52 protein-coding genes and 1 tRNA gene (1 of these 53 running past the window's edge) are annotated in these 56747 nt (G+C 66.0%); 46 read left to right on the top strand and 7 right to left on the bottom strand.

Annotated elements, in window-relative coordinates; genetic code table 11:
- On the bottom strand, nucleotides 1-68 hold the 5' end (the start) of the coding sequence (locus tag ACW4E8_RS13695; RefSeq protein ID WP_456805006.1) for an alpha/beta fold hydrolase. Its footprint begins 841 nt before the window's first position; the window shows 68 of its 909 coding nt (coding positions 1-68); its start codon is at nucleotides 66-68; the stop codon falls past the left edge of the window.
- Nucleotides 69-309: 241 nt separating this feature from the next.
- On the opposite strand from ACW4E8_RS13695, the gene ACW4E8_RS13690 reads away from it, so the two are divergent.
- From ACW4E8_RS13690 to ACW4E8_RS13525, 34 genes are all read left to right on the top strand, one after another.
- Complete coding sequence (locus ACW4E8_RS13690) at nucleotides 310-963, top strand: TetR/AcrR family transcriptional regulator (protein WP_010810482.1); 654 nt, start codon at nucleotides 310-312, stop codon at nucleotides 961-963.
- Nucleotides 960-1742, top strand: a complete 783-nt coding sequence (locus ACW4E8_RS13685; protein WP_456805005.1) for an enoyl-CoA hydratase/isomerase family protein — start codon at nucleotides 960-962, stop codon at nucleotides 1740-1742. The genes ACW4E8_RS13690 and ACW4E8_RS13685 overlap by 4 nt, the downstream gene beginning before the upstream one ends.
- Before the next feature lie 77 nt (nucleotides 1743-1819).
- Entirely contained in the window at nucleotides 1820-3007 is a 1188-nt protein-coding gene (locus ACW4E8_RS13680) for a substrate-binding domain-containing protein (protein ID WP_456805004.1), read from the top strand.
- A 92-nt stretch (nucleotides 3008-3099) separates the two neighbouring features.
- Nucleotides 3100-3861 (top strand): ABC transporter ATP-binding protein, encoded by a 762-nt coding sequence (locus ACW4E8_RS13675; RefSeq protein WP_041227982.1) that lies wholly within the window; start codon nucleotides 3100-3102, stop codon nucleotides 3859-3861.
- Nucleotides 3854-4594, top strand: a complete 741-nt coding sequence (locus ACW4E8_RS13670; RefSeq protein WP_456805003.1) for an ABC transporter ATP-binding protein — start codon at nucleotides 3854-3856, stop codon at nucleotides 4592-4594. Before ACW4E8_RS13675 ends, ACW4E8_RS13670 begins: the two co-directional genes overlap by 8 nt.
- A gap of 15 nt (nucleotides 4595-4609) precedes the next feature.
- A complete protein-coding gene (locus ACW4E8_RS13665; protein ID WP_010810487.1) occupies nucleotides 4610-5635 on the top strand; it encodes a branched-chain amino acid ABC transporter permease in 1026 nt (341 codons plus the stop codon).
- A gap of 11 nt (nucleotides 5636-5646) precedes the next feature.
- Nucleotides 5647-6723, top strand: coding sequence for a branched-chain amino acid ABC transporter permease (locus ACW4E8_RS13660; protein WP_456805002.1), 1077 nt, complete (start codon nucleotides 5647-5649; stop codon nucleotides 6721-6723).
- A gap of 14 nt (nucleotides 6724-6737) precedes the next feature.
- Nucleotides 6738-8282, top strand: a complete 1545-nt coding sequence (locus ACW4E8_RS13655; RefSeq protein ID WP_456805001.1) for an acyl-CoA synthetase — start codon at nucleotides 6738-6740, stop codon at nucleotides 8280-8282.
- A 122-nt stretch (nucleotides 8283-8404) separates the two neighbouring features.
- Complete coding sequence (gene phaZ2 / locus ACW4E8_RS13650) at nucleotides 8405-10552, top strand: D-(-)-3-hydroxybutyrate oligomer hydrolase (protein WP_456805000.1); 2148 nt, start codon at nucleotides 8405-8407, stop codon at nucleotides 10550-10552.
- Nucleotides 10552-11433, top strand: coding sequence for a MaoC/PaaZ C-terminal domain-containing protein (locus tag ACW4E8_RS13645; protein WP_456804999.1), 882 nt, complete (start codon nucleotides 10552-10554; stop codon nucleotides 11431-11433). The genes phaZ2 and ACW4E8_RS13645 overlap by 1 nt, the downstream gene beginning before the upstream one ends.
- Before the next feature lie 223 nt (nucleotides 11434-11656).
- Nucleotides 11657-14245: an ATP-dependent chaperone ClpB gene (clpB, locus tag ACW4E8_RS13640; protein ID WP_456804998.1), complete on the top strand. Its 2589-nt coding sequence runs from the start codon at nucleotides 11657-11659 to the stop codon at nucleotides 14243-14245.
- A 747-nt stretch (nucleotides 14246-14992) separates the two neighbouring features.
- Entirely contained in the window at nucleotides 14993-15586 is a 594-nt protein-coding gene (locus ACW4E8_RS13635; protein ID WP_456804997.1) for a DUF3304 domain-containing protein, read from the top strand.
- Between the two features lie 79 nt (nucleotides 15587-15665).
- Nucleotides 15666-16241, top strand: coding sequence for a DUF3304 domain-containing protein (locus tag ACW4E8_RS13630; RefSeq protein WP_456804996.1), 576 nt, complete (start codon nucleotides 15666-15668; stop codon nucleotides 16239-16241).
- Nucleotides 16242-16594: 353 nt separating this feature from the next.
- Nucleotides 16595-17170 carry a DUF3304 domain-containing protein gene (locus ACW4E8_RS13625; protein WP_456804995.1) on the top strand — a complete coding sequence of 192 codons (576 nt, stop codon included), beginning with the start codon at nucleotides 16595-16597 and terminating at the stop codon, nucleotides 17168-17170.
- Nucleotides 17167-19326 carry a phospholipase effector Tle1 domain-containing protein gene (locus ACW4E8_RS13620; protein ID WP_456804994.1) on the top strand — a complete coding sequence of 720 codons (2160 nt, stop codon included), beginning with the start codon at nucleotides 17167-17169 and terminating at the stop codon, nucleotides 19324-19326. The genes ACW4E8_RS13625 and ACW4E8_RS13620 overlap by 4 nt, the downstream gene beginning before the upstream one ends.
- A gap of 290 nt (nucleotides 19327-19616) precedes the next feature.
- Nucleotides 19617-20621, top strand: a complete 1005-nt coding sequence (locus ACW4E8_RS13615; RefSeq protein WP_456804993.1) for a sulfate ABC transporter substrate-binding protein — start codon at nucleotides 19617-19619, stop codon at nucleotides 20619-20621.
- Between the two features lie 76 nt (nucleotides 20622-20697).
- Entirely contained in the window at nucleotides 20698-21321 is a 624-nt protein-coding gene (gene ssuE / locus ACW4E8_RS13610; RefSeq protein WP_456804992.1) for an NADPH-dependent FMN reductase, read from the top strand.
- Nucleotides 21322-21479: 158 nt separating this feature from the next.
- Entirely contained in the window at nucleotides 21480-22508 is a 1029-nt protein-coding gene (locus ACW4E8_RS13605) for a sulfonate ABC transporter substrate-binding protein (RefSeq protein ID WP_456804991.1), read from the top strand.
- A gap of 34 nt (nucleotides 22509-22542) precedes the next feature.
- Nucleotides 22543-23706 (top strand): FMNH2-dependent alkanesulfonate monooxygenase, encoded by a 1164-nt coding sequence (gene ssuD / locus ACW4E8_RS13600; RefSeq protein WP_456804990.1) that lies wholly within the window; start codon nucleotides 22543-22545, stop codon nucleotides 23704-23706.
- Nucleotides 23707-23719: 13 nt separating this feature from the next.
- Nucleotides 23720-24523, top strand: a complete 804-nt coding sequence (ssuC, locus tag ACW4E8_RS13595; RefSeq protein ID WP_456804989.1) for an aliphatic sulfonate ABC transporter permease SsuC — start codon at nucleotides 23720-23722, stop codon at nucleotides 24521-24523.
- A gap of 35 nt (nucleotides 24524-24558) precedes the next feature.
- Complete coding sequence (locus ACW4E8_RS13590; protein ID WP_456804988.1) at nucleotides 24559-25476, top strand: ATP-binding cassette domain-containing protein; 918 nt, start codon at nucleotides 24559-24561, stop codon at nucleotides 25474-25476.
- A gap of 187 nt (nucleotides 25477-25663) precedes the next feature.
- Nucleotides 25664-26515, top strand: coding sequence for an EAL domain-containing protein (locus ACW4E8_RS13585; protein WP_456804987.1), 852 nt, complete (start codon nucleotides 25664-25666; stop codon nucleotides 26513-26515).
- Entirely contained in the window at nucleotides 26512-27183 is a 672-nt protein-coding gene (locus tag ACW4E8_RS13580; RefSeq protein WP_456804986.1) for an RBBP9/YdeN family alpha/beta hydrolase, read from the top strand. Before ACW4E8_RS13585 ends, ACW4E8_RS13580 begins: the two co-directional genes overlap by 4 nt.
- A gap of 158 nt (nucleotides 27184-27341) precedes the next feature.
- Nucleotides 27342-28304, top strand: coding sequence for a sulfate ABC transporter permease subunit CysT (gene cysT, locus ACW4E8_RS13575; RefSeq protein ID WP_456804985.1), 963 nt, complete (start codon nucleotides 27342-27344; stop codon nucleotides 28302-28304).
- Nucleotide 28305: 1 nt separating this feature from the next.
- Entirely contained in the window at nucleotides 28306-29235 is a 930-nt protein-coding gene (gene cysW / locus ACW4E8_RS13570; protein WP_456804984.1) for a sulfate ABC transporter permease subunit CysW, read from the top strand.
- Entirely contained in the window at nucleotides 29232-30359 is a 1128-nt protein-coding gene (locus ACW4E8_RS13565) for a sulfate/molybdate ABC transporter ATP-binding protein (RefSeq protein ID WP_456804983.1), read from the top strand. Before cysW ends, ACW4E8_RS13565 begins: the two co-directional genes overlap by 4 nt.
- Nucleotides 30356-31300, top strand: a complete 945-nt coding sequence (locus tag ACW4E8_RS13560) for a CysB family HTH-type transcriptional regulator (RefSeq protein ID WP_010810505.1) — start codon at nucleotides 30356-30358, stop codon at nucleotides 31298-31300. The genes ACW4E8_RS13565 and ACW4E8_RS13560 overlap by 4 nt, the downstream gene beginning before the upstream one ends.
- A gap of 266 nt (nucleotides 31301-31566) precedes the next feature.
- Nucleotides 31567-31935, top strand: coding sequence for a terminase (locus ACW4E8_RS13555; RefSeq protein WP_456804982.1), 369 nt, complete (start codon nucleotides 31567-31569; stop codon nucleotides 31933-31935).
- Between the two features lie 63 nt (nucleotides 31936-31998).
- Nucleotides 31999-33180: a sensor histidine kinase gene (locus ACW4E8_RS13550; protein WP_456804981.1), complete on the top strand. Its 1182-nt coding sequence runs from the start codon at nucleotides 31999-32001 to the stop codon at nucleotides 33178-33180.
- Nucleotides 33181-33283: 103 nt separating this feature from the next.
- Nucleotides 33284-34108 (top strand): LytR/AlgR family response regulator transcription factor, encoded by an 825-nt coding sequence (locus ACW4E8_RS13545; RefSeq protein WP_456804980.1) that lies wholly within the window; start codon nucleotides 33284-33286, stop codon nucleotides 34106-34108.
- Between the two features lie 133 nt (nucleotides 34109-34241).
- On the top strand, nucleotides 34242-35513 hold the full coding sequence (locus ACW4E8_RS13540; RefSeq protein ID WP_456804979.1) for an MFS transporter: 1272 nt from the start codon (nucleotides 34242-34244) through the stop codon (nucleotides 35511-35513).
- A 57-nt stretch (nucleotides 35514-35570) separates the two neighbouring features.
- Entirely contained in the window at nucleotides 35571-37310 is a 1740-nt protein-coding gene (locus ACW4E8_RS13535; RefSeq protein ID WP_456804978.1) for a thiamine pyrophosphate-binding protein, read from the top strand.
- Between the two features lie 48 nt (nucleotides 37311-37358).
- On the top strand, nucleotides 37359-37856 hold the full coding sequence (gene rraA, locus ACW4E8_RS13530) for a ribonuclease E activity regulator RraA (protein ID WP_456804977.1): 498 nt from the start codon (nucleotides 37359-37361) through the stop codon (nucleotides 37854-37856).
- Nucleotides 37857-37858: 2 nt separating this feature from the next.
- Nucleotides 37859-38275, top strand: coding sequence for a gamma-glutamylcyclotransferase family protein (locus tag ACW4E8_RS13525; RefSeq protein WP_456804976.1), 417 nt, complete (start codon nucleotides 37859-37861; stop codon nucleotides 38273-38275).
- An 84-nt stretch (nucleotides 38276-38359) separates the two neighbouring features.
- On the opposite strand, the gene ACW4E8_RS13520 is transcribed toward ACW4E8_RS13525, so the two are convergent.
- Together ACW4E8_RS13520 and ACW4E8_RS13515 are read right to left on the bottom strand one after the other, a co-directional pair.
- A complete protein-coding gene (locus ACW4E8_RS13520; RefSeq protein ID WP_456804975.1) occupies nucleotides 38360-38857 on the bottom strand; it encodes a YybH family protein in 498 nt (165 codons plus the stop codon).
- 23 nt (nucleotides 38858-38880) lie between these two features.
- A complete protein-coding gene (locus ACW4E8_RS13515; RefSeq protein ID WP_456804974.1) occupies nucleotides 38881-39867 on the bottom strand; it encodes a zinc-binding dehydrogenase in 987 nt (328 codons plus the stop codon).
- 122 nt (nucleotides 39868-39989) lie between these two features.
- Here ACW4E8_RS13515 and ACW4E8_RS13510 point away from each other — a divergent pair, with 122 nt between their 5' ends.
- The 5 genes from ACW4E8_RS13510 to loiP all read left to right on the top strand — a co-directional run bounded on the left by ACW4E8_RS13510 (nucleotide 39990) and on the right by loiP (nucleotide 44952).
- A complete protein-coding gene (locus ACW4E8_RS13510; RefSeq protein WP_456804973.1) occupies nucleotides 39990-40886 on the top strand; it encodes a LysR substrate-binding domain-containing protein in 897 nt (298 codons plus the stop codon).
- A 107-nt stretch (nucleotides 40887-40993) separates the two neighbouring features.
- On the top strand, nucleotides 40994-41962 hold the full coding sequence (locus ACW4E8_RS13505; protein WP_456804972.1) for an alpha/beta fold hydrolase: 969 nt from the start codon (nucleotides 40994-40996) through the stop codon (nucleotides 41960-41962).
- A gap of 337 nt (nucleotides 41963-42299) precedes the next feature.
- The gene (aceA, locus tag ACW4E8_RS13500) at nucleotides 42300-43583 is read left to right on the top strand and encodes an isocitrate lyase (protein WP_456804971.1); all 1284 of its coding nucleotides are present in this window, start codon (nucleotides 42300-42302) and stop codon (nucleotides 43581-43583) included.
- Nucleotides 43584-43870: 287 nt separating this feature from the next.
- A tRNA-Met gene (locus tag ACW4E8_RS13495) sits at nucleotides 43871-43946 on the top strand.
- Nucleotides 43947-44190: 244 nt separating this feature from the next.
- Nucleotides 44191-44952: a metalloprotease LoiP gene (gene loiP / locus ACW4E8_RS13490; protein WP_114134201.1), complete on the top strand. Its 762-nt coding sequence runs from the start codon at nucleotides 44191-44193 to the stop codon at nucleotides 44950-44952.
- Nucleotides 44953-45035: 83 nt separating this feature from the next.
- Here loiP and ACW4E8_RS13485 read toward each other — a convergent pair whose 3' ends face one another.
- Both ACW4E8_RS13485 and ACW4E8_RS13480 read right to left on the bottom strand, forming a co-directional pair.
- Nucleotides 45036-45470: a universal stress protein gene (locus ACW4E8_RS13485; RefSeq protein ID WP_035821526.1), complete on the bottom strand. Its 435-nt coding sequence runs from the start codon at nucleotides 45468-45470 to the stop codon at nucleotides 45036-45038.
- 176 nt (nucleotides 45471-45646) lie between these two features.
- The gene (locus ACW4E8_RS13480; RefSeq protein ID WP_456804970.1) at nucleotides 45647-46597 is read right to left on the bottom strand and encodes a LysR substrate-binding domain-containing protein; all 951 of its coding nucleotides are present in this window, start codon (nucleotides 46595-46597) and stop codon (nucleotides 45647-45649) included.
- Between the two features lie 281 nt (nucleotides 46598-46878).
- Between ACW4E8_RS13480 and ACW4E8_RS13475 the strand changes: the two genes are divergently transcribed.
- Both ACW4E8_RS13475 and aceB read left to right on the top strand, forming a co-directional pair.
- The gene (locus ACW4E8_RS13475) at nucleotides 46879-47580 is read left to right on the top strand and encodes a haloacid dehalogenase type II (RefSeq protein ID WP_456804969.1); all 702 of its coding nucleotides are present in this window, start codon (nucleotides 46879-46881) and stop codon (nucleotides 47578-47580) included.
- A gap of 44 nt (nucleotides 47581-47624) precedes the next feature.
- Nucleotides 47625-49211 carry a malate synthase A gene (gene aceB / locus ACW4E8_RS13470; protein ID WP_456804968.1) on the top strand — a complete coding sequence of 529 codons (1587 nt, stop codon included), beginning with the start codon at nucleotides 47625-47627 and terminating at the stop codon, nucleotides 49209-49211.
- 283 nt (nucleotides 49212-49494) lie between these two features.
- Here the strand turns inward: aceB and ACW4E8_RS13465 are convergent, their stop codons facing one another.
- On the bottom strand, nucleotides 49495-50292 hold the full coding sequence (locus ACW4E8_RS13465) for an IclR family transcriptional regulator (protein ID WP_456804967.1): 798 nt from the start codon (nucleotides 50290-50292) through the stop codon (nucleotides 49495-49497).
- A gap of 172 nt (nucleotides 50293-50464) precedes the next feature.
- On the opposite strand from ACW4E8_RS13465, the gene ACW4E8_RS13460 reads away from it, so the two are divergent.
- The 4 genes from ACW4E8_RS13460 (at nucleotide 50465) to ACW4E8_RS13445 (ending at nucleotide 54709) form a co-directional block, all read left to right on the top strand.
- Entirely contained in the window at nucleotides 50465-52222 is a 1758-nt protein-coding gene (locus ACW4E8_RS13460; RefSeq protein WP_456804966.1) for an FAD-dependent oxidoreductase, read from the top strand.
- Nucleotides 52223-52312: 90 nt separating this feature from the next.
- Nucleotides 52313-53071 carry an SDR family NAD(P)-dependent oxidoreductase gene (locus ACW4E8_RS13455; RefSeq protein WP_456805119.1) on the top strand — a complete coding sequence of 253 codons (759 nt, stop codon included), beginning with the start codon at nucleotides 52313-52315 and terminating at the stop codon, nucleotides 53069-53071.
- 58 nt (nucleotides 53072-53129) lie between these two features.
- A complete protein-coding gene (locus ACW4E8_RS13450; RefSeq protein WP_456804965.1) occupies nucleotides 53130-54485 on the top strand; it encodes an MFS transporter in 1356 nt (451 codons plus the stop codon).
- Nucleotides 54482-54709 carry an MFS transporter gene (locus tag ACW4E8_RS13445; RefSeq protein ID WP_456804964.1) on the top strand — a complete coding sequence of 76 codons (228 nt, stop codon included), beginning with the start codon at nucleotides 54482-54484 and terminating at the stop codon, nucleotides 54707-54709. The genes ACW4E8_RS13450 and ACW4E8_RS13445 overlap by 4 nt, the downstream gene beginning before the upstream one ends.
- Here the strand turns inward: ACW4E8_RS13445 and ACW4E8_RS13440 are convergent.
- Nucleotides 54694-54870, bottom strand: a complete 177-nt coding sequence (locus ACW4E8_RS13440) for a hypothetical protein (RefSeq protein WP_456804963.1) — start codon at nucleotides 54868-54870, stop codon at nucleotides 54694-54696. The genes ACW4E8_RS13445 and ACW4E8_RS13440 overlap by 16 nt on opposite strands.
- A gap of 22 nt (nucleotides 54871-54892) precedes the next feature.
- Between ACW4E8_RS13440 and ACW4E8_RS13435 the strand changes: the two genes are divergently transcribed.
- Nucleotides 54893-55996, top strand: coding sequence for a porin (locus ACW4E8_RS13435; RefSeq protein WP_456804962.1), 1104 nt, complete (start codon nucleotides 54893-54895; stop codon nucleotides 55994-55996).
- Nucleotides 55997-56747: the final 751 nt, after the last annotated feature.

The following is a 56747-nucleotide window of genomic DNA, read 5'->3' as shown; positions in this document are numbered from 1 at the left end:
CCGCGCGCCGGGTGGCTTGCGAAGGGCGGTGGAGCGGGGCCGGCAGGTGCCGAATCGGGAGCGTCCAACGATGGTTCTCTCCTGGCAGGAGGGTAAAGGGCAGCGGCCTGGATGCCACCGGGTGAGGGTGCCTCTCTATTGACATCCATGGGGGGCAATTTATACGATGAAACATGAATCAGCTATCAGGTTTTGCCTGAGTGTGGATTCACGGCGCAGGCAGGCGCGGAGGAGGCGCCTGCCTGCGCTGGCATGACATGAAGCGGCTGGCATTCCAATGACAAGGCGCGCAGCGCCACCGGAGACAAGATGTCCCAGACCGACACGGGCGCACCGCCCGAAACCGGCGCAACCCGCGAGCCCGGCCACGCCGGCGGCATCTGCCCGCCCAAGACCGCGCGCGGGCAGAAGACGCGCGAGGCGCTGCTGCGCGCGGCCGAGAAGGTGTTCGGTGAGAAAGGCTATTACGCCGCGTCGATCTCCGAGATCACGCAGGAAGCCAAGGTCGCGATGGGCACCTTCTACCTGTATTTCAAGGACAAGGAAGACATCTTCCGCGCACTGGTCGCACACATGCTGGAACTGGTGCGCGCCCACCTGCGCAAGCACGTTGCCGCCGCGGCCACCCAGATGGAAGCCGAGCGCCTGGGCCTGAAGGCCTTCCTCTCGTTCGTGTCGCGCCACAAGAACCTGTATCGGATCGTGCTGGATTCGTACTCGGTCGACGAGACCATCTACAGCAGCTATTTCCAGGTGTTTGCCGAGCTCTACAGCCGACGCCTGACGCGCGCCGAAGAGCAGGGCGAGATCGTGCCCGGCGATGCCGAGGTGCGCGCCTGGTGCCTGATCGGCATCAGCAACTTCCTGGGCATGCGCTATGCGCGCTGGAAGCGCCCGCCTTCGATGGAGAAGGTGGTCGATACCGCCTTCGACCTGATCTCGCACGGCCTGCAGCCGCGATGAACGCCCACGCAGAACCCCTGGTGCAGTGGGAGCGCGCCGATGGCGTGGCGCTGCTGCGCCTGAACCGGCCGCAGCGGCACAACAGCCTGGTGCCCGAGTTGCTGGAAGCACTGCTGGCCGCGTTGGACGAGATTGAAGCCGACCCCGCGATCCATGCTGTGGTGTTGACGCATGCCGGACCGACTTTCTCCACTGGCGGCGACGTCGCGGCGTTCGCTGCGCAGGGCGATGCGATAGCCAGCTACGCCGACCGGCTGCTGGCGCTGCTGAACCGGTCGATCCTGCGACTGGCAGCGTTGCGTTGCCCGGTGGTGGCGGCGGTGGAGGGCTGGCTGACGGGCGGCTCGCTTGGCCTGGTGCTGGCGTGCGACATGGCGGTGCTGGCGCGGGATGCGCGCATCGCGCCGTACTACACGGTGGTTGGCTTCAGCCCGGACGGCGGCTGGACCGCGATGCTGCCGCAACTGGTCGGCGCGCCGCGGGCGCGCGCCTGGCAGCTGAACAATACGATCGTCGCTGCGCCGGAGGCGGCGGCGCTCGGGCTGGCGACTGCGCTGGCCGCGCCGGGTTCGGCCGAGGCCGATGCCGTGACGCTGGCGCGCGGCGTTACGCGCAAGGTGCCGGGCAGCGTGGCCCGCACGCGCGCGCTGTTGCGCTGGGACGCCGACACCCTGGCGGCCGGCCTTGAGCGAGAGCGCGCGGCCTTTGTCGCACAGATCTCCAGCGCCGAGAGCGCCGACGGCATGCGGTGCTTCCTGGCAGGGCGCGCGCGCGAATAGTCCGTATAGCATTCCCAGGCAGTTGCAGCAGGTTTCATCCAGACAAACACAAACGAGACCGAACACAGGAGACAGCAATGCAACGCAACCCACTCGCCGTACGTGCCCTGGTCATGGCCGCCGGCCTGCTTGCCGCCGGTACCGCGCTGGCCAAGGACATCCGCATCGCGCACGTCTATGACAAGACCGGCGCGCTCGAGGCCTACGCCAAGCAGACCCAGACCGGCCTGATGATGGGCCTGGAGTACGCCACCAACGGCACCATGGCCGTCAATGGCAACAAGCTGGTGGTGATCGAGAAAGACACCCAGGGCAAGCCGGACGTGGCCAAGGCCCAGCTGGCCGCCGCCTACAGCGACGACCGCGCCGATATCGCGGTCGGCCCCACCTCTTCCGGCACCGCGCTGGCGATGCTGCCGGTGGCAGAGGAATACAAGAAGGTGCTGCTGGTCGAGCCCGCGGTGGCCGACTCGATCACCGGCGACAAGTGGAACCGCTATATCTTCCGCACCGGCCGCAACTCGTCGCAGGACGCAATTTCCAACGCCGTGGCGCTGGACAAGCAGGGCGTGCAGATCGCCACGCTGGCGCAGGACTACGCCTTTGGCCGCGATGGCGTCAAGGCCTTCAAGGGCGCGCTGAAGAACGCCAAGATCGTGCATGAGGAATACCTGCCGACCAGCACCACGGACTTCACCGCCGGCGCGCAGCGGCTGTTTGATTCGCTCAAGGACAAGCCGGGCCGCAAGGTGATCTTCATTATCTGGGCCGGTGCCGGCAACCCGTTCAAGATCGCCGATCTCGATCCCAAGCGCTACGGCATCGAGATTGCCACCGGCGGCAACATCTTGCCGGCGATGGCCAGCTACAAGAACTTCCCGGGCATGGAAGGGGCCACGTACTACTACTTCGGCATTCCCAAGAACAAGGCCAATGAGTGGCTGGTGTCCAACCACTACAGCAAGTTCAAGTCGCCGCCCGACTTCTTCACGGCCGGCGGCATGACCGCGGGCATCGCGCTGGTGGAGGCGCTGAAGAAGACCAGCGGCGAGACCGGCACCGAGAAGCTGATCACGGCGATGGAGGGCATGTCGTTCGACACGCCCAAGGGCAAGATGACCTTCCGCAAGGAAGACCACCAGGCCATGCAGTCGATGTACCACTTCAAGATCAAGGTGGATCCTGCCTTCGCCTGGGGCGTGCCTGAGCTCGTGCGCGAGATCAAGCCCGAAGAGATGGCCGTGCCCGTGCGCAACCACCGCTGATGAACGCGCCAGCCTCTTTCGCGCGGTCCGCGCCGGCGCCGTCGCAGCCGGCCGCCGGGCACGCCGGCGCGACTGCCGCCGGGGCGCAGCCGCTGCTGGAAACGCGCGGCCTGACTATCCGCTTTGGCGGCCATGTGGCCGTCAATGCGGTGTCGTGCGCGTTCCGGCCCGGCGAGCTGACCTGCATCGTCGGCCCAAACGGCGCCGGCAAGACCACGTACTTCAACCTGGTCTCGGGCCAGTTGCCGCCCACGGCCGGGCAGATCCTGCTGGATGGCGAAGACGTGACGCGCCTGCCGGTGTCGCAGAAGACGCGCCGCGGCATTGGCCGCGCCTTCCAGCTGACCAGCCTGTTCCCGCAGCTGTCGGTGCTGGAGAACGTGCGGCTGGCGGTGCAGGCGCGCCAGCAGCGCGGCATCGATCTGTTCTCGATGTGGACCAGCCACCGCGACGTGCAGGCGCAGGCCATGGCGATCCTGGAGCGCGTGGCGCTGGCCGGCAAGCGCCAGCTGACGGTGGCCTCGTTGCCGCACGGCGACCAGCGCAAGCTGGAGGTCGGCATCCTGCTGGCGCTGCAGCCGCGCGTGTTCATGTTCGATGAGCCCACCGCGGGCATGAGCGTGGATGAAGTGCCGGTGATCCTTGACCTGATCCGCGAGATCCGCCAGGACCGCAGCAAGACCGTGCTGCTGGTCGAACACAAGATGGACGTGGTGCGCTCGCTGGCCGACCGCATCATCGTGCTGCACAACGGCACCCTGGTGGCCGACGGCGACCCGGCCGAGGTGATCGCCTCGCCGGTGGTGCAGCAGGCTTACCTGGGCATGCCGGAAGAGGAGGGCAGCCATGGCTGACGCACAATCAACCGGGCCAATCCTGCGGCTGCAGGGCGTGCAGACCCATATCGGCCCGTACCACATCCTGCACGGCGTGAGCTTCGAGGTGCCGCGCGGCGGCGTGACCATGCTGCTGGGGCGCAACGGCGCCGGCAAGACCACCACGCTGCGCACCATCATGGGCCTGTGGCAGGCCAGCGCCGGCAAGGTGACCTTTGACGGCACCGACATCACGCGCCACAGCACGCCCGCGATCGCGCAGGCCGGCATTGCCTACGTGCCGGAAAACATGATCGTGTTCTCCGACCTGACCGTGGCCGAGAACATGCGCCTGGCAGCGCGCACCGGCGCCATCGATGAGCGCCGGCTGGACTGGGTGTTCCGCATGTTCCCGGCGCTGAAGACCTTCTGGCAGCAGCGTGCCGGCGTGCTGTCGGGCGGGCAGAAGCAGATGCTGTCGGTGGCGCGCGCCATCATCGAGCCGCGCCAGCTGCTGATCGTCGACGAGCCCACCAAGGGCCTGGCGCCGGCCATCATCCAGAACATGATCCATGTGTTCCGCGAGCTGAAGCAGACCGAGGTGTCGATCCTGCTGGTGGAGCAGAACTTCCATATGGCGAAGTCCGTGGGGGATACGGTGGCGGTGATGGACGATGGCCGCACGGTGCACACGGGCACGATGGCGGCGCTGGCTGAAGACGACGGGCTGCAGCAGAAGCTGCTGGGGCTGTCGCTGGCGGCGCACCAGTAACGCGGGACAACACACATGACCACTTCAACGACTTTGCCGGCCGCCGCACCGTCGGACCTGCCCAAGGTCCGGCTCGACTGGACCCCGCTGGCGCTGGCACCGCTGCTGATGCTGCTGGCCTATCCGCTGGTCGGCAGCCCGTCGACCTGGCTGACGCTGACCATTGCCGGGCTCGCGATGGGGATGATCATCTTCGTCGTCTCCTCCGGACTGACGCTGGTGTTCGGCCTGATGGACGTGCTCAACTTCGGCCACGGCGCCTTTATCGCGCTGGGCGCCTACGTGGCGGCCTCGGTGCTGCTGCCGATGGCGGGCTGGGTCGAGGCCGACAGCCTGGCGCAGAACCTGGCCGTGTTTGCGCTGGCGATCGCGGCGGCCATGGTGGCCGCGGGCGCGGTCGGGCTGTTCTTCGAGCGCGTGGTGGTGCGCCCGGTCTACGGCCAGCACCTGAAGCAGATCCTGATCACGATGGGCGGCATGATCGTGGCCGAGCAGCTGATCAAGGCGATCTGGGGCCCTGAGACCATCGCGCTGCAGGTGCCCACCACCTTCCGCGGCGCGGTGCTGCTGGGCGATGCCGCCATCGAGAAGTACCGGCTGATCGCGATGGCGCTGGGGCTGGTGATCTTTATCGCCATGCTGTTGCTGCTCAACCGCACCCGCATCGGCCTGCTGATCCGCGCCGGCGTGGAGAACCGCGAGATGGTCGAGGCCCTTGGCTACCGCGTGCGGCGCCTGTTTATCGGCGTGTTCGTCGCGGGCGCGGCGCTGGCGGGGCTGGGCGGGGTGCTGTGGGGGCTGTACCAGCAGAACATCACCGCGGCGATCGGTGCGCAGGTGAATGTGCTGATCTTTATCGTCATCATCATTGGCGGGCTGGGTTCGACTACGGGCTGCTTTGTCGGTGCGCTGCTGGTGGGGCTGATGGCCAACTACACCGGCTTCCTGTTCCCTAAGGTGGCTCTGTTCTCCAACATCCTGCTGATGATGCTGGTGCTGCTGTGGCGCCCGCAGGGGCTGTTCCCGGTGGCGCGGCGCTGAGGGCAACGAACATGATCCGACTTCTCTCCGGCGACCTGCCGCGCAGCCGCGTGCTGACCGTGATCCTGCTGGTGATCCTGGTGGCGCTGGCGTGCGCGCCCTTTGCCTTCCCCGGCGCGCGTGCGCTCAACATGGCGGCCAAGATCTGCATCTTCGTGGTGCTGGTGGCCAGCTATGACCTGCTGCTGGGCTATACCGGCATCGTTTCCTTTGCCCACACCATGTTCTTCGGCATCGGCGGCTATGGCGTGGCGATTGCCATGTCGCGCATGGAGCCGGGCTGGGGTGCGCTGCTGGCCGGCACCGTCGGCGCGCTCGCGGTGTCGGCGCTGCTGGCTTTCCTGATCGGGCTGTTCTCGCTGCGGGTGCGCGCGATCTTCTTTGCCATGATCACGCTGGCGGTGGCGACCGCCTTTGCCACGCTGGTATCGCAGCTGTCGGAATGGACCGGCGGCGAGGACGGGCTGACCTTCAAGGTGCCGGAGGCGCTGCGCCCCGGCTTTACGCTGGGTGACACCGAATGGCTGGGCGTGCCGCTGAGCGGCAAGCTGCTGAGCTACTACCTGGTGTTCGCCGGCGCGGTGGTGTTGTTCCTGGCGCTGCTGCGCATCGTCAACTCGCCCTTTGGCCGGGTGCTGCAGGCGATCCGCGAGAACGATTTCCGCGCCGAGGCGATCGGCTACCGCACCGTGGTGTATCGCACCGTGTCGACGGTGCTGTCGGCGATGTTCGCCACGCTGGCGGGCGTGCTGATGGCGATCTGGCTGCGCTATAACGGGCCCGATACCTCGCTGTCGTTCGAGATCATGGTCGACATCCTGCTGATCGTGGTGATCGGCGGCATGGGCACGCTCTATGGCGCGGTGATCGGCACGGTGCTGTTCCTGGTGGCGCAGACCTACCTGCAGGACGTGATGAAACTGGCCAGCGATGCCACTGCTGCGCTGCCGCTGCTGTCTTCGCTGCTGCACCCGGACCGCTGGCTGCTGTGGCTGGGTCTGCTGTTTATCCTGAGCGTCTATTATTTCCCGCAGGGCGTGGTGGGGCGGCTGCGCGGCACCGGGCCCGTGCAGGACGTGGCAAGCTGAGCGGAGGCTAGCGCATGTACGTCATCGACTGGCTGCACAAGAACGCGCAGCATTTCCCCGACAAGGTCGCGCTGGTGGACGTGGAGAGCGGCCGCCAGGTGACCTATCGCCACTTCGACGAACGCGCCAGCCGCTTCGCGGAATACCTGCGTGACCACCTGCAACTGGCGCCGGGCACGCGCGTGGCGGTGCTGGCGCACAACAGCTCGGACTATTTCGAGATGCTGTATGGCTGCGCCAAGGCCGGCATGGTGATGGTGTGCCTGAACTGGCGCCTGCCCGCGGCGGAGTTGCTGCCGATCCTGCAGGACTGCACGCCCGAGGTGCTGGTGGCTGGCGACGGCTTCCTGGCCGTGGCCGCGGATCTGGCGCGCGCCATCCCGCTGCGCGCGGTGCTGCACCTCGCCGACGACGAGGCCGCCGACGTGCCCGGCGGCTGGACCGAGTACGAGGCGGTGCTCGACGCCGCCTCCGGCCGCATCATCGAGATGCCGTGCCGCGATGAGTCCGAGGTCTGGCACCTGCTCTATACCTCCGGCACCACCGGCAAGCCCAAGGGCGTGATCCAGACCTACGGCATGGTCTTCTTCAATGCCGTCAACGCGATGCTGGCCAACAAGATCACGCGCGACGACGTGTTCCTCAATGTGCTGCCGTTCTTCCACACCGGCGGCCTGAATCTGTATGCCAACCCGGTGCTGCATGCGGGCGGCACGGTGCACGTCATGCGGCAGTGCGAGCCGCAGGTGGTGCTGGGCAAGCTCGACCGCGCCAGCGGCGAGGGCATCACCATGTTCTTCGCGGTGCCGGCGGTCTACCTGTTCCTGAGCCAGCACCCGCGCTTCGCGCAGGCGGACTTCGCTGGCGTGCGCAATATGTCGGCGGGGGGCTCGCCGGTGCCCAGGCCGCTGCTGGAGGCCTACCTGGCCAAGGGCGTGACCATCTGCTTTGGCTTTGGCATGACCGAGACCGGCCCCACGGTCTTTGTCTGCGACGAGGACACCGCGCGCCGCAAGATCGGCACCATCGGCAAGCCGGTGGGGTCGATGCTGACGCGCATCGTCGATGCGCTGGGGGCGGACGTGGGCCCGGGCGAGCGTGGCGAACTGCTGATCAAGGGCCCCGGCGTGACGCCAGGCTACTGGAACCTGCCCGAGGCCACCGCGGCCGCGATCCGTGATGGCTGGCTGCATTCCGGCGATATCGCCTACCGCGACGAGGACGGCGACTACTACATCGTCGACCGGGCCAAGGACATGTTTATCTCGGGCGGCGAGAACGTCTACCCGGCCGAAGTCGAGAACGTGCTGTTCCAGCTGCCGGGCGTGGCCGAGGCCGCCGTGATCGGCGCGCCGGATGCACGCTGGGGCGAGGTCGGCATCGCGCTGGTGGTGCTGCGCCCAGGCGCCACCCTGGAGGCCGATGCCGTGATCGCCCACTGCAAGGCGCAGCTGGCCGGCTACAAGGTGCCGCGCCATGTGCGCTTTCTCGATGCGCTGCCGCGCACGCCGTCCGGCAAGGTGGAAAAGCACAAACTGCGCGCAAAGTTCTCTGGCTGAGGCGCATGGCCGTGCCAGCGGTTGCCGTGTTTTCGATTTCCGCAGTTCGCAGTCTCCGCAGTCCTCGATCTGAAGACAACTCGACAGCCCCGGCTATCCGGGTGCGACAGGAGGAGGTTGACATGCATTCCACGCAGATCCCGCCGCAGCAGAAACGCCGCCTCAGGCTCACGGTGCTGGCGGCCGCCGCATCGATGCTGGCCGCCGCGTGCGGCTCGGGCGATGACAACAACGGCAACGGCAGCAACCCCAACACCAAGCCGGCGAATATCGGCACGGTCACCATCAACAGCTACAACGGCACCACCGACGACCTGCTGACCGCGGGCCTGGGCAAGGACGGCCTGGCCAGCGCCACCGCGCCACTGCCGGCCAACCCCACCGCGCCGACCGCGGCGGAGTTGCGGCGCTACGCGATCCATACCAACTATCGTGCCATCGTCGACACCACCGCCAGCGGCGGCTACGGCTCGCTCTACGGCCCCAATGTCGACGCGCAGGGCAATGTCACCGGCTCCGAAGGCAAGGTGGCCGGCGTGGAGTACCTGGCCTTTTCGGACGATGGCTCGGGCCAGCAGAACGTGACCATGCTGGTGCAGATCCCCGCGTCGTTCAACACGTCGAAGCCATGCGTGATCACCGCCACCTCGTCCGGTTCGCGCGGCGTCTATGGCGCCATCGCCACCGGCGAGTGGGGCCTGAAGCGCGGCTGCGCGGTGGCCTATACCGACAAGGGCACCGGCGCCGCGCCGCATGACCTGGATACCGACACCGTGCCGCTGATCGACGGCACCCGCGCCACGCGCGCGGCGGCCGGCAAGAACGCGCAGTTTGCCGCGCCGGCGGGGGCCACCTCGCTGGCGGACTTCACCGCTGCCAACCCGCACCGGCTGGCGTTCAAGCACGCGCATTCGCAGCGCAACCCGGAGAAGGACTGGGGCAAGTTCACGCTGCAGGCGGTGGAATTTGCGATCTGGGCGATCAATGACCGCTTCGGCGCCGTGTCGACCAACGGCACCCGCCAGCGCACCCTGGACAAGGACAAGATCGTGGTGATCGCCTCCAGCGTGTCCAACGGCGGCGGTGCCGCAGTGGCGGCGGCCGAGCAGGATGCCGGCGGGCTGATCGACGGCGTGGCGGTGGGCGAGCCCAACCTGAACATGCCGCCCAATACCGGCATCGTGGTGCAACGCGGCGCGACGCCGGTGGCGGCTTCGGGCCGCACGCTGTACGACTACACCACCACGGCCAACCTGCTGCAGCACTGCGCCGCGCGGGCCACCGCGCTGACCCAGGCGCCGTTCTACACCAACCCCGCCACGGCGACGTTCTTTGCCAACCGCTGCCAGACGCTGGCGGAAAAGGGCCTGGTGAGCGGCTTGAACACGGACGAACAAAGCGCCAGCGCCCTGCAGGCGCTGCGTGCCGCCGGCTGGGAAGCGGAATCGGACGATCTGCACCCGTCGCTGGCCGTGTTTGACGTGGCCGCCGCGATCTCGGTCAACTATGCCAATGCCTATGCGCAGGCCAGCGTCACCGACCGGCTGTGCGGCTACAGCTTTGCCAGCACGCTGACCGACCTGAAGCCCGCGGCAATCGCGCCGGCGGCGCTGGCGTCGATGTTCGCCACCGGCAACGGCGTGCCGCCGCAGCCGCCGGTCCAGTTGATCAATGACCTCGATCCGCAGCATGGCCCGTTCCTGAACCTGGCGTCGGTTTCACCCTTGACGCTGCGTGAAGACCTGAACTACGACGGCGCCAACTGCCTGCGCAGCCTGCTGGCCGGCTCCGACGCCGCGGCGCGCGCCTTGCAGGCCGGCCAGGCGCTGACGCTGCGCAACGGCAACCTGCGCGGCAAGCCGGCGGTGATCGTGCACGGGCGCAGCGATGGGCTGCTGCCGGTCAACCATACCTCGCGCCCGTATCTCGGGCTGAACCGGCAGCAGGAGGGGGTGACCAGCAAGCTGTCATACGTGGAGGTCGAGAACGCCCAGCACTTCGATGCCTTCATCGGGCTGGTGCCGGGCTACAGCAACCGCTACGTGCCGCTGCACGTCTACCTGAACCGGGCGCTGGATGCGGTCTACGACAACCTCACCGCGGGCAAGGCGCTGCCGCCGTCGCAGGTGCTGCGCACCACGCCGCGCGGCGGCACCCTAAACACGCCAGCGCCGACGCTGCTGCCGTCCAACGTGCCGCCGTTCGCCGCATCGCCTGCGGCCGGCAACGCGATTACCGTCAACGCTAACACCGTACAGGTGCCTGACTGATGAACGATGCCCTGCCGCGCGTGCTGTCGCAGCGCGACTTTGACCGCTTCGCCGCCTTGTCGCACGACGACAACCCGATCCACTGCGATCCGGCCTTTGCCCGTGGCACGCATTTCGGCGCCACCGTGGCGCACGGCATGTTCCTGTTTTCGCTGCTGTGCGCTCATACCTGGCGGCGTCTGCCCGAGCCGGCGTTGCCGGTCGGGCAGACGCTGATGTTCCCGACGCCGGCCTTCGTTGGCGATACGGTGCAGATCGCGCTGGCGCCGCAGCCCGCGCCGGCCGGACTGGCGGGCTACGGCACGACCGTGGGCAGCGCGGGCGGGCCGGGCGAGGCGCCGCGCGTCACGGCCGTGGGCGAATCGCTCTGGCTGCCGGATGCCGGGCCGGACGCACTGGCCCGGCTGCCCGGCGAGGCGGCGCAGGCGCCAGAGGCGGGCGACGCCATCCTGTACGGCCTGCGCCCCGGTCAGGAAGCCAGTGCGGTACGCGCCTTCGCGCAGGCCGACCTGGACGAGTACATCACCCTGACCGGCGACGCCAACCCCTACCACGCCGATCCGGCCTTTGCCCGCGCGCGCGGGTTTGGCGGGCCGGTGGTGCCGCTGCCGCTGCTGGCCGGCATGTTCTCGGACCTGCTTGGCACGCGGCTGCCCGGACGGGGCACGGGGTGGATGAAGCAGTCGCTGCGCCTCGCTTCTGCCGCGCGGCTGGATGAGCCGCTGACGGCATGCGTGCGCATCGTGCGGCTGCGTGCCGGCAAGGACCTGGTCAACCTGGCCAGCGTGGTCACGGGCGCGGACGGGCGCGTGGTGGTGCAGGGCGAGTCACTGGTGCTGGTGCGCAATCTGGCGGACAAGGGCGCTGACCGCGCCGCCTAGCTGCATATCGCTTGCTGCACTTGTGAGCGTGGGAGCCGGGGTTGTCGACATAGCGGCTGATCGGGGTCATTGCGTGCCGGCGCGGCCTTGAAATGTCGCGACAAAGCCTTATCTTTCGGAAAGACATCCAGTGTCCGGCAGGGCAGACGGGCGCTCCGGCAGCGAAGACCGGCGCCGACGCCCCCGCATCAGGACACGACCTTATCCGAGAGAGGGATTCCTTATGCGTCTTGACAAGCTGACCACCCGGTTCCAGGAAGCGCTGGCTGATGCGCAAAGCCTGGCACTGGGCAACGACAACCAATACATCGAACCGCAGCACCTGCTGCGCGCGCTGCTGGCGCAGGACGACGGCGCCGCCAAGGCGCTGCTGGCGCGCGCCGGCGTCAACGTGCAGGGCCTGCAGACCGCGCTGGACGCCGCCATCAAGCGCCTGCCGCAAGTGCAGGGCACCAGCGAGGTCCAGATCGGCCGCGACCTAGTGAACCTGCTCAACGCCACCGAGAAGGAAGCCATCAAGCGCGGCGACCAGTTCATCGCCAGCGAGCTGTTCCTGCTGGCCGTCGCCGACGACAAGGGCGACGCCGGCCGCATCGCGCGTGAAAACGGCCTGAACCGCAAGTCGCTCGAGTCGGCCATCCAGGCCGTGCGCGGCGGCGATTCGGTCAACAGCGCGGAGGCCGAGGGCCAGCGCGAGGCGCTCAAGAAGTACACCGTCGACCTGACCGAGCGTGCCCGCATCGGCAAGCTCGATCCCGTGATCGGCCGCGACGACGAGATCCGCCGCGCCATCCAGATCCTGCAGCGCCGCACCAAGAACAACCCGGTGCTGATCGGCGAGCCGGGCGTGGGCAAGACTGCCATCGTCGAAGGCCTGGCGCAGCGCATCGTCAACGGCGAGGTGCCCGAGAGCCTGAAGAACAAGCGCGTGCTGGTGCTGGACATGGCCGGCCTGCTGGCCGGCGCCAAGTACCGCGGCGAGTTCGAGGAACGCCTGAAGGCGGTGCTCAATGACGTCGCCAAGGACGAGGGCCAGACCATCGTCTTCATCGACGAGATCCACACCATGGTCGGCGCCGGCAAGGCCGAGGGCGCAATCGATGCGGGCAACATGCTCAAGCCGGCGCTCGCGCGCGGCGAGCTGCACTGCATCGGTGCCACCACGCTGAACGAGTACCGAAAGTACATCGAGAAAGACGCCGCGCTGGAGCGCCGCTTCCAGAAGGTGCTGGTGGATGAGCCGAGCGTTGAGGCCACCATTGCCATCCTGCGCGGGCTGCAGGAAAAGTATGAGCTGCACCACGGCGTGGAGATCACCGACCCGGCCATCGTCGCCGCGGCGGAGCTGTCGCATCGCTATATCACCGACCGCTTCCTGCCCGACAAGGCGATCGACCTGATCGACGAGGCGGGCGCGCGCATCAAGATGGAAATCGATTCCAAGCCGGAGTCGATGGACAAGCTCGAGCGCCGCACCATCCAGCTGAAGATCGAGCGCGAGGCGGTCAAGAAAGAGACCGACGAGGCGTCGATGAAGCGCCTGGAGCTGATCGAGCAGGAAATCGCGCGCCTGGAGAAGGAATACGCCGACCTGGACGAGATCTGGAAGGCCGAGAAGGGCGCCGCGCAGGGCACGGCCGCGCTCAAGGAAGAGATCGAGAAGATCAAGCTGGAAATCGCCAAGCTGCAGCGTGAAGGCAAGCTGGACAAGGTCGCCGAGCTGCAATACGGCAAGCTGCCGGGGCTGGAAGGCAAGCTCAAGGCCGCGACCGACGCCGAGGCCAGCGAGCAGAAGCAGCCCAACAAGCTGCTGCGCACGCAGGTGGGCGCCGAGGAAATCGCCGAAGTGGTGAGCCGCGCCACCGGTATCCCGGTATCGAAGATGATGCAGGGCGAGCGCGAGAAGCTGCTGAAGATGGAAGACCGCCTGCATGCGCGCGTGGTGGGCCAGGACGAAGCCGTGCGGCTGGTGTCCGATGCCATCCGCCGTTCGCGTGCCGGGCTGGCGGACGAGAACAGGCCCTATGGCTCGTTCCTGTTCCTGGGCCCGACCGGCGTCGGCAAGACCGAGCTGTGCAAGGCCCTGGCCGAGTTCATGTTCGATTCGGAAGAGCATCTGATCCGCATCGACATGAGCGAGTTCATGGAGAAGCACAGCGTCAGCCGCCTGATCGGCGCGCCGCCGGGATACGTGGGCTACGAGGAAGGCGGCTACCTGACCGAGGCCGTGCGCCGCAAGCCGTACAGCGTGGTGCTGCTCGATGAAGTCGAGAAGGCCCACCCGGACGTCTTCAACGTGCTGCTGCAGGTGCTGGACGACGGCCGCCTGACCGATGGCCAGGGCCGCACGGTGGACTTCAAGAACACGGTGATCGTGATGACGTCCAACCTGGGTTCGCAGATCATCCAGTCGATGGTCGGCGAGCCGCAGGAAGCGATCAAGGGCGCGGTCTGGCAGGAAGTGCGCACGCATTTCCGGCCGGAGTTCCTGAACCGGATTGATGAAGTGGTGGTGTTCCACGCGCTGGACCAGAAGCATATCGAGTCGATCGCGCGCATCCAGTTGCAACGTCTGCAGGCCCGCCTGGCCCGCATGGACATGACGCTGGAGGTGAGCGAGACGGCGCTGGAGAAGATCGCCAGCGCAGGCTACGACCCGGTGTTTGGCGCGCGTCCGCTCAAGCGGGCGATCCAGCAGCAGATCGAGAACCCGGTGGCGCGGGCGATCCTGGAAGGCAAGTTCGCCGCCAAGGATGTGGTGCCGGTGGATTATGTCGATGGCGAGTTCACGTTCGGGCCGATGCTGCATTGAGCGAAGGCCCGGCGACTGACCGGATCGCCACGCACTTGATATTGGTCAAGCCGCGCCAGCGGCCTGGCCGATAAGATTCGTCCTGTCATGGAGATGCGGGGGCGCTCTTCATGACTTGTCTACCCGTTTCCAGAATGGAAACTTCGCCCGCACCGGCTTGCCGGTGCGGGCGTTTTCTTTTGGCGCCCGGCAAGTGATGTGTAGGTTACGCATGCCGATAGGAATCGATGTGCAGAACAACGTGCCGCCAGCTGGCGCGGGGGAAGCCAATTCGTGACCCGAAGTGTTTCGCGTGCCTGAGCGATGGCCTGCACGGCGTTGATATTCACTGGCTGCGCGCGGGCGGGGAGCCGTCCTGGCAGCCCGAAAGCGGCGTCACGAAATCGATACATCAGCGGCGGTATGAAGTCGCTGAACTACACAGGGGGGCGAACATCATGCCGGCTAAAGGCGATGGCCGCCCCTCTGGCGGCGGAGCGGAAACTTGCGGCATGACTTTCCCGCGCCAGTGGCAGCAGACATCGCAGTCGGCTAGCGCGGAGGCAACCGGTGTCGCGGCGCGGGGGGCATGGCATTGGAAGGCAGGCTACGCAATTGAAAGGACCTTCACAGTGCGTTCGGACTTTGCTGATTGATTTCCGTAGTCTTCTGCGAATAAATGGTCGAGCGCGAACGGGCAAACGAAAAACCAAAAGGGACCGATATGCAAGACAACGTGCTGCCAACTGGCGCAGCGGGAGCCAAGTCATGAATCGAAGTGTCGCGTGCGTCTGCGCCTGCGCCATGGCTGGCCTGGCGTTGATATTCACTGGCTGCGCAGGCGGGGAGCCGTCCTGGCAGCCCGAAAGCCGAGCCCCGAAATCGAAGTACATCAGCGGGGGGATGAAGGCGCTGAACTACACCCCTTACTACATTCATTCCTTCGAAGTTGAAGGTCCTGGCGAGGTCGGTGGTGGTGGCCCGAACATCATGCCGGCCGAATCCGATGGGCACCCATCGGGGGGAGGAAAAGAAAGCTGCTGCATGACTTTCCCGCGCCAGTGGCAGCCCGATCTGCGCGTTACCGTGCGTTGGCTGGTTGAGAAGGTGAGGGACGGCAAGACCCCAGGTTACTGGTACAAGGCCGAGAACGTACGTATCGCCCAATACGACGGTTCGCAAACCGGTGGTGCGTGGGCCATCTTCCTACCCGGCGATCGCGTCAGGCTGATGATTGTGGACGGCAATCACGATGGTGGAAACAACGTCAACAATCGACCGGCAGACGATGATCCTCTTATTGCCCAAGGCGTGCGCGATGACGAATGGAATCTGAAGTACCGCCGGGGAGGTCTCAGATGACGGTAGTGCCATGTGAGGGAACTGAGCCGGGCGGTATGCAGAATAACGTGCTGCCAACTGTCGCAGCGGGAGCCAAGTCATGAATCGAAGTGTCGCCTGCGTCTGTGCTATGGCGGGTCTGGCGTTGATATTCACTGGCTGTGCAGGCGGTGAGCCGTCCTGGCAGCCCGAAAGCCAAGCCTCGAAATCGAAGTACATCAGCGGCGGCATGAAGGCACTGAACTATACCGCGTACTACATCCATTCTTTTGAAGTGGATGGCCCAGGAGAAGTCGGCGGAGGCGGACCGAACATCATGCCAGCCGAATCAGATGGGCACCCATCGGGGGGAGGTAAAGAAAGCTGTTGCATGACTTTCCCGCGCCAGTGGCAGCCCGATCTGCGCGTTACCGTGCGTTGGCTGGTTGAAAAGGTGAAGGACGGCAAGACTCCAGGCTATTGGTACAAGGCCGAGAACGTTCGTATCGCGCAGTACGACGGCAAGGAAACTTATGGTGCCTGGGCCATCTTCCTGCCGGGCGATCGGGTTCGGATCATGGTCTCGGACGGAACGACCAGCCCGCGGGAAAATCTTCCCAATGACAGTCCTTTTGTTGCCCAAGGCGTGCGCGACGACGAGTGGAATGTCAAATACCGCCGGGGAGGTCTCAAATGACGGTAGTGCAATGGCCGGAACTGATGCCGGAAGGGGCGCTTGAACAATAAATCGTGACGAGACTCGCGTTTCAAGACTCACACCAAGGCGGCGCGCTTGTTCATGTGGCAAGAGAAGAGCAGACATCGCGGTCGGCTAGCGCGGAGGCAACCGGTGTCGCGGCGCGCGGGGGGCATGGCATTGGAAGGCAGGCTGCGCAATTGAAAGGACCTTCACAGTGCGCTCGGACTTTGCTGATTGATTTCCGTAGTCTTCTGCGAATAATTGGTCGAGCGCGAATGCGCAAACGAAAAACCAAAAGGGACCGATATGCAGAACAACGTGCTGTCAACTGGCGCGGCGGGAGCCAAGTCATGAATCGAAGTGTCGCCTGCGTCTGCGCTATGGCTGGCCTGGCGTTGATATTCACTGGCTGTGCGGGCGGTGAGCCGTCCTGGCAGCCCGAAAGCCGAGCCTCGACATCGAAGTACATCAGCGGCGGCATGAAGGCGCTGAACTACACCCCTTACTACATTCATTCCTTCGAAGTTGAAGGTCCTGGCGAGGTCGGTGGTGGTGGCCCGAACATCATGCCGGCCAAGAGCGATGGCCGCCCCTCTGGCGGCGGGGCGGAAACTTGCTGCATGACCTTTCCGCGCCAATGGCAGCCCGATCTTCGTGTCACCGTGCGCTGGCTCGTGGAGAAGGTCAAGGACGGCAAGACCCCAGGCTATTGGTACAAGGCCGAAAACGTTCATATCGCGCAGTACGACGGCAAGGAAACGTATGGTGCCTGGGCCATCTTCCTGCCGGGCGATCGGGTTCGGATCATGGTCTCGGACGGAACGACCAGCCCGCGGGAAATGCTTCCCGACGACAGTCCTTTTGTTGCCCAAGGCGTGCGTGACGACGAATGGAATCTTAAATACCGACGGGGAGGTCTGAAATGACGGTGGTGAAATGGCCCGACATGATGCCTGAAGGCGGCCGACTGGCGCAAAGTAAGGACGCCTGGGCATGGGGCGAGGGGACCGTGACAGACCCATTGTGTGAATGTCCCCAGACCATTCATATCAATCTGTTCTTCGACGGCACCAATAATAACGACGACAGGAACAACAGGAAGTGGCGAGACTCGCTATTCAAGACCCATACCAATGTGGCGCGCTTGTATAGCGTTGCAAGGGACAAGCCGGATAGAGGTATTTTTTCGTTCTACATCCCGGGGGTGGGTACCCCGTTCCCCGAGTTAGGGGAACTCGACTATTCCTCGAACGGCAAAGCTCTGGCCAAAGGCTTCGACCAGCGCTGCGTCTGGGGAATGATTCGCGTACTCAACGCGGTGCACTACGCGATCACCAGAGATAACAAGAAATCGTTGATTTCAGACGACAACGCCAAAGTCATCTGCGACGCCGTGGCAAAAGGCAACACTTCTAAACTGATGGACAAGATCCGCGTGCTGGGCATCTTCCACAGCAACCGCTTCGATGACGGTCCGCAGAGCCGGATGATCAAGAAGATCTGGATCAACGTCTTCGGCTTTTCGCGCGGGGCCGCGTCCGCCCGTGTCTTTGTCAGCAAGCTGATTAAGGAATGGGCGCCTGGCGGGCGGATCAGCGAGCAAACCGGGCGGCGCGCGTTACCCTATGAGGTCAACTTCCTCGGGCTCTTTGACACGGTCGCCTCGGTGGGCCTGCCCGATTCGACTCGCGCCACGGTCGACCTGGATATGTTTGACGGGCATTTCCGCTTTGCCCGCGACGGCGCGCTGAATATACCCAAAGAAGTTCGCAGGTGCGCCCACTTCTACTCGATCCACGAGCAGCGCATGAGTTTTCCGCTCGACACTATCCGGATCGATGAAAGCTACCCCCAGACGCGGGGCCGCTGGGAGGTGGGTTATCCCGGCGTGCACTCCGACGTGGGCGGCGGCTATGCTCCCAACGAGCAGGGCAAGGCGCGTGACGGCGATAGCAGCAAGCTCAGCCAGATTCCCCTGCATGACATGTACATCGCTGCGCTCAAGAGCGGCGTACCGCTGATGCTCGAGGAAGAGATTCGGAATTCCACTGCCCTGTCCGAAGATTTTGCGATCCACCCGGCGACGGTGGCAGCGTTCAACGACTGGCGCCGCACTCTTTTCAACGTATCCAGCGTGGAAGAGGCCTTGCGCTTTGGTATGGGGCAGCTGCTGAGCTGGCGTACCTTGCGCGCGCAAGTTGGCACCGGCCAGTATGTCACCGAGCGCACCTTTTTCCAGGCAGCGCCCGAGGATGCCAAGACGCCGCGCAAGATCACGCTGGGTGTACAGGAGGCCGAACGAGACGACCCGGAATGCCAGCGCCTGAAGGCCGAGATCGCCCGGTTGGAGCGGGAGCGATCCGACGCACGAAACCCGGATGATTTTCTAGCCAGTCACCGGCAGATCCTGGAACTCTCGGAGGAGATCGAGGCCAACAGGGCATTGCTGCAGCGTCGACGGGAGGTGCTATATGGCCAGCAAGCCGGAAAGCCAGCACCCGCCCGGCCCGGGGAAGGCGCGGATGAGACTGTCACGAACGACAAGAGCGACCTGTGCGAGGGCGCCGAGCAAATGCGGCTGCTGCTCGGCTATTTGTATCCCGACCAATTGGCTCGCTGGCAGGTAGACCGGCAGGAATTTGCCTGGCACCCGGCTGACAACCAGCCCCAGCGGGCGCCGGTGCTTTCCGTCAGGCACGAGCAGCCCAGCGCAGACACACCGCGCGTCACGTTGGCTGGCAGCGGCTTTCTGTTCCATTCGGCGCGCACGACGATTGTTCAGTCCTGGAATCCGGATGACGACGTGCTGGCGGCCCCCATGGCGGGTGTTGTGTCGTTCCTGAAGCAGCATACGTCGCCCGAGGCTGTGGCGCGCCTGGACAAGGTCGCGATCGCGCTCTACGACGATTACGTGCACGACAGCCGGATCTGGTTCCGCATCCCGTTCTTCAATGAATATGCGCCGGGCGGCTATGGCTGGCCACGGGTGATATTCACCGGCAGAGACCAGCGTAGGCCCTATCTGGCACTTGCACCGGCGACGAATCTGCCGGCTGCGAACGAGGGGCTCGCGGTGGCCTAGCGTAGGGGCACTACGCCAGCTAGTGCTGGCGCCCCTATGCCCATTTTGCGTAGCGAATACGCCACCTTCGAATGCCCTCGCGCCGTCCGCGCCTGATGTCCCCCGTGCGCCGGCATGTCCATATTTCCGTCCGATCTTATGCAAAAAACGGCAAAGGATCGGCGAAACCATTCGTTCCGTTCAGATAGCCCCCTCGGTAGTCTTGCTCCTGACACAGAGTCCGCCCGCCACGGCGGACAAAGCAAACAGCGCCCCGAGCGCATTCACGACACTGACGGGAGCAACACAAGATGATCCGCAAACTGGCTATCAGCCTGGCCGTACTTGGCGCCCTGAGCGCGGCGCAGACCGCAGCGGCCGCCAACCTGCTGAATGTTTCCTACGATCCGACGCGCGAGTTGTATGTCGATGTCAATGCCGCCTTTGCCAAGGCCTGGAAGGCCCAGGGCGGCGACGCCCTGAACGTGCGCCAGTCGCACGGCGGCTCGGGCAAGCAGGCGCGCTCGGTGATCGATGGGCTGGATGCCGACGTGGTCACGCTGGCGCTGGGCTATGACATCGACGCCATCGCGGACAAGGGCCTGATCAAGCCGGACTGGCAGAAGCGCCTGCCGCACAACGCCTCGCCGTACACCTCGACCATCGTGTTCCTGGTGCGCAAGGGCAACCCCAAGGGCATCAAGGACTGGGGCGATCTGGTCAAGCCGGGCGTGCAGGTGATTACGCCAAATCCCAAGACCAGCGGCGGCGCGCGTTGGAACTACCTGGCGGCGTGGGGCTATGCGCTGCGCCAGCCGGGCGGCAATGACGTCAAGGCGCGCGAGTTCGTGGGCGAGCTGCTCAAGCATGTGCCGGTGCTGGATTCCGGCGCGCGCGGCGCCACCACCACCTTTGTCGAGCGCAACCTGGGCGATGTGCTGATCGCGTGGGAGAACGAAGCCATCCTGGCCATCAAGGAGCTGGGTCCGGACAAGTTCGATATCGTCGCGCCGTCGGTGTCGATCCTGGCCGAGCCGCCGGTGGCCGTGGTCGACAAGGTGGTCGACAAGAAGGGCACGCGCAAGGCGGCCGAGGCCTACCTGCAGTTCCTCTACACCGATGAAGGCCAGGAGATCGCGGCCAAGAACTACTACCGCCCGATCTCGCAGAAGGTGGCGGCCAAGTACGCGGCCAACTTCCCCAAGGTGAAGCTGTTCACCATCGATGAAGTGTTCGGCGGCTGGCAGAAGGCGCAAAAGACCCACTTCGCCGATGGCGGTTCGTTCGACCAGATTTATCAGCCCGGCAAGAAATAACCCACGAGACCGGCGGGCCGGGGCCGCGTGGGGCGGCCGCGGCGCCGACCGGCCCACCAAGAAGAAGGAAGCCCCGATGTCCATCCTGACGCTCTCCGGCAGCCCGTCGGTCCAGTCCCGTTCCGGCCATGTGCTCGCGCACCTGCGCGCCGCGCTGGAGGCTGCCGGCGAACGCACCCGCCATCTCGACCTGCGCGAACTGCCGGCGGGTCCGCTGCTGGCAGCACGCGTGGACGAACCCGCGATCGCCGCCGCCACGCGCGCCGTGTCCGAGGCGCAGGTGGTGGTACTGGCCACGCCGGTGTACAAGGCTGCCTACAGCGGCCTGCTCAAGGCCTTCCTGGACCTGCTGCCGCAGGCTGGCCTGCGCGACAAGATCGTGCTGCCGATCGCCACCGGCGGCAGCCTGGCCCATGCGCTGGCGATCGACTACGCGCTGCGCCCGGTGCTGTCCGCGCTGGGCTCGCGCCAGATCCTGCCCGGCATCTTTGCCGTGGACCAGCAGATCGAATCCTTTGAGGCCGCCGGCGTGCGCCAGGCGCGCTTCGATGCCGCGCTGTCGGCACGCCTGGACGAAGGCGTGCTGCGCGTGCGCGATGCGCTGGCGCATTCCCGCATCGACGTGCCGCTCGACGTGGTGCCCGGCGCCTTTGTCCAGCGCGCTGCCGCGATCGCGGTGGCCGAGCGATGTTCCGCCTGAACTGACTGATTGACTGAAGTGGCGCCGGCCTGCCCGGCGCAACGGCAGCGACGCCATGCCACCCGCCACGCGGGGTCGGCAGGGATGCGTGCTGCCGCAACCATCCTGGACATCAATCCGGCCAGCAGGGCATTGCCCCGGGCCATGGAGGACATCGCATGACACTGACCAACCCGTTGCGCACGGCCAACCAGCGCCGCCGACTGATTACCGCCGCGCTGGTGCTTGCCACCGGCCTGGCCTACGGACTACTACCCGGCCGCGCCGAAGCGCAGTCGAAAAACATCGACCCCAAGGTGCTGCGCATCGGCTACCAGAAATACGGCACGCTGACGCTGCTGAAGGCGCGCGGCACGCTGGAAAAACGCCTTGCGCCGCAAGGCATCACCGTCAAATGGACGGAGTTCCCCGCCGGGCCGCAACTGCTTGAGGGGCTGAACGTCGGCGCAGTCGATTTCGGCACCGTCGGCGAGGCGCCGCCGATCTTTGCGCAGGCCGCGGGGGCGCAGCTGGTCTACGTCGGCAATGAGCCGCCGGCGCCGGTGGCCGAGGCCATCGTCGTGCCCAAGGGCTCGGCGATCCGCTCGGTGGCAGAGCTGCGCGGCAAGCGCGTGGCGCTGAACAAGGGCTCGAACGTGCATTACCTGCTGGTGCGCCAGCTGGAGAAGGCCGGCATCCCTTACAGCGAGATCCAGCCGGTCTACCTGCCGCCGGCGGATGCGCGTGCCGCCTTCGAGCGCGGCGCGGTCGATGCCTGGGTGATCTGGGACCCGTTCCTCGCGGCAGCCGAGAAGCAACTGGGCGCGCGCGTGCTCGCCGATGGCCGCGGCGCGGACGGCAAGAACGTGGTCAGCAACCACCAGTTCTACCTGGCCTCGCGCCCCTATGCACAAGCGAAGCCGGAGATCGTCAGCCTGATCCTGGACGAACTGGCCACCCTGGGCAGCTGGGCGCAAAAGAACCCCAAGGAGGCCACCACGGTGCTGACCGGCGAAACCGGGCTGCCCGCCGATGTGCTTGAGCTTGCCGTCTCGCGCTTCTCCTACGGCGCACGCCCGGTCAGCGCCGAGGTGCTGGCCGAGCAGCAACGCATCGCCGACGCCTTCCACTCGCTCAAGCTGATCCCCAAGCCAGTCAAGGTGGCCGATGCGCGCTGGGACGCGCCGCAGCAGCAGGCGCAGCGATAGCCACCTCCATCGCCAGGAACAAAAGGACAACGACATGCAAGTATTCTGGTTCATCCCCACCCACGGCGACAGCCGCTACCTCGGCACTTCGGAAGGCGCGCGCGAGGTCAGCTTCGATTACCTGAAGCAGGTTGCCGTGGCCGCCGATACGCTGGGCTACGAAGGCGTGCTGATTCCGACCGGGCGCTCTTGCGAAGACCCATGGGTGGCGGCATCGGCGCTGGCGGCCGTCACGCAGCGCCTGAAATTCCTGGTCGCGGTGCGCCCGGGGCTGATGGCGCCGACGCTGGCCGCGCGCATGGCGGCAACCTTCGACCGCATCTCCAACGGCCGGCTGCTGATCAACCTCGTCACCGGCGGTGATACCGCCGAGCTGGAAGGCGACGGCCTGTTCCTGGACCACACCGCGCGCTACGAGGCCTCGGCCGAATTCCTGCGCATTTGGCGCCAGGTGCTGGCCGCCAGCCATGACGGCGACAAGGTGGACTACGAGGGCAAGCACCTGAGCGTGAAGGGCGCCACTGTCCTCTATCCGCCCTTGCAGCGCCCGCATCCGCCGGTGTACTTCGGCGGTTCGTCGGCGCCGGCGCATGCGCTGGCAGGCGAACAGGTCGATACCTACCTGACCTGGGGCGAGCCGCCCGCTGACGTGGCGCAGAAGCTCGACGACGTGCGCCGCCAGGCCGCGCGCCATGGCCGCACGGTGAAGTTCGGCATCCGCCTGCATGTGATCGTGCGCGAGACCGATGCCGCCGCCTGGGCCGCGGCCGATGACCTGATCAGCCGGCTTGACGACGAGACCGTGGCGCGTGCGCAAGCCGTGTTCGCCAAGATGGATTCCGAAGGGCAGCGCCGCATGGCCGCGCTGCACGCCGGCGGCACGCGCCGCACGCGCGAGGCGCTGGAGATCAGCCCCAACCTGTGGGCCGGCGTTGGCCTGGTGCGCGGCGGTGCCGGCACCGCGCTGGTGGGCGATCCGCACACCGTGGCCGAGCGCATGCGCGAATACGCCGAGCTGGGCATCGACAGTTTCGTGCTGTCCGGCTACCCGCATCTGGAAGAGGCCTACCGCTTTGCCGAACTGGTGTTCCCGCTGCTGCCGCGCTCGGTGCGCGACAAGCTGCCGGGCAAGGTGCTGTCGGGTCCGTTTGGTGAAGTCATGGCGACTGGCATCGTGCCGCGCGCCGCGCAGAGTTGAGGGGAGGGCAACCATGAACGCTCCTCTATTGCAGCCGCCGCGCCAGGCACCCCAGGCACTGGCGCGCGCGCTGGCTCCGTGGATCGTGCCGGTGCTGCTGATCGTCGTATGGCAGCTGGCCTCGCAGAACGGCTGGCTCTCCAGCCGCGTGCTGCCGGCCCCGCTGGCCGTGGTGCAGGCTGCCTGGGAACTGGCGCGCTCGGGCGAGTTGTGGAAGCACGTGGGGGTCAGCACCTGGCGCGCGCTGGTGGGGTTTGCCATCGGCGGCGGGCTGGGCCTGCTGCTGGGGCTGCTGACCGGCACCTTCCGCACCGCGGCCACGCTGCTCGACAGCACGCTGCAGATGGTGCGCAACATCCCGGCGCTGGCCTTGATCCCGCTGGTGATCCTGTGGTTCGGCATCGACGAGAGCGCCAAGCTGTTCCTGGTGTCGCTGGGCGTGTTCTTCCCGGTCTACCTGAACACCTATCACGGCATCCGCTCGGTCGATACGGGGCTGGTGGAGATGGCGCGCAGCTACGGTCTGTCCGGCTGGCAGCTGTATCGCGAGGTCATCCTGCCCGGCGCGCTGCCGGGCATCCTGGTGGGCGTGCGTTTCGCGCTGGGGTTGATGTGGGTGGTGCTGATCGTGGCGGAGACCATCTCCGCGCAATCGGGCATCGGCTACATGACCATGAACGCGCGTGAGTTCCTGCAAACCGACGTGGTGCTGGTGGGCATCCTGCTCTATGCGCTGCTGGGCAAGCTGGCCGACTGGCTGTCGCGCGGGCTGGAGCGCTACTGGCTGCGCTGGCATCCGGGCTACGCCGCGGCCTGACCGGCCCGTCGCCCCAATCAAGCAAGGAGATCGAGATGCAGATGTATCCGGTAGAACAGGCTGCGCTGGCTGAACTGGAAGCGGGCCTCGCGCGCCGCGAGGCGGCACAGCCGGCGGCAGAGGCACCGCGCAAGGCAGGTGGCGTGGCGCTGCACGTGCGCCAGGTGGTCAAGCGCTACGACGGCCGCGAAGTGCTGCACAACGTGGCGCTGGACGTGGCGCCGGGCGAGTTCCTGGCGATCGTCGGGCGCAGCGGCTGCGGCAAGAGCACGCTGCTGCGGCTGGTGGCGGGGCTGGAAGCGGCCGATGGCGGCAGCATCACCGTCGATGGTGAATCCGCGGCGAAAGGCCGCGCGCGGCACGCCGACGTGCGCGTGATGTTCCAGGACGCAAGGCTGCTGCCGTGGAAGCGCGTGCTGGACAACGTCGCGCTGGGCCTGCCGCGCGCACGCCGCAGTGAAGCCGCCAATGTGCTGGCGCAGGTGGGCCTGGCCGACCGCGCCAAGGAGTGGCCCGCGCGGCTATCCGGTGGCCAGCGCCAGCGCGTGGCGCTGGCGCGCGCGCTGGTGCACCATCCGCAGCTGTTGCTGCTGGACGAGCCGCTGGGCGCGCTGGATGCGCTCACGCGCATCGAGATGCAGGGGCTGATTGAGTCGCTGTGGCGCCGCCTTGGCTTCACGGCGCTGCTGGTCACGCACGATGTGTCCGAAGCGGTGGCGCTGGCCGACCGCATCGTGCTGATCGAGGACGGCCACATTGCCATGGATGAACGCGTGGCGCTGGCGCGCCCGCGCGAACGCGGCGCGGCGGGCTTTGCGCAGCTGGAGGCGAAGGTGCTGCAGCGGGTGATGCGGCAAGCGCCGCAGGCGCAGGGGCAGGTACCGTCGCATGCCGGCGCGCATGCCGACCCCGCCGCCACGACCGCGCCGCTGAACGTGAGCTGGGCAGCGTGACCGTGCCACCTGCGGCAATGTGCGCCGCGCATATCGACAGGCCGTAATCTTCATTCGCTCGCGCCCGCTGACCTCCTATCATGAGCAGGCAGGCCGATGCGGTGCGACAGCACAGAGGGCGCATGGCGCGCCCGTCATCACTAATCCGACCATGAGGCCGAGGGGCCCGGTCAACCCAAGGAATGCCATGCCAGGCGTGCATGAACCCGCGGGCGCAGTGCCTGCGCTCCAACGTTATCTGGAATCGCTGCCGCGCCAGCCGCTGGCTGACCGGCAATTGTGGCGCGACGCGCGCGGGCAGGTGCAGGGCCAGTTCTTCAACTGCTCGCTGACCAGCGCGTTCGAGCCGCTGGTGACGCTGGCAGACCGGCAGGTGGTGGCGCATGAGGGTTCGATCCACACCTACGCAGAGGACGGCGTGGGCCTGGCGGCATGGAAGCTGTTTGCGATGGCGGCCGACGACAACACCCTGGTGTCGCTGGACCGGCTTTCGCGCCTGCTGCATGCCATCAACTACTTTGCCGCCGAGGGCGAGCACAAGCTGGTGCTGAACGTGCATAACCGGTTGCTGGCTGCGGTCACCGACGACCACGGCGCTGCCTTCCGGCGCGCATTACAATCGCTGGGCCTGCCGCTGGAACGCTTTGTGATCCAGGTGCCGGCCAGCGCCAATGACGACCTGGCATTGCTGTTGCATGTCGTTGGCAACTATCGGCGCAACGGTTTCGCGGTAAGCCTGCAAGCGTCCGATCCGGCGGAAGCCGGTGCGCTGATGGCGCACGCGTTGCCGGACTGGCTCAAGCTGGACATGCGCCGCACCTGGACCGACCGCCAGCTGTCGGGCCTGCGTGCCAGCGCGGCCAACGCCGGCGTAACGCTGATCGGGCGGCGCCTGCAAAGCGCCGAAAGCATCGAGCGCCTGCAGGCCGCGGGCATCGGCCTGGGGCAGGGCGCCTTCACTGGCGCGCCGGTCAGTGCGGCCGGACTGCGCGCAGGCCAGGTGAGCGCCGCGCATGCATTGGACAAGGAGGTGGTATGACGCAAGCGAACAGGCTATCCGGCGGTCATGGCACGCGCCTGGACATCCCGCGGCACCTGCAGGTGCTGACCGTGCCTGGGCTGCACGGCAGCGGCCCGGGACACTGGCAGAGCCGCTGGGAGCAGCGCTTCCCGGACTGGCAGCGGGTGGAGCAGCACGACTGGTCGCGCCCTAGCCTGCCGCTGTGGGCCGAGCGTGTCTCCGAAGGCGTGATGCGCGCCCAGCGCGTGGCCGCGCGCGGCGCGGTGCTGGTGGCGCACAGCTTCGGCTGCCTGGCGTCGCTGCGCCAGGCGGCGCTGGATCCGGTCGGCATTGCCGGCGCATTGCTGGTGGCGCCGGCCGATCCGGACAAATTTGCCGTGGCGGCGCTGCTGCCGTCGTACCGGCTGCCATTCCCCACCATCCTGGTAGCCAGCCGCAACGACCCCTGGATGCCGCAGCGCACCGCTTTCAGCTGGGGCACGCTGTGGGGCAGTGAACTGGTCGATGCGGGCAGCCTGGGCCACATCAATGCCGATTCCGGGCTGGACGAGTGGCCTGAAGGCCTCGCGCTGCTCGATACCCTGGTCCAGCGCATCGCGCAGGCAGGCGATGCTGGCTCAATAAGTGAGTCATCCGCCGCCTGGGAGTCGGGTATCGAGATGGTGTCTACCGTCCCTTATATCTAAACCGTCTAAGAAAATTCATAAAGATTCGTTCTGTTTATAAGGGCGACTCTGCAGAATCTGTCTCGTAGGCCGGCGCAATATGCGCTGGCGTCATAAAGAACGGCCCGCCGGGGCCAGCCATCAGGGTCCGGCGGCGCACCGCTCACAGACGAGACGACATGCCTCCATCCATTTCCCTCGCGGACACGCCGCCGCCAGCCGCTCCCCGCGCCCCTGACTCCGGCGCCACGCGCGCGCCGCGCAGCCCGTCCCGGCAGCGTTTTACGGTGCTGCCCGGTTTCGGCCTGTCGCTCGGCTTCACGCTGTTCTACCTGACGCTGATCGTCCTGATCCCGCTGTCGGCCACGTTCCTGAAGACGTTCACGATGACGTGGGACGCGTTCTGGACCTCGGTCACGGCGCCGCGCGTGGTGGCGTCGCTGCAGCTGAGCTTTGGCGCGTCGCTGGTGGCGGCCATCGTCAATACAGTGTTCGGGTTGGTGGTGGCCTGGGTGCTGGTGCGCTACCGCTTCCCGGGCAAGCGCCTGATCGACGCGCTGGTGGACCTGCCGTTTGCGCTGCCCACGGCGGTGGCCGGTATCGCGCTGACGGCGCTGTTTGCCGGCAATGGCTGGATCGGCCGCTATCTTGAGCCGCTTGGCGTCAAGGTCGCGTTCACGCCGCTGGGCGTGGTGGTGGCGCTGACCTTTATCGGCCTGCCGTTCGTGGTGCGCACGGTGCAGCCGGTGCTGGAGGACGTGGAGCAGGAGCTGGAGGAGGCCGCGGCCAGCCTGGGCGCCAACCGCCTGCAGACCTTCCAGCGCGTGATCCTGCCCGCCATCCTGCCGGCGCTGCTGACCGGGTTTGCGCTGTCGTTCGCGCGCGCCACCGGCGAGTACGGCTCGGTGGTCTTTATCTCCGGCAACATGCCGATGGTGTCGGAGATCGCGCCGCTGATGATCTATTCCAAGCTGGAGCAATACGACTACGCCGGCGCCACCGCGGTGGCGGTGGTGATGCTGGTGATTTCCTTCGGGCTGCTGCTGCTGATCAACCTGCTGCAGGCCTGGACGCGCCGCCATCAATCCGGTGTGCGCGCCGCGCTGGCACCTGAAGCGCCCGCCACGGGCAAGGAGTCCTGACATGGCCGGCGCAGTTGCGGGACGCCTGGGCGGGCAAGGCAACGCCCCGGCCCATCACAGGTTTGACGCCACTGGCGAAGCGCCGTGGGTGCGCTACACGCTGATCATGGTGGCAGTGCTGTTCCTCACGCTGTTCCTGTTCGTGCCGCTGGCTTCGGTGTTCTATGAAGCCTTGCGCAAGGGCGTGCAGACCTACTGGGAAGCATTGATCGAGCCCGACGCACTCGCCGCGATCCAGCTCACGCTGACGGTGGCGGCGATCGCGGTGCCGCTGAACGTGGTGTTCGGCGTGGCGGCGGCCTGGGCCATCGCCAAGTTCGACTTCCGCGGCAAGAACCTGCTGATCACGCTGATCGACCTGCCGTTCTCGGTGTCGCCGGTGATCTCTGGCCTGGTCTACGTGCTGCTGTTCGGTGCGCAGGGCTGGCTGGGCCCGTGGCTGGAAGCGCACGACATCAAGATCATGTTCGCGGTGCCGGGCATCGTGCTGGCCACCATCTTCGTGACCTTCCCCTTTGTTGCGCGTGAGCTGATCCCGCTGATGCAGGCGCAGGGCAGCGAAGAGGAGGAGGCCGCGATCGTGCTGGGCGCCTCGGGCTGGCAGACCTTCCGCCATATCACGCTGCCCAATATCCGCTGGGGCCTGCTGTATGGCGTGATCCTGTGCAATGCGCGGGCGATGGGTGAGTTCGGCGCGGTGTCGGTGGTGTCGGGCCATATCCGCGGGCTGACCAACACCATGCCGCTGCATGTGGAGATCCTCTACAACGAGTACAACTTCGCGGCAGCCTTTGCGGTGGCTTCGCTGCTGACGCTGCTGGCGCTGGTCACCCTCGGCATCAAGACGCTGGTGGAATTCCGCGCCCGCAAGGAAACCGAAGAGGCTGCACCAGAGCGGCCGCTGGCAAGTTTGCAAGGACAAGCATCATGAGCATCCAGGTCAAGAACGTAGAGAAGCGCTTTGGCGACTTTGTCGCGCTGGACAACGTCTCGCTCGATTTCGACGAGGGCGAGCTGACCGCGCTGCTGGGGCCGTCCGGCTGCGGCAAGACCACGCTGCTGCGCATCATCGCCGGCCTGGAGCGCGCCGATGCGGGCCAGATCGTACTGGCCGGGCGCGATGCCTCGGACCAGCATGTGCGCCAGCGCCAGGTGGGCTTTGTGTTCCAGCACTATGCGCTGTTCAAGCATATGAGCGTGTTCGAGAACGTGGCATTCGGCCTGCGCGTGAAGCCGCGCGCCGAGCGCCCCAGCGAAGCGCAGATCCGCGACAAGGTGCGCTCGCTGCTGGAACTGGTGCAGCTTGACTGGCTGGCCGACCGCTACCCGTCGCAGCTCTCCGGCGGCCAGCGCCAGCGTATCGCGCTGGCACGCGCGCTCGCGGTGGAGCCGCGCGTGCTGCTGCTCGACGAGCCCTTCGGCGCGCTCGATGCCAAGGTGCGCAAGGAGCTGCGCCGCTGGCTGCGCCGCCTGCACGACGAACTGCACGTGACCAGCGTGTTTGTCACCCATGACCAGGAAGAAGCGCTGGAAGTGGCCGACCAGGTGGTGCTGATGAACCGCGGCCACGTGGAGCAGTACGGCTCGCCCGAGGCGGTCTACAACCATCCGGCCACGCCCTTCGTATTCGGCTTCCTCGGCAACGTGAACTTGTTCCACGGCCGCCTGGAAGTGGGCGAGAGCGGCGGCCTGCTGCATACCGGCGAGGCGGTGCTGCCGGTGGTGGGCAGCGGCCATGAGACCGCCGGTGACGCGGTGGCCTATGTGCGCCCCCATGACCTCGACCTGGAACGCTATTCGCCCGGCGCCGACGGTATTGCCGTGACGCTGCGCCGCGCGCTGACGCTGGGCCCGGTGGCGCAGCTTGAACTCGAACGTGAAGACAACCAGGACGTGATTGAAGTCGCGCTGCCGCTGGAGCGCTTCCGCCATGCGGGCTTCCGCGAAGGCGAGCTGCTCGCGGTGCGCCCGCGACAGCTGCGCGTGTTCACGCAGCCGCGCGCGAACGGTGCCAATGGCACCGCGTCCACCCAACAAGAAAAGGCCACGCCATGAACTTCCAGCAACTCCGTTCCATCCGCGAGGCGGTGCGCCGCCAGTTCAACCTGACCGAGGTCGCCAACGCGCTCTACACCTCGCAGCCTGGCGTGTCGCGCCAGATCCGCGAGCTGGAAGAAGAACTGGGCGTGGAGATCTTCGAGCGCTACGGCAAGCGCCTGACCGGGCTGACCGAGCCGGGGCGCGAGATCGTGCGCATTGTCGAACGCCTGCTGCTGGAGGCCGAGAACCTGCGCCAGGCCGGCGACGAATACGCCGGCCGCCATACCGGCCGCCTGACCGTTGCCACCACCCACACCCAGGCACGCTATGCGCTGCCGCGCGTGGTGCAGGCATTCCGCCGCGAATACCCGCATGTGACGCTGGCACTGCAGGAGGCGTCGCCCACGCATATCGTTGAGTTGCTGCTGACGGGGCAGGCCGATATCGGCATCGCCACCGAGGCACTGGCCACCGAGGCTGGGCTGACCTCGTTCGAGGCCTACAGCTGGCAGCACGTGCTGGTGGTCTCGCCCGGCCATCCGCTCACGCGCCTGCCCGAGCCGACGCTCGAAGACGTGGCCGGCTTCCAGCTCATCACCTATGACGCCGGCTTCACCGGCCGCCGCAAGATCGACAGCGCCTTTGCCGAGGCCGGCCTGCAGCCGGAAATCGTGCTGACCGCGCTGGACGCCGACGTGATCAAGACCTACGCCGAACTGGACCTGGGCGTGGGCATCATTGCCTCGATGGCCTATGACGAGCGCAAGGATTCCGGCCTGGTGCGGATCTCGGCCGACCACCTGTTCGCGCCCAATACCACCAGCGTGGCGGTGCGGCGGGGCGCCTACCTGCGCGGCTATGCGCACGCCTTTATCAACATGTTCGCGCCGCACCTGTCGCCCGACACCGTCAGCAGCGCGCTGTCCGAGCAGGAGCGCCAAGCCCTGGCGGCCTGATTCCGGCCTGACCACAGGCGGCTGCCAGGTGGCGCAGGGTGCGCCCGAGCGCCGCCTGACAGTCGCCATCCGCCCCGGCACGGTGCCGTTCGCGCCCCGTGCCCGCCGTTCGTCGCAAGAGACTTTCTTCGTGCCCGGGTGAGGGGTACAGTCCTTGCACGTGCCCGCGGCTTGCCGTCCGGCGAGCGCCGCACGTGTACCGCAGCGCAACAAAGCTTGCGCGCGGCCGCCGGTCTGCAAGGACCGGGCAAGGGAGAGAGACGATTATGCGCGACGACGAACCGCTGCTGAGCTGGCAGTGGCGCGGCTATGCCCGCAACCACCAGCATCCCCGCAACCTGCTGCTGCATATCGTGGCCGTGCCGATGTTCATGGCCGGCACCGTGCTGGGCCTCTATGGCCTGCTGCGCCTGAGCCTGCCGGCGGTGGCGCTGGGGCTGGTGTGCATGGGCATGTCGATGGCCCTGCAGGGCCGCGGACACCGGCTGGAAGCCCATGCACCGGAACCCTTTGCCGGACCGGCGGACATCGCCGGCCGCATCCTGGCTGAGCAGTGGATCACATTCCCGCGCTATGTGCTGTCCGGCCAATGGTGGCGCGCGCTGGCCGGCCGGCGTGCCGGGCAGGGCGGCTGAGGTGACCACGCGCTGCCCGCCTCATCACATTCCCGCATTGCGCCAGCCTCAGTCCGCGCTAACATGAACGCCATGGACCGCTGCTTCTCCAACGTCGCCACCGCCATCCCCTCCCGGCTCAATATCCTCGGGCGCGACCTGCTGTTCGTGCTGTGCATGAACTCGGTGATCGCCATCAGCCTGAACTACGGCTTCCAGACCGGCGGCAGCCTGTGGCACAACTTTGTCTACAGCCAGCTGATCGGCCTGTCGATCTGGGTGCTGATCGACATCCCGCGCGTGGTGATCTGGTGGAACGACCGGCCGCGCCGCTGGCCCTTCCTGCTGCTGGCCGCAGCCGCGGTGCCCGCCGGCGTGGTGTTCGGCAGCTGGGCCACGCGCGTGGCGCTGGACCTGCCGCCCAAATCGGCGGACGAAGCCGGCGGCATGCTGCGCATGTGCCTGGTGGTGGGCATGCTGGCCGCGGCCTCGATGATCTATTTCTACTGGTCGCGTGAGAAGCTGGCCTCGCTCGAGCGCCAGGCCGCGCTGGACGCCCTGCAGCGCGAGGAAGCCGAAAAGCAGCTGGTGCGCGCACAGCTGATGGCGCTGCAGGCGCAGATCGAGCCGCATTTCCTGTTCAACTCGCTGGCCAACCTGGACGGGCTGATCGCCACCGACCCGCCTGCCGCGCGCCAGCTGCTGCAGCGCCTGATCGGCTTCCTGCGCATGTCGCTGGCACATACCCGCGCCGAGCAATGCACGCTGCGGCAGGAGTTCGAGCTGCTGCGCAGCTACCTGGACATCCAGGGCATGCGCTTTGGCCAGCGGCTCTCGTTCGACATCGACCTGCCGCGGGAACTGGCGAAGGTGGAGATCCCGCCCATGCTGATCCAGCCGCTGGTGGAAAACGCGGTCACGCACGGCATCGAGCCCTGCATGATCGGCGGCCATATCCGGCTGTCGGCGCGCGCGGCCGGCGACAATGCGGTGCAGGTCGTCATCGCCGATACCGGCGTGGGCTTCGGCCATGCCTCGGGCAAGGGCTCGGGCCTGGGCATTACCCATGTGCGTGAGCGGCTGGCGCGCATCTTTGGCGCGGCGGCCTCCATGCAGATGGAAGAGAACACCCCGCGCGGCGTGGTGGTGCGGCTGACGCTGCCGCTGGAGCGCCCGGCCGAAGCGCCCACCCAGACCCAGACCCAGACAGTCACCAGCGTGCCGGAAGGCATGCCAGCATCGGCCCCGGCCATGCAACGGCTCTGAGGCGCACCGCCCCTGCCAGCACGCCTGACAAGAAGAACGGCTGGCACCGCCCGTGGCGGTGCCGCTGACAACGCCAGGACCCATCTACCACCCCAACGCCCCCATGACCCCGACCCTTCTGATCGCCGACGACGAAGCGCTGCTGGCGCGCGTGCTGGAATCTGAACTGAAGTCGCTGTGGCCCGAGGCCCGTATCGTTTCCGTGGTCCACGACGGCGTGGCCGCGCTGGCGGCGGCGCGCGAGCACCAGCCGCGCGTGGCCTTCCTGGATATCCGCATGCCGGGCATGAGCGGCATGGACGTGGCGCGCGAACTGATCGAATTCGACACCCCGCCGCTGGTGGTCTTCGTGACCGCTTACGACCAGTTTGCGCTGGAGGCGTTTGAGCGCGCCGCGGTGGACTATGTGCTCAAGCCGGTGCAGCGCGAACGGCTGGAGGCCACGGTGCAGCGCCTGAAGGACCGCCTGGCCGGCCCCGCCGACGACGAGGACACGGAATCCGAGGCATCCATGCAGGACACCGACCGGCTCGGCCAGCTGCTGGCGCGCCTGGAATCGCTGGAGAACGCCACGCCAGGCACGGGCGGTGCGCCGCAGCGGCAGTACCTGCGCTTTATCAAGGCGCTGGTGGGGCAGGAGGTGCGCATCATCCCCGTGGACGAAGTCATCTACCTGGAAGCCACCGACAAGTACGTCAACGTGGTCTCCGGCACCGGCGAGGCACTGATCCGCACCAGCCTGCGCGAGCTGACGCAGCAGCTGGACCCGGAGCGCTTCTGGCAGGTGCACCGCGGCACCGTGGTCAACATCACCTGCGTGGCCAGCGCGGTCAACCAGTCGCTGGGCCGGCTGTCGCTGCGGCTGCGCGACCGCCCCGAGCTGCTGCCGGTGGCGCGCCAGTACGCGCACCTGTTCAAGCAGATGTGAGGCACGCCCGCGGGCGGCGTGGCCGCCACCTGGCTGCAGAGGGCAGGGGTTTTCCTCTATGATGCGGGCTTCGGCCCGTATTTTTTTGGGCTGCCGCCTCCCGTCCTGCCGCATAGCCCCTGCCACCCGCGCCATGTCCACTGCCGCACTCGATCCCACGCGCAATCCCCTTCGTCATGACGCCCAGGTGATCGGGCTGGTCGGCCTGGCCCACGGGGTCTCCCACTTCTACCACCTGTTGCTGGCCCCGCTGTTCCCGTGGATCAAGGCGGAATTCGGCCTGAGCTATGCCGAGCTGGGCCTGCTGATGACGGTGTTCTTTGCGGTCTCGGCGGTGGTGCAGACCGCGTCCGGCTTCGTGGTCGACCGCTTCGGCGCGCGGCCGGTGCTGTTTACCGGGCTGGCCTTCCTGGGCGCCGCGGCCTTGCTGCTGTCGACCAGTTCCGGCTATGCCGCGCTGCTGTTCGGTGCGGCCGTGGCGGGGCTGGGCAACGGCGTATTCCACCCGGCCGACTTCACGCTGCTGAACAAGCATGTGTCGCAGCCCCGGCTGGGCCACGCGTTCTCGGTGCACGGCATTTCTGGCAACCTGGGCTGGGCGGCGGCGCCGCTGTTCCTGGTGGCAATCGCCAACCTGGCCAGCTGGCGCGTGGCGCTGGCGGCGGCCTCGGCGGTCGCCTTTATCGTGCTGGCCGTGCTGGTCGTGCTGCGCCACGTGCTGGACCCGCGCGAAGTGCAGGGCGCCGTGGGCCGGCCTGCGGCCAAGGCTGCGGCGGCTGGCGGCAGCGTGCTCGGCTTCCTGCGCCTGCCGCAGGTGTGGGTGTGCTGGGCCTTCTTCCTGCTGACCACGTTCTCCGCCGCCGGCATCCAGAGCTTTGCCCCGACCGCGCTGACCTACCTGTACGGCATGCCGTTCACGCTGGCGACCGCGTCCTACACCATCTACATGCTGTGCAGCGCCGGCGGCATGATCGTCGGCGGCTTTGCCGCCAGCCGTACCAGCAACCATGACCGGCTGATCGCGGTGAGCTTCACTGTGTCGGGGCTGATGGCGGTGCTGGTCGGGCTGAACCTGGTGCCGGCGCTGCTGGTGCCGGTGCTGATGGGCGTGATCGGCTTTGGCGCCGGTACCGCGGGGCCGTCGCGTGACCTGCTGGTGCGCGCGGCCGCCCCCGCTGGTGCCACCGGGCGCGTTTATGGCGTGGTCTACTCGGGCCTGGATATCGGCCTGGCGTGTGGCCCGCTGTTCTTCGGTGCGCTGATGGATGCAAAGCTGCCGGCATGGGTGTTTTTCATGATCGGCGGCTTCCAGCTGCTGTCGATCTTCACCGCGGTGACGGTGGGCAACGGCAACCGCAACCGCTCGCGCCGCGGCGCGGCAGCGGGCCAGGCGGAGGCCGCCTAGCCCGGGCCGGGCCGCCCAAGCACCGCCTTCCGAATTCGATTGCCTGAGGATGCTTTCATGTCAATGACGCCGGCCAACGCCACCCAGCCTGACGATTCCGAACACGGCACGCCGCTGCCAGGCGGCCATATCCTGGTCGATGCGCTGCTGGCGCACGGCGCCGAGCTGGCTTTCGGCGTGCCGGGCGAAAGCTACCTGGCCGTGCTCGACGGCTTCCACCGCCGCCGCGATCAGTTGCGCTTCATCATCTGCCGCCAGGAGGGCGGGGCCGCCGTCATGGCCGAGGCCTATGGCAAGCTGACCGGCCGCCCCGGGCTGGCCTTCTGCACGCGCGGGCCGGGCGCCACCAATGCCAGCATCGGCGTGCACACCGCCTTCCAGGACTCGACGCCGATGATCCTGTTCATCGGCCAGGTCGGCACCGACTTCATGGACCGCGAGGCCTTCCAGGAAATCGACTACCGCCGTATGTTCGGCCAGATGGCCAAGTGGGTGGCGCAGATCGACCGGGTCGAACGCATCCCCGAATACATTGCGCGCGCCTACCAGACCGCGACCTCCGGCCGCCCGGGCCCGGTGGTGCTGGCGCTGCCCGAAGACATGCTGGCGCAGACGGCGGTGGTGCCGCAGCTGCAGGCGTACCAGCGCGTCATGAGCTGGCCCGGTGAGGCCGACCTGGCGCGGCTGGCCGAGATGCTCAACGCGGCCGAGCGCCCCTTCGTGCTGGCGGGCGGCAGCGGCTGGACGCCGCAGGCCTGCGCCGACCTGCAGGCTTTTGCCGAGCGCTTCGCGCTGCCGGTGGGCTGCGCCTTCCGCGGCCAGGACCTGTTCGACAATCGCCATCCCAACTACGCAGGCGATGTCGGCATCGGCATCAACCCGGCGCTGGCCGAGCGCGTCCGCAACGCTGACCTGGTGCTGGCCATCGGCCCGCGCCTGGGCGAGATGACGACTGGCGGCTACGCGCTGATCGCCGCGCCGCGACCCGCGCAAAAGCTGATCCACGTGCACGCCGGCGCCGAGGAGCTGGGCAGCGTCTACCAGGCCGACCTGATGATCCAGGCGTCGATGCCCGCCATCGCCGCGCGCCTGGCCGGCCTGCAGCCCGCCGCCGCGCCGCGCTGGCAGGCGTGGACCGAAGCCGCGCACGCCGACTACGAACGCTACCTGCAGCCGCCCGCGTTTGCGGGGCAGGGTGTCGACATGGCCGAAGTCATCCGCACGCTGGACCAGCTGCTGCCGGCCGACGCGGTCGTGACCAATGGCGCCGGCAACTACGCCGGCTGGCTGCACCGGTATTTCCACTATCGGCCGTTCACCAGCGGCGGCCGCGGCCAGCTGGCCCCGACCAGCGGCGCCATGGGCTATGGCGTGCCGGCGGCGGTCGGCGCCAAGATCGCCTTCCCGCAGCGCACCGTGGTGGCGCTGGCCGGCGATGGCTGCTTCCTGATGAATGGCCAGGAACTGGCTACGTCGATGCAATACCAGGCGCCGGTGATCTTCATCGTCGTCAATAACGGCATGTACGGCACCATCCGGATGCACCAGGAACGCGAATACCCGACCCATGTCTCGGGCACCGAGCTGCACAACCCCGACTTTGCCGCGCTGGCGCGCGCCTATGGCGCGCGCGGCGCCACCGTGACCACGACCGAAGCCTTTGCCCCGGCATTGCGCGAGGCATTGGCCGCGCCGCTATCCACGTTGATCGAGATCCAGGTGGACCCGGACGTGATCACGCCGCGTACCACGCTGAGCGCCATCCGCGCGCAGGCGCTGGCCAGCAAGCAACAGTGAGGCCGAGCGGCCCGACCGGATTCTTTCTTACCTATCAGGAGACCATCGATGAAGCCCGTCACCACCGACCTGTGCGACGCGCATGAAGACCGCCTTGCCGACGGCACCCTGCGCGTCATGGCGCCGGTGTTCCGCGCCTTCGGCAAGCAGGGCGCCTTTGCCGGCCCCGCCGCCACGCTCAAGGTGTTCGAAGACAACTCGCTGGTGCGCACCGCGCTGGAAGCGCCGGGGCAGGGCCGCGTGCTGGTGATCGACGGCGGCGGCTCGCTGCGCTGCGCGCTGGTGGGTGGCAACCTTGGACTGCTGGCCGAGAAGAACGGCTGGGTCGGCATCGTCGTCAACGGCTGCATCCGCGATACCGCCGAGCTGGACGTGTGCGACATCGGCATCCGCACGCTGGCCGTGCATCCGCAGAAAAGCCAGAAGCGCAACGTCGGCGAAAGCGACGTCGCGGTGCAGATGCCCGGCGCCGTGGTGCGCCCGGGCAACTGGATCTACGCCGACGCCGATGGCGTGCTGGTCTCGGACGAAAAGCTGGGGAACTGAGCATGCCGCGCGTCTTTGTCTACGGCACGCTGCGTGCCGGCGAAGTCAATGACCTGAACGCTGCCGCGCAGCGCCACGGCATTGCCGAGCCCACGCTGCTGGGCACGGGGACGATCGCGGGCAGGCTCTTTGACTTCGGCACCTATCCCGGCCTGGTGCTGGACGCCAGTGGCGGGCCGGTCGTGGGCGATATCTACGAGATTGCCGACGCGCTGTTGCCGGTGCTCGACGAGATCGAAGAGGTCTATCCCGGCCAGGCCACGTTGTTCGTGCGCGAGGAACGGGCCGTGTTGCAGGATGGGCAGCCGGTTGCCTGCCTGCTGTATCCAGTGGCCGAGTCGGCCGTGGCCACGCTGCCGCGCATCGACAGCGGCGACTGGGTAGCCTATCGCCGCGCACGCGATACGACTGCGGCCTGATCCGGACCGTCTTCCACATGGGAAGACGGTCCCACGCCCTGGCACCGGCTGGCGCCGCGGCCGCAATGGTTCATGGCCGGCTCCTCACGGCTGCCTGGCGGGATTGGTGGTCGAGAAGATGTAGCGCGCGAATCGCCACTGGCCATCGGCTTCGCGTTGCAGCAGGAAGAGCTCCTGGTTGCATTCTGGTCCCGGCGACTGGTCGGAGGCCAGAACCTTTACCGTGCCGGTGGAACGCGTGCGGGCATAGGCCCAGTCGCGGGAGACGGGACGGATCTCGTCGATCTTGAAGTCGATGTTGAGCTTGATCGTGTCAAACACGCGGCGATAGGCGTCGCGCACCGCGTCCCGGCCAACGGCGGGCTGACTGTTCTGCGGCATGAACGTCGCATCCCTGGCGTAGAGCTGCATGACACCGTCGATATCCGAAGCATTGAGCGCCCGCTCGTATCGGTCCAGCTGCCGTGTGATGGCGGCCCTGGCCGCTTCGTTCGCGTCGGCCTTGCCTGCCGTGGCGGCCAGCGGCAGCAGCAGCGTGGCCAACAACGCGGCGGATCGCAGGTGTGGAGTGAAGGTACCCATGGCAAATGTCCTCCCGGTCAGCATCAGATCCGGACAACCAGCTTGCCGAGGGCGCGATCGCTTTCCAGCAGGCTGTGCGCACGGCGAACGTCATCGAAGTCAAAGGTCTGGGTACGTAGCGATGGCATGCGTCCGGCAGCGGTCTCCTGCGCGACCCACCGCAACGGCGTATCGGCCAGCGGCATCGCGGGCGTGCCAAACAGCCCGCTCGGGAAGAAGTTCAACCGCGTGGCAGCGGGCAAGTCCTGCATCAGGTGGAACTGCTCCAGGACCGGCGCGCCGCCGAGCAGCCCGATCACCGTGGCCGCGCCGAACGGGCGCAGCGTCTTGATCGAATCCCGCAGCGTGGCCGCACCCACCACTTCGAGCACAGCATCGACGCCATCGGGCACGATCTCGCGCACGGCGTTTGCCACTTCGCCCGAGTCGATGACGACGTTATCGGCGCCCATCTGTTCGAGCCGTTCCCGGTTCGCCGGCGAGCGCGTCGTGGCGATCACGCGCAGCCCGCTCGCCTTTGCATAAGCCACTGCCGCCAGGCCCACCGAAGCCGTCGCGCCGCGTACCAGCAGCGTCTGGCCCTGGTCGATGGCGAGGCTCTTGTCCAGTGCGCCCCAGATGGTCAGGTACGCCTCGGGCAATGCCGCGAGCTCTTCCCATGACAGTGCAGTGCCGTCCAGCGAGATCACGTTATTGCGCAGCACGGTAATCTGCTCGGCATAGCTGCCGTTGCGGCTGAACTGCAGACCGCCCATTGCGGTGGCCACCCGGTGGCCGGTGCGGAACACGCCGGCCGGATCGTGGATGACTTCGCCGACGGCCTCGATGCCCGGAACGACCTGCCCGGAGATCGGCCCCATCTTGCCGGTACGCCGATAGACCTCGGCTCGATTGACGCCGAACGCGCGCACGCGGATCTGCACTTCATCGGCACCCGGTTCGGGCGACGGGATGTCCCGCATCTGCAGGACCTCTGGGCCGCCCGGCTGTTCGATGACATAGGCTTTCATGGAAATCACTCCTTTGGTTTGAGGTTGCCCCGTTGGCAGCCGTTGAACCCAGTGTGGAGCAATCATTTATGAAATAAAATGCGGATCAATTGGAATTTTGCTCTCATAAATGAGAGGAATGTATGGACCTCAATGCCGTCCAGATGTTCGTCAGCGTGGTGCAGGCGGGGAGTCTCTCGGCGGCGGCCGAACGCCTGGGTGTTCCGCTGCCGACATTGAGCCGCCGGATCCGGGAGCTCGAACGGCAGCTGAACGTGCAGTTGCTGGAGCGCTCCGTGCGCGGCACACGCCTGACCGATGCCGGCGCGCGCCTTTACGAGCACGCGGGCCGTGGCATCGAGGCCCTGGTGGAGGCCGAACAGGCCGTGATCAGCGACCAGGCCCGGCTGAAGGGGCGGCTACGGTTGTCGCTGCCGCCGGGGTTTGAGCCGTGGTGGGAGCTGCTGTCGGCTTTCCAGCAGCGTTATCCGGATATCCGCACACATGTCTACACGACAGAGCGGCGCGTGGATCTGGTCGAAGACGGCATCGATGTGGCCCTGCGCGTGGGCCCGATTGTCCATGAGTCCATGGTTGCGCGGCACGTGCTCTCCTATCGCCATGTCCTGGTTGCCAGTCCAGCGCTCATTGACAGGCTGGGCATGCCCGAGTCTGTCGAGGCGCTGCACCGGTTTCCCTGCGCGGTCTGGGCCCTGGGCGCCAATGCGCCCGGCGAGTGGCGTCTGGGCGAGCAGACGGTCGCGCCCAGGAGCGTGCTGGCCACCAACGAATACACGCACCTGCGCAGCCGCGCCCTTGCGGGCGAGGTCGTCACCGAACTTCCGCCTTTCCTTGCCGCGTCGGCGATTCGCGCCGGAAGACTGGTTGTGCTATTGGCCGGAGAACCGATGCCAGAGCAACAGATCAGCCTGCTTTATCCCTCGCACCGCCACCCGTCCGCGATCGTCCGCGCGTACCTCGGGTTCTGCCAGGAGCAGGCCTCCATGTTGGTCGACGCCAGCACAATTGCTTCCGGGTGATGAGCGCGGCCGTCCGGCGACCTGAACCCCGGCTTGTTTCAAACAGGCGGCGCCCATTCGCGGCGCCGTTTGCTTTTGCGTAGCATGACCGGCGATGACATCGACCAATGGAATCGACGGCCATGAACGCTCCGCAATCCCCGCAGCCGCAGGTCTTTCCCCGGCAGTTCTTTATCCACGCCGGCAACGTGCGGCTGTCCGCCACCAGTTGGGGTGAGCCCGGGCCAGGGCGGCCCACCATCGTCCTGGTGCACGGCTATCCCGACAGCAGCGAGGTCTGGCACGGCGTGGCGGCGCAGTTGGCAGGGCGCTTCCATGTGGTGGCCTATGACGTGCGCGGGGCGGGGCGCTCAACCGCGCCGCGTGCGACTGACGCTTACCGGCTGCAGAAGCTTGCCGATGACTTCATCGCAGTCATCGACGCGGTCTCGCCGCAGCGCCCGGTGCACCTGGTGGGCCACGACTGGGGTTCGATCCAGAGCTGGGAATTCGTCACCGATGCACGGCTGCAAGGGCGGATCGCCTCATTTACCTCTTGCTCCGGCCCATGCCTGGACCACGCGGCGATCGACCTGCGCGAACTACGCGGGCAGCGGTCGCTGGCTGCGTTGGGCAAGACGCTGCGGCAGCTGGCGGCATCCTGGTATATCGGCGCCTTCCACCTGCCGTGGCTGCCTGAACTGACCTGGCGGCTGTGGCTGGGCCGTGCGTGGCCGCGCTACCTGCGCCTGACCGAGAACCTGCGCACGGCGCCCAGCCCCACACAAACCGCCGACGGCTGCCACGGTGTGCGCTTGTACCGCGCCAACTTCCTGCCCGTGCTGCGCGCCCCGCGCCAGCGTCATGCCCATGCGCCGGTGCAGGTGATCGTGCCGCTGCATGACCGCTATGTGAAGCCGGCGCTGACCGAAGACCTGCACCGCTGGACCACGCGACTCTGGCGCCGCACCGTGCCCGCGCACCATTGGCTGCCGCTGGCCGACGTCCAGGGGTTTGCCGCCATGGTTAGGGAATTTATCGAGCATATAGAAGGTGAGCCGGCCTCACCGGCGCTGCTTGCCGCGCGCCTCCGATAGCGGCCGCAGCGCATCCTGCTCATTTTTCACGATGTGGAAAGACGTTTTGGGCCGCAAAAATACATGGCTTGCGTAGCACAAGACCATTTCTCATGATGGAATATCGTGTCCCGCATCGTGAAATAAAATCGCTAAGTCATTGAATTATTGAAGGAAAGAAACTAAGAGGCAACCGCAGATCGAGGTTGTTGCAACGCGGGAGGGTTCTCTACACTCTTATATAAGACACATGACCTGAGACGCGAAAAACAGCGGCCCACGCAGCAGCACCGCGACGCAGCCCAGGCCAGGGTGATCAAGAGATTCTCAGCCATCCCCAATCGTCAGGAGAGTGACCATGACCCGCCAAGAACAGATCCAGGCCCTGCAGAAAGACTGGGATACCAATCCCCGCTGGAAGGGTATCAAGCGCAACTTCACCGCCGAAGACGTGGTGCGCCTGCGTGGTTCGGTCCAGGTCGAACACACCCTGGCACGCCGCGGCTCTGAAAAGCTGTGGAACCTGCTGCTCACCGAGCCGTTCGTCAACTCGCTGGGCGCGCTGACCGGCAACCAGGCCATGCAGCAGGTGAAGGCCGGCCTGAAGGCCATCTACCTGTCGGGCTGGCAAGTTGCCGGCGACGCCAACCTGGCCGGTGAAATGTACCCCGACCAGTCGCTGTACCCGGCCAACTCGGTGCCGCAAGTCGTCAAGCGCATCAACAACACCTTCCAGCGCGCCGACCAGATCCAGTGGAGCGAAGGCAAGGGCGACACCGACTTCTTCGCCCCGATCGTGGCTGACGCCGAAGCCGGCTTCGGCGGCGTGCTGAACGCCTTCGAACTGATGAAGTCCATGATCGAAGCGGGCGCCGCCGGCGTGCACTTCGAAGACCAGCTGGCTTCCGTGAAGAAGTGCGGCCACATGGGTGGCAAGGTGCTGGTGCCGACCCGCGAAGCCGTCGCCAAGCTGACCGCTGCCCGCCTGGCTGCTGACGTCTCGGGCGTGCCGACCCTGGTGATCGCCCGTACCGACGCCGAGGCCGCGGACCTGCTGACCTCGGACGTGGACGAGAACGACAAGCCGTTCTGCACCGGCGAGCGCACCGTGGAAGGCTTCTACCGCGTCAGGAACGGCCTGGAGCAGTCGATCTCGCGCGCCCTGGCCTACGCTGAAGTGGCTGACCTGGTGTGGTGCGAAACCGGCAAGCCGGATCTCGAGTTCGCCAAGAAGTTTGCCGAAGCCGTGCACGCCAAGTTCCCGGGCAAGATGCTGGCCTACAACTGCTCGCCGTCGTTCAACTGGAAGAAGAACCTGGACGACGCCACCATCGCCAAGTTCCAGAGGGAACTGGGCGCGATGGGCTACAAGTTCCAGTTCATCACGCTGGCCGGCTTCCACTCGCTGAACTACTCGATGTTCAACCTGGCCTACGGCTACGCCCGCAACCAGATGAGCGCGTTCGTGGAACTGCAGGAAGCCGAGTTCAAGGCAGCCGAGAAGGGCTTCACCGCGGTCAAGCACCAGCGCGAAGTCGGCACCGGCTACTTCGACGCCGTGACTCAGACCATCGAAGGCGGCAAGTCGTCGACGACCGCCCTGAAGGGTTCGACCGAAGACGAGCAGTTCTTCGAAGACTAGAAAGTGGCCTGACTCTCCTGGTCACCCCCGCCGGGACGTGGGTCCGGCGGTTAAAGAAGGCGTGCGACCATCACGCTTTCTGATTTAGGCGCCGCGCCGTTCTCTCTCAGGGACGGCGCGGTTTTTTATTTGCCATTGCTGGTGCGGGGTAGCGGGTAGCTGTTCAACAGGTGCTCAAAATTCAAACTCCATGCAGAGTTACCTCCCAAGCCCGGCCAGGTTCACGCCGGCGGGGCTTTTCTCATTCAAGGGTATCCAGATGCTGCCAACTCGCGTATATTGCGCCCCGCGGGGTGGAGCAGTTGGCAGCTCGTCGGGCTCATAACCCGAAGGTCGCAGGTTCAAGTCCTGCCCCCGCAACCAGATTCGAAAGCCCGCCCGGTTCGCGCCGCGCGGGTTTTTTGTATTGGCGAACTGGTCGAAGAGATACATTGTCGTGGGCCGGTATCGAAGCGCTGGGCCTGCGGCGGGTGCGAATCTGCTGGAATGCAATAAATTGTCACTTTTGGCGACTTGCAGCATTTGGGTGATTCCCGCCGTAAGAGAGATGGCTTAAAGTGCCGGGGCCTTTATCGGCACTTCCGAGCCACTTACCAAGAACAACATCATGAAAGCATCTCTCTCGCTCGCTTCCTGCGCCGTCGCGGCGGCACTGCTGGCCGGCTGTTCCGGCGGCATGCCCACCAATCTCGATGGCGTGATGAGCGCCGGTACTTCGCTGGCCAAGGCTGCCACGCTGTCTGACGCCGACGTCAAGAGCCTGTCCGACCAGGCTTGCGCTGAATCGGACAAGACCAACAAGATCGCTGCTGCCAACACCACCTACAGCAAGCGCCTGGTCAAGATCATGAGCGGGCTGAAGAACAGCGACGTGCCCAACGTCAACGCCAAGGTCTACATGACCAAGGATGTCAACGCCTGGGCCATGGCCAACGGCTGCGTGCGCGTCTACAGCGGCCTGATGGACATGATGACCGACGACGAAGTGCGCGGCGTGCTGGGCCATGAGCTGGGCCACGTGGCGCTGGGGCACACCAAGAAGGCCATGCAGGTTGCGTACACCGCCACGGCCGCACGCGGCGCGGCGGCAGCTGCCGGCAACAGCGCGGTGGCAGCGCTGTCGCAGTCGCAACTGGGCGAACTGGGCGAGCAGCTGATCAATGCGCAGTTCTCGCAGTCGCAGGAAAGCGCGGCGGATGACTATTCCTTCGACCTGCTGACCAAGAACAAGGCCAATACCCGCGGCCTGGTGACGGCATTCCAGAAGCTGGCCAAGCTGGACGGCGGCAAGTCCAGCATGTTCTCGTCGCACCCGGGCTCGGAAGACCGCGCCAAGCATATCGAGCAGCGCATCAGCAAGGCTTCGTAAGCGGCCTGCGCAAGCAAAAAACCGCCCGCACCGGTCATGCCGGTGCGGGCGGTTTTGCTTTGTTGGCGCTGCGCGCCCGGGGGTCAGCGGTAGACGATCACCGGGATGTCGGTATGCGTCAGCACCTTCTGCGTCTCGCTGCCCAGCAGCAGGCCGGACAACCCGCGCCGGCCATGAGACGCCATGAAGATCACGTCGCAGCCATGGCGCTCGGCCGCATCGATGATGCCCAGGTAGGGCACCGCAAAGGTCGACATATCGGCATCAAAGGTCACGCCGGCCGACGTGGCCAGGTTCTCGATTTCCTTCAGGTACAGCTTGGCCTGGTTCTCGATGCGGTCCTTGAAGGCCTGCGGGGCCTCGACCACGATTTCGCTGAACGGCGTGTAGGGGTACTCCTCCAGGCAGACATAGGCTGTGACGCGCGCGCCGATGGCCTTGGCGAGCTCCAGCCCGCCGTTGATGGCTTTCTTGGAGAGTTCCGAGCCGTCGGTGGGTAGCAGGATATGTTGGAACATGCGGGGCTCCTTTTCTGACTAGGGGATCGGGGCAGGGCAGCCAGCTGGCATCGGCGGATGCCGGGGCGCCGGGAAGCGCCTGTCACGAATCCATTGTAGTCAGTGTGCCGAGAAGGGCATTGCGCGGAATCAATTGCAATGAAAGTGTCTCAGCACACCGGCAGGGGCGCCATTCTTCAGTCCGCCAGGACCTCCGCAACCGGCATGGCCGCAGCCTGTTCGGCTCGGCGCCAGTAGGACGGGTTGCCGTAGGTGTTCTTCAGGTGGTCGATAAACAGCCGCACCCGCAGCGGCAGGTGCTTGCGCTGCGGAAACACCGCGTGGATGCCGATCGGCGGCGCCTGGAACTCATCCAGCACCGTCACCAGCCGCCCGCTGGCGATTTCGCTGCCCACCTCCCACCAGGAGCGCCACGCCAGCCCGTTGCCTTGCAGGCACCACTCATGCAGCACCGCGCCGTCGCTGCATTCCATGGTGCCGCCCACCTTGATCGTGACCGCGCGGCCTTCCTCCTGGAACACCCAGCCACGCTGCACATTGGCGCTGGCGCCAAAGGCAAGGCAGTTGTGGCGCTGCAGGTCTTCCGGCGCCCCGGGGCGCCCGGCGCGCGCCAGGTACTCGGGCGAGGCCACCACCACGCGGCGCGTCTCGGCCAGCCGGATCGATACCAGGCTGGAGTCGGGCAGGTCGCCCAGGCGGATGGCGCAGTCGAAGCCTTCATTGACCAGGTCGACCACGCGGTCAGACAGGTCCAGCGTGATCGAAACGTCGGGGTGCGACTCAATAAACAGCGGCACCAGCGGTGCCACGTGCTTGCGGCCGTAGCCCGCCGGGGCGGTCACGCGCAGGTGCCCGCTGGCCTTGACCCCGCCGGCAGAGACGCTGGCCTCGGCGTTGTGCAGGTCGTTCAGGATGCGCTGGCAGTCTTCCAGGAAGGCAGAGCCTTCAAAGGTCAGGCTGATCTTGCGGGTGGTCCGTACCAGCAGCTTGACGCCCAGGCGCTCCTCCAGCGCGTCGATGCGCCGCCCGATGATGGCCGGCGCCACGCCTTCAGCCGCCGCCGCCGCGGAAAGGCTGCCGCGCGACGCGACGGATACAAAGGTCTCCAGTTGTTTGAAATGGTCCACAAATGTTTGCCTGATGTGCCTGCGGTGTGCCGGCATGGTCACGCAATCGGTGGCGTTGCGTCCATATGGCCGGCAGTGAGGAGGATTTGGTGCGGAGTTTTGTTTTAGTCAGCCAAGATTAGTGGCGTAAAAGTAAAAGATCAAGTGACCCGCGACCACTTTGCCGCACTGCAGCGTCTCCCTACAATTCGATGCATTCAATGGTGTACAGAGCCACGCAGCTGTGGTCTGCTCGTCCATCCACCCAGTCGCCCGTACCGTTGCAGGTTGCCCAGGCCCTCATGAACAAGATCCGCGCCGTCGTCTTCGATGCCTATGGCACGCTGTTCGACGTGTATTCCGTCACCGCGCGCGCGGAACAGCTGTTCCCGGGCCGCGGCGAGGCGCTGGCGCTGCTGTGGCGGGACCGGCAGATCGACTACACGCGCATCCGCACCATGGCCGCCACCGATGGCTCGCGCTACAAGCCGTTCTGGGCGATCACCGTGGACGCGCTGCGCTACGCCGCCGAGCGCCTGAACCTGACGCTGGACGAAGCCGCCGAAGCGCAACTGCTCAAGGAATATGCGTGCCTGTCTGCGTTCCCGGAGAACCTGGGAGCGCTCAAGCGCCTGCGCCGCGCCGGGCTGCCGCTGGGCATCCTGTCCAACGGCAATGCCGAGATGCTGGACATCTCGGTCAAGAGCTCCGGCATGCATGGCCTGTTCGACCACGTGTTGTCGGTGGACGCCGTGCGCCAGTACAAGACCGCGCCGGCCGCCTACGCGCTGGGGCCGCAAGCCTTCAGCCTGCCCGCGGAAGAGATGCTCTTTGTCTCGTCCAACGGCTGGGACGCCTGCGGCGCCACCTGGTACGGCTACACCACGTTCTGGATCAACCGTGCCGGCCATCCGGCGGAGCGGCTCGACGTAGCCCCCTCCGGCACCGGGCACGACATGAACGACCTGCTGGAATTCGTCCGCGCCCGTGGCGTGGCGGTGTAGCAGGCCCCCAAATAACCAAGCCTATCGTTTACAGGAGAACACTGATGGCTATCACGCTGCCCGCGGGCATGAAGATTACCGGCGAGATCCTGCCGGCCTACGAAGATATCCTCACGCCGGAAGCCCTGGCCCTGGTAGACAAGCTGCACCGCGCCTTTGAACCGCGCCGTCAGGAACTGCTGGCCGCGCGCGTGGAACGCGCCAAGCGCCTGGACGCCGGTGAGCTCCCCGACTTCCTGCCGGAAACCAAGAGCATCCGTGAAGGCGACTGGAAAGTTGCCCCGATCCCCCAGGCCCTGGAATGCCGCCGCGTGGAAATCACCGGCCCGGTCGAGGCCAAGATGGTCATCAACGCCTTCAACTCGGGCGCTGACAGCTACATGACCGACTTCGAGGATTCCAACACCCCCAACTGGCACAACCAGCTGCAGGGCCAGGTCAACCTGAAGGCCGCCGTGCGCCGCACGCTGACCCTGGAATCCAAGGGCAAGCAATACAAGCTGAACGACAAGATCGCCACCCTGCAAGTGCGTCCGCGCGGCTGGCACCTGGACGAGAAGCACATCACCATCGACGGCAAGCGCGTTTCGGGCGGCATCTTCGACTTCGCGCTGTTCCTGTTCCACAACGCCAAGGAGCAGATCGCCCGCGGCGCCGGCCCGTTCTTCTACCTGCCCAAGATGGAAAGCCATCTGGAAGCGCGCCTGTGGAACGACATCTTCGTGATGGCGCAGAACGAAATCGGCCTGCCGCAAGGCACCATCAAGGCCACCGTGCTGATCGAAACGATCCTGGCGGCGTTCGAGATGGACGAAATCCTGTATGAACTGCGCGAGCACAGCGCTGGCCTGAACGCCGGCCGCTGGGACTACATCTTCTCGTGCATCAAGAAGTTCAAGAACGACAAGGACTTCTGCCTGGCCGACCGCGCCAAGGTCACGATGACCGCGCCGTTCATGCGCGCCTACGCGCTGCTGCTGCTCAAGACCTGCCACCACCGTGGCGCTCCCGCCATGGGCGGCATGAGCGCGCTGATCCCGATCAAGAACGATCCGGAGAAGAACGCCATCGCCATGGAAGGCATCATCAGCGACAAGCGCCGCGACGCCACCGACGGCTACGACGGCGGCTGGGTGGCCCACCCGGGCCTGGTCGAGCCGGCCATGAAGGAATTCGTGGCAGTGCTGGGCGACAAGCCGAACCAGTTCGGCAAGCAACGCCCGGACGTGCAAGTGAAGGGCGCCGACCTGCTCGACTTCAAGCCGGAAACGCCGATCACCGAGCACGGCCTGCGCATGAACATCAACGTCGGCATCCACTACCTGGGCGCCTGGCTGGACGGTAACGGCTGCGTGCCGATCCACAACCTGATGGAAGATGCTGCTACGGCCGAGATCTCGCGCTCGCAGGTGTGGCAGTGGATTCGTTCGCCGAAGGGCAAGCTGGAAGACGGCACCAAGGTGACGGCTGAGCTGGTGCGCAAGCTGATTCCGGAAGAGCTGGCCAAGGTGAAGGCACTGGTGGGTGGCGATACCAAGGCGTATGACCGGGCTGCTGAGATTTTTGAGCAGATGTCTACGTCGGAGGATTTTGCCGAGTTCCTGACGCTGCCGCTGTATGAGGAAGTTTGAGCGGGCTATTGCTCTTGTAGGATGAAGAAAACCGCAGCTTTGGCTGCGGTTTTTTCTTTTGGGGGTCTCGCCAGGACGTCAGTGTGACAGTGGGTAGGGCGACGCCTTTGGATTCCACAACGGGGATGGTGTCTCCGGCGTCTGAACTGAGTTGACGGGAGCGATGGGACAGGTCAGATATTCTCCACGGTCTGGCCTTGGCGCATGTCCATGCAATCGGATACACATTGGATTGTCGCGGTGGGAACGACTGCATCCGGCCATCTTCAGCCGTGCTGCACTTCTACGAGCCCCTGTAGCCGAGGCGCTTCGAAACCGCCTGCGCGCAAGCATCCAATGCTTTGGCCACCGGCCCCTCCCAATCGGTATCAACAGTGCCGGTCGGTCCCATGATGGTGATCGTCAGCGCAATGTTTCCCGAATAATCGAACACCGGCGCAGAAAAGGCGACGATCCCTGGCGTGGGATGGTTGATGCCGCGGGACATGTGGCGCGCCCGCGCTTCCTTGATCATTTCCTCGACCACGGCGGCGTCCAGCGGATGCGCAATATCGGGGCCGAGCCGTATGCGATCGTCCAGCAACAGCTTTTCGGTGAACTGACGTGGCAGGAATGCCGAGAAAACCCTGCCGGTCGCCGTATTGGCGAGCGACATGACCGTGCCGGTGCGGATGTTCGTGTGGATGGGATAGGACGCATCGATCAGCCGCACGATGACCGGCCCAAGGTTTCCCCAAACAGCGAGCGCGACCGCGTGCGACGTTTCTTCCGAAAGCGCTTCGGCGAACGGCGTGGCCTCGCGGATCGGGTTCAGCGTCTGCAGGCTGGTCAGCCCGAGCTGGATGGCCATCGGGCCGAGCAGGTAGTGACCCGTGACCGGGTCCTGGGCGACGAGCCCGATCTTGCCAAAGCTCACCAGATACGGATGGATCTTGCCGGACGGCATGTTCGCCGCCTTCACGAGATCGCGTAGCGCCATCGGCCTGGCCTCGGAGGCCAGCACCTTCAGGATTTCTCCTCCCACTTCAATCGACTGGATGCCGCGGCGCTCTCGCTCGGGTGCCTGGTCGGTCTGGTCCACGATATGTCCCTGCCATGAGATGGATAGTGCGCGCAGTATAGCACTAGACATTATCTAATGAACAAGCGTAGGGTTAACCTGTAGATAATTTCAAGCGCGCTAGTACTAATCTAGCAAACATGGTGGCGCCGCTTTTGGCGGCCGTACCGCCCGCACTTGAATGGAGAAGTCGATGTCTACACTGCAACAGGAAAAATGTGATGTTCTGGTCATCGGATCAGGCGTCGCCGGCATGTCCGCGGCCATTACCGCCGCCAGCCGGGGGCTGAAGGTCATCGTGGCCGAGAAGGCGAGCTACTACGGCGGCACGACGGCCCGCTCGGGCGGCTGGCTCTGGGTGCCGAACACCCATCTGGGCAAGGCATACGGCCATCACGAACTACCGGACCAGGCGCTGACCTATATCCGGAACCAGGCCGGCGCCGGGTTCGATGAGGCGCGTGTACGCGCCTTTCTGGCGAACGGCCCGAAAGCGATCGAGTTCTTCATGACGAGGACCGCCGTCCAGTTCGACATGCCGCTCACGTTCCCGGACTACCACGCCGAGGCGCCCGGCGCCGCACAGGGCGGCCGCTCGATGGTGACGCGTCCATACGACGCGCGCGAGCTCGGCCCGCTGCTCAAAACCCTCGGCCCCGTGCTGCCGGAACTGACGGTCTTCGGCGTGACGATCGGTTCCGGCAAGGAGATCGTCCATTTCATGCGGGTGACGCGATCGCTGCAGTCCGCTTGGTATGTCACCAAACGTCTGACCAAACATTTCCTGGAGGTGATGAAGTACGGGCGGGGCATGACGCTGACCAACGGCAACGCGCTGGCCGCGCGGCTCGCGAAGTCGGCAGCCGACCTGTCGATCCCGGTATGGATGTCGTCGCCTGCCGTGCAGTTGTTGCAGGAGGGGGGGCGCGTCACCGGCGCGGTGCTTGAGCGCGACGGCCAGCGGGTCAGCGTGAAGGCGCGTCACGGTGTGGTGCTGGCCAGCGGCGGATTCCCGCACAACCTCGAGCGGTGCAAGGAGACTTACCCGCACGTGAAGGCCGGGCACGGCCATTTCTCGCCAACGCCGCAGACCAATGTGGGCGACGGCATGCGCATGGCCGAAGAGGTGGGCGGTGTGTTCGACAAGACCCTGTCGAATGCCGCCGCGTGGACGCCCATGTCGCTCGTGCCGCGCAAGGACGGCACGACCGGCATCATGCCCCACTTCATCGACCGGGCGAAACCAGGCGTGATTGCCGTCAGTCTGGATGGCAAGCGCTTCGCCAACGAGGCGAACTCGTACCACGATCTCGTGCTGGCGATGATCGCCGCCTCGAAGGGCAAGCCGGAGACGGCGTGCTGGCTGATCGCCGACCATGCGGCGATCCGGCACTACGGCCTCGGCTTCGTGAAGCCGTTCCCGATGCCGCTCGGGCCGCATCTGCGCAACGGCTACCTCAAGCGCGGCAAGACGATCGAGGACCTTGCGAAGCAGATCGGTGTCGATCCGGCGACACTCGACGCCACCGTTCGCCAGTACAACGAAACGGCGCAGTACGGCCGCGATCCCGAGTTTGGGCGCGGCAGCAAAGCCTACAACCGCTATCAGGGCGACGCGCTGCACACGCCCAATCCCTGCGTCGCGCCGCTGGCCAACGGTCCGTTCTATGCGCTCAAGCTCGTACCGGGCGACCTTGGCTCATTCATGGGCATCCGTACGAACGAGCACGCCCAAGTCGTCTCCCGGGACGGCGGTCCGATCCCCGGCCTCTACGCAGCGGGCAACGATGCGGCAAGCATCATGGGCGGCGAGTACAGCGGTGCGGGCATCACGCTCGGCCCGGGTCTGACCTTTGGCTATGTCGCGGGCAACCACATCGCCGATCACGTTCAGGCCACGCCCCCGAAAGCGAGCGCGGCTGCCGCGCGCGAGCCTCTGGCCATGCACTGAATTCCCTACCCGATTTTTGTCACCCACGCGGCCGCATTGCGGCGGCCGCGTGGCGGCGTTCACCCTGAATTTCCCTCGATTGCAATCATGATGATTCCTCAACTCCTGACCGGGAAGGTCGCTTTCATAACCGGCGCGGGCCAGGGCAACGGCCGGGCCATCGCCATCGGCCTCGCAGAAGCCGGCGCGACGGTCGTCGTGACCGACATGAACGAAGCCAATGCCGACGAGACGGCGGCGATGATCGATGCCCGTGGACATGTGGCACGCGCCTGCGCGCTGGACGTGACCGATGCCGCGCAATGCCGCGCCGTCGCCGAAGAGATCACCGCCTGCGTCGGCCCCGTCGACGTGCTGGTGAACAACGCCGGCATCCTCATTCGCGAGGGCATCGACAGCGAGAATGCGCTGGCCAACCTGCAGCGGGTGATGAAGGTCAACCACGAAGGGACTTTCAACGTCTGCCACGCGTGGCTGCCGGCCCTGCGGCAGACCCGTGGCGCCATTGTCAACGTCGCGTCCATCGCGTCGCTTTCGGGCCAGCCGAACACGCTCGGCTACTCGCCCTCGAAGGGCGCGGTGAAGATGCTGACCCAGTCGCTGGCAGCCGACCTCGCGCGCGACGGTGTGCGCGTCAATGCCATTGCACCGGGCGTCATCGAAACGCCCATGACCGTTTCCACGCGCACGGACCCGGCGAAGCTCGAACGCTTCATGTCCCGCGTCCCGATGAACCGGGTTGGGCAACCCGAAGAGCTGGTGGGCGCGGTGCTGTTTCTCGCCTCGTCGATGTCCACCTATGTGACCGGCGTGACCCTGCCCGTGGACGGCGGGTACCTCGCCGCCTGACCCTCACAAACGAGGCAAGCGCGCATAGCGCGCTTGCCCGCCCATCCAGGAGACAACGATGAAACAGTCATCCCGCACGATCGACGTGCAGTCCTTCATCGACGCCGAACGCTTTTCCCCTTGCCAGTGGCTGGTCCTCGCCTTCTGCTTCCTCGTCGTGGCGGCCGACGGCTATGACACGGCGGCAATCGGTTTTGTCGCACCGTCGCTGGCGCACGAGTGGGGCATCGGCCGCGGCGAACTCGGTGTCGTCATGAGCGCAGCACTGGCTGGCCTGAGCCTGGGCGCGATCTTCGCGGGACCCGTGGCGGATCGCATTGGCCGCAAGACGGTACTGGTGGCGGCTGTCACGTGCTTCGGAGGATGGACACTCGTTGCCGCCCATGCACAGACCGTCGGCACATTGACCGTCCTGCGCTTCCTGACCGGACTCGGGCTCGGTGCGGCCATGCCGACGACCATCACGATGATGTCGGAATACGCGCCGTCGCGTCTGCGTTCCCTTGCGGTGAATGCCATGTACTGCGGCTTCTCCGGTGGGCTGGTGGCGGGCGGCGCGGCATCGGCCTGGCTGATTCCTCATTTCGGCTGGCGAAGCGTGTTGACGGCTGGCGGCATCGCGCCGCTGATACTCGCCGTGCTGCTCCTTGCGCTGCTTCCCGAGTCGGCCCAGTTCCTGGCGGTGCGCGCCAGGGCGCCCGAGCGGATCGCGCGCATCCTGAAGCGCATTGCACCTCGGCAATCGCTCGAACACTGCGTGTTCGTCGCGCCGATGGCTTCGGCAGGCAAGGCGGGAAAGGCTTCGGCTCTTGCACTCATCCTGTCGGCCGGATACCGGCGGCGCACGTTCCTGCTCTGGCTGTCGTGCTTCATGGGGCTGGTGATCTATTACCTGATGACGAACTGGATGCCGACGCTGTTCCGTGAAGCCGGATTCAGCGTGGAACGTGGCGCGTTGCTGGCCTCCCTGTTTCCCCTTGGCGGCTTGCTCGGCAACCTTGTTGCGGGCTGGCTCATGGACCGCTTCAATGCCAACCGTACCATCGTCGTAGCGTTCCTGCTGGCCGCTGTGCTCGTCATCGTGGTGGGACGCGGTGTCGATCATCCGGAGTTCCTCGGCATCTCGCTTTTCCTTTGTGGCACCCTGGTCACGAGCGCGGCAACTTCGATGTCCACCTATGCCGCAGGCCTCTATCCGACCGAGGCGCGTACGACGGGCGTGGCGTGGATGCAGGGCATCGGGCGGATCGGTGGCATGGTCGGCGCCTTCATCGGCGCAGGCCTTCTCGGTCTTGGCTGGGGCTTCGGCGATGTATTCGGCCTGCTCGCCGTGCCGGCGCTGCTCGCGGCAGGGTCGGTCTTCATGATCGCGAAGCCCCGGCACGCCTATCCGATGGCAAGGGTGGCGGAGTGAGGCGGTTCGGAGCTCTCGCCATTGCGGCGGTCATGAGCATGGCGTCCATGCGCGCCTGTGACGCCTTGCTTCCGGCACTGTCGTCGGACTTCGATGTACCCATTGGCATGGCGGCGTGGTCCATCTCCGCGTTCGCGCTGGCCTATGGCCTGATGCAGCTCGTATATGGACCGCTCGGCGACCGCTTCGGCAAACCAGACGGTCCCCGTCACCGTCCCGGATAGCTGCCATAGATGCCTGCCACCTGCCAGCCATCGAACCAGTTTGCCCTGAAGCGATCACGACGCTGATCGCTGCTGGCTTCCACTTCCCGATTCACCTGACGACGGGCCGTTCGGCGCGTCGAGGAAAGCCCTTTTTTTACAAAACCCGAACGAATACGCATCAAGACAACTGAACGATCCAAGATGCAAGACTTGACGACAAGAAGCGGTATCACCTGCTGCGTGGCGCTCTCTCTGCTGGGTGCCACAGGATTAGCCCATTCCGAAGTGACCCTGTATGGCGTAGTTGATAGCGGCATCGAGTACGCCAATCACCAGCCCGGGAATGGAGACAGCGTCTATCGCGTGACTTCCGGAAATATCGCCGGCTCCCGCTGGGGACTTCGGGGTACCGAAAACCTCGGAAACGGTGTGCAAGGCGTGTTCGTGCTGGAGAGCGGGTTCGACGTCGACACCGGAAAATCCGGCCAGAGTGGCCGCCTCTTTGGCCGCATGGCCTATGTCGGACTGCGGGGATCGTGGGGCGGAATCCTGCTGGGAAGGCAGCAAAGCGCGTTCTTCGACTTCGTCGGCAACTACGATCCCATGACGCTGGCGACCAAGTATTCGATCTTTACCCAGGATCTCGCATATATCCAGCGGGCCGACAATTCGGTCAAATATGTCGGCGCCTTTGGCGGCCTGACTGCGTCGGCGTTCTATAGCTTCGGCGCGGACAGCAGCGTGGTCAATGGCAGTGAAGTGCCCGGCCATGCGAGCCTGGGGCGCGAGTACGGCGGCTTCCTGACCTATGACGCCGGGCCGTTTGGTGTCGCTGCCGCGTATGACGAAATCAACACCGGCACTGTCACCGTCACGCCGGATGCCAAGGTGAGGCGAGTTTCAACGGCAGCGACCTACAGGATCGGCCCGGCCAAGCTGTTTGCCGGTTATCGCTGGGCAAGAGGCTACGACGGCGGCGTCGTACCCGGGTCCGTCGCGGGCGCAGCCAACCAGGGCTCCAACCTGTACTGGCTGGGCGCCAACTGGCAACTCACGCCTGCTATCACGCTGGCTGGTGCCGCCTATTTCCAGGATTTCAGAAATACGGGCAGTGATCCCTGGCTGTTCGCATTCAATGCCGACTATGCCTTCTCGAAGCGGACACACGCGTATACCTCTCTCGGCTATACAAAGAACAAGGGCGTCGCGAATCTCGGCTTCTTCGACTCCGGCAAGTCGTTCGGAAATGCCAATCCCGGCCAGAATCAGCTAGGAGCCGTCGTAGGGGTGCGGCACATCTTTTGAAGTCCGCAGGTAGTTCCTTCCTTCTGCCTCTACCTGCCTCGCTCCCACGTCTGGGGAGCGAGGCACGCGCCAGCGCTCGTACTCTGGCAGAGGGCTTTGCAGGCCTGAAAGTGAAGGGGCTGGCCTGCTGACTGACACCTTGTCTCGCCACATTGGCGACGTCACCAAGTGGGCTCGCCGACGATCGCACGCAGCCGGCGGTCGAGTCTCTGCGAACTTCCGCACCGGCCGAGCACTTGCCGGCCGGCAGGAAGGCTCGGACGACCGCTGTAGCCTGGAAGCCGCCATCTGCCCATCCGATCAGCGAAAGGCAGAGAAGGGTCGGCAACGGCCTGTTGGGTGGGCGGTGTGCCTTCAGTCCCGCGTGTCCATACGGAGTACCTTGTGGTGTGCGCGTCCATGGGCTGCACCTTGCCGTTACCGGTTATGGGTTTCTGCGAGCCAAACTTCGAATCCGGTAGGGCCGTACGCTGGCGCATCGGGCTTGCCGGCGGCGGCCGTTCGACATTGCCGGCATCCACCAGAACGAGCGCATGGTGTGTTCAGGAAGGCGGCATAACGCCGTACCTTTTCCGACTAGAATCCTCTGAGGAGGTGCCAATCATGTCAGCTATCAAGTGCATAGATCCGGGCCATCCCGCCTACCAGGCCGCGCTGCATAGTGGAGCGGCCCCCTGAATCGCCGGACACAGTCCCCCACTTACAATAGCGGGTAGGCATACGACTGTGTTTATGACTAAAACGAAGCAGG

Source organism: Cupriavidus sp. CP313 (assembly GCF_054072015.1).
This window is presented reverse-complemented; position numbering and strand designations above follow the sequence as displayed.

What these genes read in the sequence shown, in the direction of transcription:
- ACW4E8_RS13690 (WP_010810482.1), top strand. Translation starts at nt 310, where the DNA reads ATGTCCCAGACCGACACGGGCGCACCGCCCGAAACCGGCGCAACCCGC.
- ACW4E8_RS13685 (WP_456805005.1), top strand. Translation starts at nt 960, where the DNA reads ATGAACGCCCACGCAGAACCCCTGGTGCAGTGGGAGCGCGCCGATGGC.
- ACW4E8_RS13680 (WP_456805004.1), top strand. Translation starts at nt 1,820, where the DNA reads ATGCAACGCAACCCACTCGCCGTACGTGCCCTGGTCATGGCCGCCGGC.
- ACW4E8_RS13670 (WP_456805003.1), top strand. Translation starts at nt 3,854, where the DNA reads ATGGCTGACGCACAATCAACCGGGCCAATCCTGCGGCTGCAGGGCGTG.
- ACW4E8_RS13665 (WP_010810487.1), top strand. Translation starts at nt 4,610, where the DNA reads ATGACCACTTCAACGACTTTGCCGGCCGCCGCACCGTCGGACCTGCCC.
- ACW4E8_RS13660 (WP_456805002.1), top strand. Translation starts at nt 5,647, where the DNA reads ATGATCCGACTTCTCTCCGGCGACCTGCCGCGCAGCCGCGTGCTGACC.
- ACW4E8_RS13655 (WP_456805001.1), top strand. Translation starts at nt 6,738, where the DNA reads ATGTACGTCATCGACTGGCTGCACAAGAACGCGCAGCATTTCCCCGAC.
- phaZ2 (WP_456805000.1), top strand. Translation starts at nt 8,405, where the DNA reads ATGCATTCCACGCAGATCCCGCCGCAGCAGAAACGCCGCCTCAGGCTC.
- ACW4E8_RS13645 (WP_456804999.1), top strand. Translation starts at nt 10,552, where the DNA reads ATGAACGATGCCCTGCCGCGCGTGCTGTCGCAGCGCGACTTTGACCGC.
- clpB (WP_456804998.1), top strand. Translation starts at nt 11,657, where the DNA reads ATGCGTCTTGACAAGCTGACCACCCGGTTCCAGGAAGCGCTGGCTGAT.
- ACW4E8_RS13635 (WP_456804997.1), top strand. Translation starts at nt 14,993, where the DNA reads ATGAATCGAAGTGTCGCGTGCGTCTGCGCCTGCGCCATGGCTGGCCTG.
- ACW4E8_RS13630 (WP_456804996.1), top strand. Translation starts at nt 15,666, where the DNA reads ATGAATCGAAGTGTCGCCTGCGTCTGTGCTATGGCGGGTCTGGCGTTG.
- ACW4E8_RS13625 (WP_456804995.1), top strand. Translation starts at nt 16,595, where the DNA reads ATGAATCGAAGTGTCGCCTGCGTCTGCGCTATGGCTGGCCTGGCGTTG.
- ACW4E8_RS13620 (WP_456804994.1), top strand. Translation starts at nt 17,167, where the DNA reads ATGACGGTGGTGAAATGGCCCGACATGATGCCTGAAGGCGGCCGACTG.
- ACW4E8_RS13615 (WP_456804993.1), top strand. Translation starts at nt 19,617, where the DNA reads ATGATCCGCAAACTGGCTATCAGCCTGGCCGTACTTGGCGCCCTGAGC.
- ssuE (WP_456804992.1), top strand. Translation starts at nt 20,698, where the DNA reads ATGTCCATCCTGACGCTCTCCGGCAGCCCGTCGGTCCAGTCCCGTTCC.
- ACW4E8_RS13605 (WP_456804991.1), top strand. Translation starts at nt 21,480, where the DNA reads ATGACACTGACCAACCCGTTGCGCACGGCCAACCAGCGCCGCCGACTG.
- ssuD (WP_456804990.1), top strand. Translation starts at nt 22,543, where the DNA reads ATGCAAGTATTCTGGTTCATCCCCACCCACGGCGACAGCCGCTACCTC.
- ssuC (WP_456804989.1), top strand. Translation starts at nt 23,720, where the DNA reads ATGAACGCTCCTCTATTGCAGCCGCCGCGCCAGGCACCCCAGGCACTG.
- ACW4E8_RS13590 (WP_456804988.1), top strand. Translation starts at nt 24,559, where the DNA reads ATGCAGATGTATCCGGTAGAACAGGCTGCGCTGGCTGAACTGGAAGCG.
- ACW4E8_RS13585 (WP_456804987.1), top strand. Translation starts at nt 25,664, where the DNA reads ATGCCAGGCGTGCATGAACCCGCGGGCGCAGTGCCTGCGCTCCAACGT.
- ACW4E8_RS13580 (WP_456804986.1), top strand. Translation starts at nt 26,512, where the DNA reads ATGACGCAAGCGAACAGGCTATCCGGCGGTCATGGCACGCGCCTGGAC.
- cysT (WP_456804985.1), top strand. Translation starts at nt 27,342, where the DNA reads ATGCCTCCATCCATTTCCCTCGCGGACACGCCGCCGCCAGCCGCTCCC.
- cysW (WP_456804984.1), top strand. Translation starts at nt 28,306, where the DNA reads ATGGCCGGCGCAGTTGCGGGACGCCTGGGCGGGCAAGGCAACGCCCCG.
- ACW4E8_RS13565 (WP_456804983.1), top strand. Translation starts at nt 29,232, where the DNA reads ATGAGCATCCAGGTCAAGAACGTAGAGAAGCGCTTTGGCGACTTTGTC.
- ACW4E8_RS13560 (WP_010810505.1), top strand. Translation starts at nt 30,356, where the DNA reads ATGAACTTCCAGCAACTCCGTTCCATCCGCGAGGCGGTGCGCCGCCAG.
- ACW4E8_RS13555 (WP_456804982.1), top strand. Translation starts at nt 31,567, where the DNA reads ATGCGCGACGACGAACCGCTGCTGAGCTGGCAGTGGCGCGGCTATGCC.
- ACW4E8_RS13550 (WP_456804981.1), top strand. Translation starts at nt 31,999, where the DNA reads ATGAACGCCATGGACCGCTGCTTCTCCAACGTCGCCACCGCCATCCCC.
- ACW4E8_RS13545 (WP_456804980.1), top strand. Translation starts at nt 33,284, where the DNA reads ATGACCCCGACCCTTCTGATCGCCGACGACGAAGCGCTGCTGGCGCGC.
- ACW4E8_RS13540 (WP_456804979.1), top strand. Translation starts at nt 34,242, where the DNA reads ATGTCCACTGCCGCACTCGATCCCACGCGCAATCCCCTTCGTCATGAC.
- ACW4E8_RS13535 (WP_456804978.1), top strand. Translation starts at nt 35,571, where the DNA reads ATGTCAATGACGCCGGCCAACGCCACCCAGCCTGACGATTCCGAACAC.
- rraA (WP_456804977.1), top strand. Translation starts at nt 37,359, where the DNA reads ATGAAGCCCGTCACCACCGACCTGTGCGACGCGCATGAAGACCGCCTT.
- ACW4E8_RS13525 (WP_456804976.1), top strand. Translation starts at nt 37,859, where the DNA reads ATGCCGCGCGTCTTTGTCTACGGCACGCTGCGTGCCGGCGAAGTCAAT.
- ACW4E8_RS13520 (WP_456804975.1), bottom strand. Translation starts at nt 38,857, where the DNA reads ATGGGTACCTTCACTCCACACCTGCGATCCGCCGCGTTGTTGGCCACG.
- ACW4E8_RS13515 (WP_456804974.1), bottom strand. Translation starts at nt 39,867, where the DNA reads ATGAAAGCCTATGTCATCGAACAGCCGGGCGGCCCAGAGGTCCTGCAG.
- ACW4E8_RS13510 (WP_456804973.1), top strand. Translation starts at nt 39,990, where the DNA reads ATGGACCTCAATGCCGTCCAGATGTTCGTCAGCGTGGTGCAGGCGGGG.
- ACW4E8_RS13505 (WP_456804972.1), top strand. Translation starts at nt 40,994, where the DNA reads ATGGAATCGACGGCCATGAACGCTCCGCAATCCCCGCAGCCGCAGGTC.
- aceA (WP_456804971.1), top strand. Translation starts at nt 42,300, where the DNA reads ATGACCCGCCAAGAACAGATCCAGGCCCTGCAGAAAGACTGGGATACC.
- loiP (WP_114134201.1), top strand. Translation starts at nt 44,191, where the DNA reads ATGAAAGCATCTCTCTCGCTCGCTTCCTGCGCCGTCGCGGCGGCACTG.
- ACW4E8_RS13485 (WP_035821526.1), bottom strand. Translation starts at nt 45,470, where the DNA reads ATGTTCCAACATATCCTGCTACCCACCGACGGCTCGGAACTCTCCAAG.
- ACW4E8_RS13475 (WP_456804969.1), top strand. Translation starts at nt 46,879, where the DNA reads ATGAACAAGATCCGCGCCGTCGTCTTCGATGCCTATGGCACGCTGTTC.
- aceB (WP_456804968.1), top strand. Translation starts at nt 47,625, where the DNA reads ATGGCTATCACGCTGCCCGCGGGCATGAAGATTACCGGCGAGATCCTG.
- ACW4E8_RS13460 (WP_456804966.1), top strand. Translation starts at nt 50,465, where the DNA reads ATGTCTACACTGCAACAGGAAAAATGTGATGTTCTGGTCATCGGATCA.
- ACW4E8_RS13455 (WP_456805119.1), top strand. Translation starts at nt 52,313, where the DNA reads ATGATTCCTCAACTCCTGACCGGGAAGGTCGCTTTCATAACCGGCGCG.
- ACW4E8_RS13450 (WP_456804965.1), top strand. Translation starts at nt 53,130, where the DNA reads ATGAAACAGTCATCCCGCACGATCGACGTGCAGTCCTTCATCGACGCC.
- ACW4E8_RS13440 (WP_456804963.1), bottom strand. Translation starts at nt 54,870, where the DNA reads ATGCGTATTCGTTCGGGTTTTGTAAAAAAAGGGCTTTCCTCGACGCGC.
- ACW4E8_RS13435 (WP_456804962.1), top strand. Translation starts at nt 54,893, where the DNA reads ATGCAAGACTTGACGACAAGAAGCGGTATCACCTGCTGCGTGGCGCTC.